This window comes from Sphingomonas lenta (assembly GCF_002288825.1).
Taxonomy (GTDB): Bacteria; Pseudomonadota; Alphaproteobacteria; order Sphingomonadales; family Sphingomonadaceae; genus Sphingomonas; species Sphingomonas lenta.
The window spans coordinates 778556-829586 of record NZ_NSLI01000002.1; the positions used below are offsets into that span (position 1 = coordinate 778556).

Genomic DNA, 51031 nt, shown 5'->3' on the forward strand with positions numbered 1-51031 from the left:
AGCGGGGCCCCCAGTCCCAGCCGAATTGGCACTGCTCCTTGCGGATGCCGACGCAGCCGCCCACCGGGTCGTTGAACTCGCGCGGCGGCCGGAAGGACCGCGCGACCTCGCGGACGCGGCGCATCGCGCTCTCGAAGCGGACCTCGATCTCGTTCTTGCCAGCCCTCAGCAGGTCGCGCACGTCGACGCGGTGGCGGTGAAACATGTTGTCGGAGCTCAAGGCGACGGCGCCGTTGACCCACACCTCCGCCACCGTGTCCAGCCCATCGAGCACCAGCTGCACTTGATCGCGCGCGAGAAGCTCGTCGTCGACCGTAAAGGTGCGGACGTAGGTCCAGTCGCGCTCCTCAATCCACTGGAGCGCCGTTTCGTTGTCGGCCCAGAACGGGTCGGCGATCCTGCCTGCCGCGAGCAGGTCGGTGTGGACGCAGCCCGGCACCCGCCCCGGCGATCGTTCGGCCGATCCCGCCTCGCCGAACGTCCAGCCGTCTCCGTTCAGATCGATGCGCAGCATCGCCGTTCCTCCCTGTGGGTGTGCAGTTGGGTTCAGATGACCCCGCGCCTCGCCTCCAGCGCGGCGCGGATCTGGCGGAGCCGCTCGCGGTCGAGCCGGTAGAAGCGGAACGCCAGGATGCAGCCGCCCCAGATGACCGCCGGGACGACGGAATAGGCCACCACCATCCGCCAGAGCACCGCGTCCGACTGCGCGGGGCGGGTCACCTCGAAGCCCGTCGCTTGGAGCACAAAGCCGCCCAAGCCGGCCGAGACGACCATCGCCGTCTTGAAGAACAGCCCGTAGAAGGCGTTGAGGCTGCCCTCCCGCCGCTTGCCGGTGGCGAGCTCGTCATGGTCGGCGACGTCCGCCTTCATCGCGGGCACGAACATCCAGACGGATGACGCGAGCCCGGCCGAGAAGATCGCGGGTATGATCTGCAGATACGGCATGTCGGGCCGGAGCAGCACCAGGTTGGACAGGTGCCCCAAGGCGGCCGCCGCGATCAGGCCCACCGTGACGCTGCGCTTGTCGAACCGTTCGCTCAACCTGGCCAGCAAGGGCAGGGAGAGAAGGCCCACGCCGAACGTGACCGTGTACTTCAAGCCTTCGAGCGCGGTCGCCGCGGGGATGTCGCCGCGGAGCACGTAGTAGATGTTGACGTACACGCCCACCGACCGGACCGCCGAGAACCCGATCACCAGGAGCGCGGACGCGAGGATCAGCGGCCAGAGCGGCCGGCAGGCGGCCGACTCGCGGAAGCTGCGCCAGAACGGTTCGGGCGCCTGACGCACGACCTCCGCGTCATAATATCGCTCGCGCACGAAGATGGCCGGCAGCAGCGCCAGCCCCATCACCACGGGCGCGAATATCCAGCCGAACGCCCGCACCCCCGCGGCCAGGTCGGGCCTGCCCGCCGCGTCCGCGAACCAACCGCCGCTGACGAACAGCAGGATCCACCCGGCCGGGATCGTGAACACCTTCACCGCCATCGCCATCCAGGCCCCGAGGCGCGTGCGCTCGTCGTAGCTCGGGGTCATCTCCAGCCCGAGCGCGAAATAGGGCATGCTCCACATCGTGTACGCGCCGAAGAAGAGCGTGCCCACGATCAGGATATGGAGGACAGTGGCGCGCGGGGCCCAATCGGGCGCAGGCAGGAAGATCAGCGGGAAGGTCAGGCCCATCGCCAGCGCGCCGACCGCGATCCACGGCCGCCGCCGTCCCCAGCGGCTCCGCGTGTTGTCGGATAGCGTGCCGAAGACCGGGCTCAGCACCGCCTCGAGCAGTCGGAAGTACATCAGCAGGAAGCCCGCCACGACTGGACTGACCGCCAGGCCCAGGTTCAGGTAGGGAAGCCACAGCTTGTCGGCGAGCGCCTGATGTCCGTAGACGTCGGAGCCGCCGCCGAGCGCGAAGGCGAGCTTCTGCCCGTTGGGGATCCGATCCTGCTCGGCGACGACGGGTGCCGATGCGGACACCGGACCAGCCGGCCCCGCGGTCGCCGAGACGGTGGCCGCTCCTTCGCCCATGCCCAACCTCTCCTGCCGTAACCGGCCTTGTTGACGCTATAGGCGTTCCAATCCGCCTTGCCGTCAAGCGATTTCTCCGCCCCCCTAGCTCTAACTCGGACGCAAACAAGCTATGGACAGCCGGCCAGAATGGTGCGTATATAGTGCCAGTCGCGGTCGATAACGCGGCGGGGGGAGGCAGCGGGTGTCGAGCGGACGTCCAACCAGACCGAGACTATGGCTGCTGCTGGCGCGTCAGGACGCTCCCGGCCTCGCCTACGTCGCCCCGACGCTCGCCTGGGCGGCCAAGGACGCGGGAGCCGCCTTCGAGACGTACTGGGAATGCGAGCGCGACGGAGAGCTGTTCGCGGAGGCCGGCTCGACCATTCTGGGCGGCCAGCATCACCAGCAGTTCAACCTGCTGTGCGCCGTCTTCGACGTGGCCGTGCTCCGCCTCGGTCCCACGGGCGTGTTCGACTCGTCGGTAGCGACGTTCGGTCTGCCGATCCTTGCTGAAGCCGCCGATCCCGCCGGCTTGTACGCCCGCTTGGCCGACCAGGGCTTGTTGCCCGCCTCCGCCCCGATCGTGGTGGGGCCCTCCCGCCCCGTGCGGATGGGGAGCGTCCGCTTCGACGTCGGTCCCTACCTTTTTCCGGAGATCATTCACCGGCGTGCGGTCGGCTTCGGGGCCGGCACCGTCGCGGACGGGATCGGGGACGCGACGCGAGCGACCGCCTTCTACCTCGACGACGCGGACCAGCGAACGCTGCGCGGCTCCGGCCTGGCGGTCGAGACGGGCGACTCCGTCGGCGAGGACGACGGCCCGGGAACGGTGACGCTACGCATCGCCGAGCGGTGGCGCGGGCAGGCGCGCGCGGTCGTCTTCGGCGATCCGACGGCCGTCTTCTCCCAGGTCGCCGCGCATTGCCGCCACGACCGCGTGGCGGTGTTCGGGCCGTGCGAGACCCGCGCGCCGCGCGACGTGCGGGTGTCCACCTATACCGAGAGCGTGTCGCCGGTCGCGGGGCTCGCGGCCGACCTCGCCGTGGCGCTCGGCGACCGGACGATCCACGGGCGACAGACAGGCGACGGCGACATCTTCGAATGGTCCAAACGCGGCGTCGGCATCCAGATCGTCGATCCCAACCGCCCGCCCTTCCCCATCCTGGCCGAGCGGCCTCAGGCCTGGGCCCCGCGCCTGCGCGACGACTCGGTCGAGGAGGTCGACGACGCCCAGCTCGCGGCCTGGGCCGACGAGGGACGCGTGCTCACCACCGCGACCTTTCACTCGGGCGAGGTCGCGCACAACGAGGCCATGGTGGCGCTGCTCGACCTCGCCGCCTGGTCAGGCCTGCGCTGCGGGTTCGGCGTCCACGCGCAGCGCTACGAGAGCTGCCCGCAGCTTTTCGAGATGATCCAGGTCCCGCCGTCGCACGGCGGGCTGGCCGGCCGCGTGGAGCCGCTGCTCCACAGCGGCGGCCTGGGCGTGCTCGCCGAGTGCGAGTGCCCGCCCGACCTGTTGGGGCGGAACATCGGGGAAGCGCTGGACCGCATCCGCGCGGTCGCGGGGGCGGATGGGCTGCCGCGCGGCTACCTCGCTTTCATGGACTCGAACCTCGACCGACTCGACTCGGTCAGGGGAGACCTGTTCCGAGCCATCGAGGCCGCCGGGCTCGACCACATCGTCTCCTCTGCGCTGCCCGGCCGGAACCGGTTGCTGTGGCGCGGTCGGGACGGCGCGATCGCGATCAACCAGACGCCCCGCGTGGTGCAGGGCTCGTCGCCCTTCGTCCGCGCGACCACGCCCGAGGACATCGACAACACCACCGGCTCGGGCGGCGCGGGCTGGATCGTCGCCACCTTCGACGCGCCGGTGATCGCGTTTGCGCGCTACGCCTGGACGGAGGGGGGGCGCTTCATGCGCGTGATCGAACGGTTGAAGGCCGGGCGGCGCATCAACGTCGTCCCGTCCGTGGTCGCCCGCTATGCCCGCCTATTGGCGGAGCGCGGGCTGCTGCCAGCGCCGATCGCCCTCGACGCCGAGCCCGCGCGGTACCGGTCGTGAGCGGGCGCTTTCCGTGCCGCCGGCCGCCCGCGGCGGCGCGGCGCTTCGCCAGCGCGGCGCTGGAGGACGCGATCGGCCATGTCGGCGGCGCTATCGCCGATCCCGAGCTCGCCTGGCTATTCGCGAACTGCCTCCCCAACACGCTCGACACCACGGTAACCACCAGCGGCGACGGGCGCGACACCTACGTCGTCACCGGGGACATCGACGCGATGTGGCTGCGCGACTCGACGGCGCAGCTCTGGCCCTACCTCCCCTTCGTCGCCGAGGACCGCCGGCTCGCGCTGCTGGTGGAGGGCGCGGTCCGGCGGCAGGCGGCGTGCATCCGGCTCGACCCCTACGCCAACGCCTTCTACGATGCGCCGCGCTCGGGCGAGTGGGCGGACGACCGCACGGAGATGCGGCCGGGCGTCCATGAGCGCAAATGGGAGCTCGACAGCGTCGCCGCGTTCCTGCGGCTCTCGCACGGCTATTGGCGCGCGAGCGGGTCGGTCGCGGCGTTCGACGACGACTGGGTCGGCGCGGTCGCGCAGGCGCTCGCGCTGCTCCGCGTCGAGGAGGCGGGCGACGCCTCCCCTTACACGTTCCGCCGCGCCTGCGACTGGGGGGATTCGCTCCCGAACCAGGGCCGTGGCGACCCGTGGCGGCGCTGCGGGCTCGTCCGCTCCGCGTTCCGGCCGTCGGACGACCAGTGCAAGCTGCCGCTGCTGACGCCGGCCAACGCGATGCTGGCGGTGACGCTCGAGGACATCACCGCGCCGCTAGACGCGCTCGCCCGGGTCGACCTGGCCGCCGATGCGCGCGCGATCGCGGACGGCGTCAGGGCGGGGCTCGACGCGCATGGCGTGGTCGAGCACCCGACCCACGGCCCGATCTGGGCATACGAGGTCGACGGGTTCGGCGGCCGGCACCTGATGGACGACGCCAACGCACCGTCGCTCCTCTCGCTCGCTTATCTAGGCTTTCACCGCCCAGGCGACGAGCGCTACCGGGCGACCCGCGCCTTTTGCCTGTCGGACGATAACTCGTACTTCGTCCGCGGGAGGACCGCGGACGGGATCGGCAGCCCGCACACCGGGCGCGGCACGATCTGGCCGATGTCGATCGTCATGCGCGCGCTCACCGCGACCGACGACGCGGAGGTGGCGCTCTGCCTGCGGCAGCTCCGGGCCACGCACGCGGGCACGGGCTTCATGCACGAGAGCTTCGACCCCGCCGATCCCGCCCGCTTCACGCGTCCGTGGTTCGCCTGGGCGAACAGCCTGTTCGGCGAACTCATCCTGACGCTCCACCGCGAGCGTCCGCACCTTCTGGCGACACCCCTATGACCCCGATCGACGACCACGCCGCCGGCGAACGCGCGGCCGAGACGCTCCGCTACGACCTCGTAGTGATCGGCGGCGGACTGGCGGGGCTCTGCGCCGCGATCGCCGCCGCCCGCACGGGCGCGCGCACCGCGCTGGTGCAGGAGCGTCCGGTGTTCGGGGGCAACTGCTCCAGCGAGGTGCGCGTGGTCCCCCACGGCGCCTGCCACAGCAACGCCTGGGCGGCGGAGACCGGGCTCGTGCTCGAGATGCTGCTCGACGACCGCGCGACCAATCACGAGTCGTTCCCCGACCACGGCATGATCAACGCGAACTTCGACTTCGCGCTGCTGCAGGCGGCGCATCGCGAGCCGAACCTCGACTTCTTCCTCAACACGGTGGTCAGCCGCGTCGAGAGCCGCGCGACTTGCGACGGCGCCGCGACGGGTCCGACCGCGACGTCGAACGGCCTAGGGCGGATCGGCGGCGAGCACCGATCGATCGACGCCGTCGTCGCGACGCAGATGGGCAGCGAGAAGCGCCTGCGCTTCGAGGCGAGGCAGTTCGTCGACGCCACAGGCGACGGCACGGTCGGCTACCTCGCGGGCGCCGATTTTCGGTACGGCCGCGAGGCGCGAGACGAGTTCGGCGAGAACCTCGCCCCGCTGATCGCCGACGACGTGACGATGGGCGCGACCATCACCATGCGCGCGCGCGACGTCGGCCGGCCGGTCGCCTACGAGCCGCCGCCCTGGATCGAGCGCTACGAGCGCCAGGAGGACATCGGCTTCAAGCGCACCATCTACCACATCGAAAAGCCGATCTATGGCGGCTACTGGTGGCTGGAGGTCTGCAACCCCTTCCATCAGATCGACGACAACCCGGCCGTCCGACACGAACTGCACCGCCACGTGCTCGGCGTATGGAACTTCATCAAGAACCACGCGCCGTTCCGCGACCGAGCCGCGAATTACGCGCTCGACTGGATCGGCATGATCCCCGGCAAGCGCGAGAGCCGGCGACTGATGGGCGACGTGCTCCTTACTGAGCACGACTGCCACGAGGACCGCCGCTGGCCCGACGCCGTGGGCGCCGCGGGCTGGTGGATCGACCTCCACATCAAGGGCGGCATCCTCAACAAGAAGGACCCGGGCGAGCGCGAGAACGCCGACCGCAACTACAAGCACTGGATTCGGGTCTCCCCCTTCACTCTGCCGCTGCGCGCCTTCTACAGCCGCAACGTCCAGAACCTGTGGCTTGCGGGCCGGTGCCTCAGCACGACCCACGTCGCGCTCGGGCCGGTCAGGGTGATGCAGACGCTGGCCCAACTCGGCCAGTCGGTCGGCATCGCGGCGGGCTACGCAGTGCGGAAGGGTCTCCCGCCCCGGACCGCCGCCGATCCCGCAGGTCCCCACATGGCGGGGCTGCGGCAAGCCATGCTGCGCGAGGACGTGCGCATCCCCGGCGTGGCGAACGAGGACGCCGGCGACCTGGCCAGGCTGGCGACCGTCACCGCGTCGAGCGCCGCCGCGCTGCGCTGCGACGAGCCGGACGAGGCGGAGGCGTTCCGCATGGGCGCCGACAGGAACGACGGCGTGAACCGCTCGCCCGCGCTCGCCGCCGTGCTGCCGATTACCGAGCGGAGGCTCAACCGCGTCTCGCTCCACCTCCGCAGTGATCACCCCGCCGACCAGACGTTGCGTCTGACGGTGCAGCCGCTGCACCGGCTATGGGACCGGCCCGACGACCAGCCCGTCGTCGCGGAGGCGAGCTTCGTCCTGCCGGCGGGGAGCGCCGGGTGGATCGACGTGCCGCTCGACGCGACGCTCGAACCGGGCCGTCCGTATCGGATCGCGATCGCCGGGGGCGAGGACGTGCGCTGGTCGGCAAACCGCTCCTGGCCGGTCGGCACGGTGGCGCAGTATCTCCACGTCTCGCCCGGCGGCTGCGAGCCCAAGAACGCGCACCTCGACGGCTACGCGCCGCACGAGGTGCTCATCCCCGCGTATCGTCACTGGCGCCAGCTCCGCGGTGCGCTCGCGATCCGCACCGCGCCCGAGCAGCGCCCATTTGAAGGGGCGAACGCCGTCAACGGTTTCGCCTGGCCGGACTCGATGCCGAACATCTGGATGTCCGATCCGGGCGAGCCGCTGCCGCAGCATCTCGAGCTCGCCTTTGCCCAGCCCATGGTCGTGGGCTGCGTCATGCTGTCCTTCGACACTAACCTGTCGCGGCCCAACCAGTCCGCCCCGCCCTTCTTCCGCGCGCCGGAGGCGGTGCGCGACTGGCGGCTGCTGGCGCGCGTCGGGGGCGAATGGGTCGAGGTCCATCGCGAGGAGGGCAACCACCAGCGCCGCCGCACCGCCGTGTTCGAGCCGGTCGCCGCGGACGCGCTCCGGGTCGAGGCGCTCGCCACCAACGGCGTCGCCGAGGCCCGCATCTTCGAGGTCCGCGCCTATGCCGCCGACCCAGGCCACGCCATCGACATCGGGAGTATCGGGACATGAGCCAAGTGCTGAACGGCCGCCTCCGTGCGGACCAGGTCGCGCAATTCGAACGCGACGGTTACACGCTTTTCCGCGAGCCGGTGCTCGCCCCCGACAGGTTCGCCCGGCTCCGTGCGATCTTCGAGGAGCTGCTCGCGGCGCGGGGCGAGGACGACCTCGACACGCCGCACTTCCACGACGAGCGCCTGTTCGAGTTCCTTTTCGCGCCCGAGGTGCTCGACCTGGTCGAGCCGCTGATGGGCCCCAACATCGGGCTCTGGTCCAGCCATTTCATCTCCAAGCCGCCGCGCACAGGCAAGGCGACGCCCTGGCACGAGGATAGCGCCTATTGGAACGGCCGCGTATCGACCATGGCCGGGATCGTGACCGTGTGGCTGGCGCTCGACGCGACCGACCCCGAGAACGGGTCCATGGGCGTGATCCCCGGATCGCACCGAGACGGCTACAGCCAGTATGAGGCGGTGGACCTGTCGGAGAACATCTTCGACCGGCAGATCAAGCCCGGCAGCGTCGACGAGGCGGAGGCGGTGTTCTTCACCCTCGCGCCCAATGAGTGCAGCCTCCACGAGGCGCGGATCATCCACGGCGCACGCGCGAACACGAGCGACCGCCGCCGCGCCGGCTACACCATGCGCTACTTCCCGACCTCGTCGCGCATCGTGCCCGAGCGCAACCGCCACCATCCGGTCTGGCTGGCGCGCGGCCGCGACCTGGCCGGCAATAGCTACGCCAACGCCTGACCGCGACAGGAGGCGCAGATGACGCATGACGACCTTGATCGGCCCTATCCGCTGACGACGGAACAGGTCGAATCCTACCGGGCGAACGGCTTCGTCCGCCTGAAGGACGTGCTCTCGCCCGACACGCTCGCGCATTATCGCGACGTGATCTCCGCCGAGGTCACGGCCCTTGCGCCGCCGCTGCCGCCGATGGCGGAGCGCTCGACCTATGACAGGGCTTTCCTGCAGGTCGAGAACCTGTGGCGGCACAGCGACACCGTCAAACGCTTCGTGTTCGGCAAGCGGATGGCGCGCATCGCGGCGGAGCTGATGGGCGTGGATGGCGTGCGCCTGTACCATGACCAGGCGCTCTACAAGGAGCCGGGCGGCGGGCACACGCCCTGGCACGCCGACCAGTTCTACTGGCCCTTGTCCAATGACAATACGGTGACGGCCTGGATCCCGCTCCAGCCCGTCACGCCCGACATGGGTCCGATGAGCTTCGCGGCGGGCAGCCACGTGGTCGACGACATCGGCCGCGACGTCGGCATCAGCGACCAGTCGGAGGCGCTGATCGGCGAAACGCTGCGCGAGCGCGGCTTCCGCATCGACACGGCTCCCTACGAGCTCGGCGACGTGTCGTTCCACTCCGGCTGGGTCTTCCACGCCGCCGGCGCGAACGCCACCGACCGGCCGCGGCGCGCCATGACCATGATCTACATGGACGCCGAGATGCGGCTGGCCGAGCCCTTGAACCAGAACCAGCGCAACGACTGGGCGAATTGGTGCGCGGGCGCGAAGGTCGGTGGGGTGATCGACACGCCGACCAACCCCGTGCTGTTCCAGGCGCCCCGAGCGTGATGCTTCCCGGCCTTGACGATCGGCGCCTCCCGCCGAAGCGCCGGGCGTGACCCGGATGTCCGAACCGCTGGTGGCGGGCGTCGAGCTCGGCGGGACCAAATGCGTCTGCATCCTGGCGAGCGGACCGGATCGCGTGGAGGAGGAGGTCCGCCTGCCCACCCGCGGGCCCGAGGAGACGCTGGCGGCGATCTGCGCGGTGCTCGACCGCTGGGACGGCTTTGCGGGCCTGGGGGTCGCCAGCTTCGGCCCGGTCTGCGTCGACCGCGGCTCCCCCGACTGGGGACGGATCGGCGCGGCGAGCCCCAAGCTCGGCTGGGCGGGGGCCGGGATCGGCGAACGGTTGCGCGGGCGGTACGGCGTGCCGGTCGGCTTCGACACCGACGTGGTCGGCCCGGCGCTCGCGGAAGCGCGATGGGGAGCGGCGGCGGGACTGTCGGACCTGGCCTATGTCACCGTCGGCACGGGGGTGGGCGCGGGGCTGATCGCACGCGGGCGCCCCGTCGCCGGGCTTACTCATTCGGAGTTCGGGCACATCCTCCCGGCGCGCGCTCCCGGCGACGACTGGGCGGGCGCTTGCCGGTACCATGGTCCCTGCGTCGAGGGCCTGGCGTCCGGCCCCGCGATCGCCGCGCGCGCCGGGCGCCCCGCGGACGAGCTGCCGCCGGACCACCCTGCCTGGGACATCGTCGCGCACGCGCTCGCGCAGCTCGCGCACGCGCTGGTCATGACGGGCGTACCGCGACGGATCGTCTGGGGCGGCGGCGTGATGGCGCAGCCGCACCTGCTGCCGCGTGTCCGCCCGCTCCTCGCCCGGACGCTTGGCGGCTACCTGCCCCTGCCCGAACTCCTCGACCTCGACCGGTACCTCCAACCCGCCGCGCTCGGCGGCCGCGCCGGCCCGCTCGGCGCGGTCGCGCTCGCCCGCGACGCGCTCATGGAGACCTGAGCGATGGGCGAACGGCGCGGCGTCCTGCTCGGGTCCGACGGTCCCGGCCGGCCTTACGCCATGGTATCCTTCCCCACGGAGGGCCCCGCCGCCGAGCCGGCGTTCCGGACGCGCACGGGCGACCTCGCGCTGCCCCGTCGCCCGGGCGCGCGGCCGCGCAACATCGTGGTGATCCTGACCGACGACCACCGCTTCGACGCGATGGGCTTCATGGCGGCGCAGGACTTCGTGGAGACGCCGACGCTGGACCGGATCGCGCGGGAGGGCGCGCACTTCCGCAACGCCTTCGTCACCACCGCGCTCTGCTCGCCCAGCCGCGCGACAATTTTTACCGGCCTCTATGCGCATCAGCACCGCGTGGTCGACAACTACCACCCGATTGCCCCCGGCCTCGTCTTCTTCCCCGAGTACCTGCAAGCGGCGGGCTACGAGACCGCGTTCATCGGCAAATGGCACATGGGGCTGGAGGGGGATGACCCGCAGCCTGGCTTCGACCACTGGGTCAGCTTCAGGGGCCAGGGCGATTATTGGCCCAATGGCGACGGGCTCAATGTCGACGGCGAACGCGTGCCGCAGGACGGCTACCTCACCGACCAGCTCAACCGCTTCGCGCTCGACTGGCTGGAGAGCCGCACGCGCGAGAAGCCGTTCCTGCTGTTCCTGGCGCACAAGGCGGTCCATGCGGAATTCTACCCCGCTCCCCGCCACGAGGGCCGCTACGCCGATAGGACGTTCCGCTATCCCGAGACGATGGCGCCCGGCGCGCCCGACCGGCCGATGTGGGTCGAGAACCAGCGCAACTCCTGGCACGGCGTCGACTTCGCCTATCACGACGGCGTCGACATCGGCGACTACTACAAGCGCTACATGGAGACGTTCCTGTCGGTGGACGAGGGCGTGGCCGACATCCTGGCGCACCTCGAGGAGCGCGGCGAGCTGGACGACACGCTGGTCCTCTACATGGGCGACAACGGCTTCATGTTCGGCGAGCACGGCCTCATCGACAAGCGCACGGCGTATGAGGAGTCGATGCGCATCCCCATGATCGCCCGCTGTCCCGCGCTGTTCGACGGCGGCGCGGTGGTGGACGAGGTGGTGGCGAACCTGGACGTCGCGCCCTGGCTGCTGGGCGTGGCGGGGCTGGAGCCGCCCGGATGGATGGAGGGCCGCGACCTCGCCCCGCTGCTCCGGGGCGAGCGCGCCGAGTGGCGCGACAGCCTGCTCTACGAATACTACTGGGAGCGCAACTTCCCGCACACCCCCACCGTCCACGCCGTGCGGGAGGACCGGTACAAGTACATCCATTTCCACGGCGTGTGGGACATCGACGAACTCTACGACTTGCAGGAGGACCCCCTGGAGTCGCGCAACCTCATCTTCTCGCCGGGCCATGAAGGCATCGTGGAGCGGATGAACAGGAAGCTGTTCGCGATGCTGGAAGCGACCGGCGGGCTCCAGATCCCGCTCCCGGTCGACGAGGGCGAGCGCTACATGCTCCGCAACGCCGCCACGCCCGACATGGCCGCCTTCCCGTCCGTTCTCCTCAAGCTCCTCGCCCGATAGGCGGGGCCGCCGTGCGGCGGCCCCGCCCGGGACGCGATCAGTAGTTCGGATTGGCGTCGCGCTTGGCTTTCTGGTCGAGGTAGAGGGACTGCGGCTGGAGGTCGGCCCCGATGCCGAGCCCCTCGACATGGTCGCCGGTCGCGTCCACCCCGCCCGTGCCGCGGCCCTGCGTACCGATCACATAGCCCCAGCCGAACTGCTGCGACCGGATATAGGTCAGCGTCCATTCGGGGTTGCCGCGGGTGTTCCAGAACACCGACTGCGAACTCGTGTGGCCTGCGCCGTTGCTGTCCGCCTGCCGATTGATGGAATTGAGGCGCGTGTTCTGCAGATAGTGGTTGTCGACCAGGTTGGCCGGGCTGAGATAGCCGTGGAAGTCGTCCTCCAGCCGCCCGTTGATCGAGCGCGTCATGTAGATCACGTTCCCGCTGGTGGACGCGCCCGTCCACAGGAAGTTGTGTCGCCCGGCCGTCGCGCTGGAATCGCGCACCAGCGTCTCCGCGCCGTCGAGGTAGATGAGGTAACCGTTGCCGTTGAAGCCGCGATACTGCGGCTTGGCAAGGTGTACGTTCTGGACAGTGAGGCTGCGGGTCGACGCGGTGATGTGGATGCCGTTGGACAGGAGGTGGACGTCGCGCGCGTTGACCGACGGCCGGTGGCTGCGGACGTTGCGGATCCAGCTGTGGCGGGCGAGCACCACCTGGACCGCGGTCGCCTGGTCCATCTCCCACGCGCCGGTGCCGGCGGTGTAGACATCGTTGTCGCCGGTGCCGCTGGTGTTATTCTCGCGCATGCCGATCGAGACGTTCTCCAGCCCCAGATTGGCGAAGTAGGCGCGCGGTTCGTACATGCGCGGGTTGTCGCGCAGCTTGACCGGGTAGCGCAGCGGAATATCGACCGTCACCGTCTTGGCCGTGGCGTCGGCGCTCAGGACCCGGCGGTAGAAGAGCATCCCCTGCACCTTCTCGACCGGCCAATATTGCTGCATCCCGTGGTCGGCCTTGAAGGCGTCGCTCCAGTCGAAGGTGATCGCGACATAGTCGCCGGGGCTGTACCCGGTCGTGCTCGCGACCGGTATGGTGCGCGTGGGCCGCAGCAGGTCCTGCGTGATCGCGACCTTGTTGTTCGCGACGTTGCCCGGCTTGTCGAACAGGGTGGCGTAGATGCCGCGCGTCGACTCGCCCATCACGATCACGCGCTTGCCGCGCATGACCGGCTCGTCGTTGAACAGGAAGGTCGCAGGCAGACCCGCGCTGTCCACCGCCCCGCGCACGATCAGGTCCCGGCACGGCATGCGCAGGGCGTAGTCGTTGCTGCCCTGCGGCCTGATCCGGTAGGTGCCCGCCCCCAGGTTGACCGTCCCGCCGCCGCCCGCGCAGACCTGGTCGATCGCCTGCTGGATGCCTGTCGTCGCGTCCGATGTCCCGTTGCCCCAGGTCGACGCCGCGAGCGTGCGCACCGCGTTGGCGCCGACCGTCGTCGGGATCGGCACGCTCCCTTCCAGATAGCCCGCGTAAGAGAAGTCGTGCAGGAACTTGCCGTCCGAAGTGGCGGCGCCGCCGGCGTGGAGCGGCAGCCAGTCGGTCGGGTAGAGCGCGCTGCGCCAGGCCGCGGCCGCGACTTCGAAGCTGCTCGCCGAACCGGCGATCGCCGGCTGCGTCGCTGACGGAACGACGACGACCGCGTCGGACGCCATCGCATCATTTGAGTCATCGAACACGGTCGCCGCCGCATAGGCGACACCCGCCATCGACACCGCCGCGAGAAGCGCGGCCGATCCCTTTTGCATGATCCTCTCCAGCCTCCCGCGTCCCATTTCCCGGGCGCCGGACGGAAGGACGTCACCGGCGCACGAGCGCGATAGCCGATCTGTTGATCTGACTGGCACTATATACGCGCCAACCATTGTCATGTATAGTGTCCGCGGCGTGGCAACTTGCACGTGTCCTCGCACGAAGACCCTATGTTCGAAGGCAGTGTGCGGCACGTATGTAGCGCCAAGTATCCCCGCGAGTCGTACGCGGTCTGGACGACGACGGAGGTCGACGCATGCCCGCGGGAGAGAAGCTCGGACGGTTGCGGAGCTCCTGCTCACCGCTTAGCCTCCCCACCGCCATGCCTGGATCCACCTCTCGATGACCCATGACGTGATCGTGGTGGGCGTCGGCGCCATGGGCTCGGCGGCGCTCTGGCGGCTGGCCGCGCGGGGCAAGCGCGTGCTCGGGCTGGAGCGCTGGGACATCCCCCATGCCCACGGGTCCAGCCACGGCGTCAGCCGCATCATCCGCCTGCCCTATTACGAGAGCGCCGACTATGTCCCGCTCCTCCGGCGCGCCTATGAACTGTGGCGCGAGCTGGAGGCGACGACCGGCCGCGAGATCCTCGTCACGACCGGTTCGGTCGACGCCTCGGCGGAGGACGATCCGCTGTTCCAGGGCGCGCTCGCCTCGGCGCGGGATCACGACCTCGCGCACGAGGTGCTGACGGGTGCGGAGGTGAACGAGCGGTTCGGCGGCTATCGGCTGCCCGCCCACCACCGCGCGCTGTTCCAGCCGGACGGCGGCCTGGTCGCCTCCGAACGCGCGATCGTCGCGCACGTGGAAGCGGCGCAGGCGCTCGGCGCCGAAGTCCGGGCCCGCGAGCGGGTCCTGAGCTGGGAGGCGCGCCGCGGCGGCGTGGTCGTGACGACCACCAAGCGCCGCTACCAAGCCGAGCGCCTGATCCTGGCGGCGGGGGCGTGGATGGGGGAGATCGCGCCCACCCTGCGGCGTCTGGCCGTTCCCGAGCGCCAGGTGCTCGCTTGGCTCCAGCCGCACGAGCCCCGGCTGTTCGGGCCGGACGCGTTCCCGGTGTTCAACCTGCAGGTCGACGAGGGCCGTTTCTACGGGCTGCCCATCTACGACGTGCCCGGCTTCAAGTTCGGCCGATACGGGCACCGCGGTGAAACCGGCGATCCCGACACGCTCGCGTGGGAGCCCGATGCGGAAGACGAGGCGCTGCTCCGCGGCTTCGCCGAGCGCTATTTTCCCGCGGGCGCGGGCGAGACGCTGGCGCTTCGGGCCTGCATGTTCACCAATACGCCGGACGAGCACTTCATCATCGACCGTCATCCCGAACACGACAACGTCGTGCTCGCCTCGCCCTGTTCGGGCCACGGCTATAAGTTCGCGTCCGTGGTGGGCGAGATCCTGGCCGATCTCGCGACCGGGTCGGGTCAGACGCGCCATCCGATCGACTTCCTGCGTCTCGACCGGCTCGCGGCCGCAGCGTGAGGCCGATCACCGCGCCCTATCCGGACGTGCCGAGCTTCATCTACGGCTGCACGCGCGAGATCTGGGAGGAGCGCGGCGTCGGGGCCAAGCTCGCGCGCTATTACGCCGAGGACTGCCTGGTCCGTGCGCCGAGCGGGCTGACGACGTCGATGAAGGGCGTAGCCGCCGACACGCTCCAGACGCTGCACCAATTCCCCGACCGCGAGCTGGTGGGCGAGGACGTGATCTGGGACGACGGCGGCGACAGATCATTCCTGTCGTCGCACCGCCTCATTTCCGTGATGCGCCACTTAGGGAACGGGAGCTTCGGCGCGGCGACCGGAGCACTGGTGAAGTCGCGCATCATCGCCGACTGCTGGGTTCGAGATGGCGTGATCACGGAGGAATGGCTGGTGCGCGACGGGGCCGCGTTCGCGCGATCGTTGGGGCTGGCACCGAGCGACCTAGCGGCGAGGCTGTGCGAGCAGGACCGCGCCGCGGGCCGCCCGATCACGTTTTTCACGCCCGCCGACGACCGCGTCGGCGCGTACCGCCCGCGTGTCGCCGACGATCCCGCGGTCGAGCTGGTCGTCGCCGCTTACTCGGCGATCTGGGGCGAGAAGACGCCCGCCGCGATCCGCGGCCACTACTTCCCCGGCGTCGCGGTGGCGCTGCCCGGCGGCGAGGTTGCGAACGGCGCGGGCGAGCTCGACCGTTTCGTGGTCGGCCTGCTCGCAAGCATCCCCGACGCGACGCTCTCGATCCACAGCGCCACGGTGAACCGCGAGTCCGAGAAGCCCGTGCGAGTCGCGATCCGCTGGTCGCTCGACGGTCATCAAACCGGCTGGGGTCGCTTCGGCTGCCCAACCAGCGCGCCGCTCCATGTTATGGGTCTCAGTCACCTGCACGTCTCAGAGCAGCAGATCGTAGCCGAGTGGTTTTTGATCGACGAAGTGTCCATCTGGAAGCAGATCTTGGCCCATACGCGCTGACGTACGTGACCCACGTCCGGACACCCAGCGTCGCTCGACCGCTCCTCAGAACCTGACACTCGTTCAGGCGGAGGTCTTCGCTTTGGAGTAAGCGATGATTTCACTCCACGTCGCGCTCGGGCTGGCCGCTCGCCCGCGTCGTCGCTCCGGCTCGGGCCGACGCATATGGGGTTGTCAGCCACCGCCGGCGGACGGCATGGGGCTAGGCATGACTTTTATGCTTCTGGCCTGGCTGAAAGAGGAACGAGAGCACCTTCTGCGCCGCCTTGAAGAGGTGGAGCAGGAGCTTGACCGTCTCGACGGCACCCCAGCCACGGAGGCGGGCATGGTCACTGCCAGCACTGCGGCCGCGCAGCTGTCGGCCAGCAACATACGGCATTGAGGAGCGAGCACATGATGTCCTCGGCAAGGGCGACGGCCGTCGAATTCGACGAGCACATGATGTGGGTGACGCTCGAGGACGGGCGCGAGCTGGGCGTGCCGCTGGCCTGGTACCCGCGCCTGCTGAATGGGACGCCTGCCTCACGCGAGCAGGTCACTATCAGTGCCGTCGGCCTGCACTGGGACGAGCTCGACGAGGACCTGTCCGTCCAGGGCCTGCTCAATGGTCGCCCGAGCCGCGCCTATGCCGCTCCGCTCGCTGCTTAGCGCCTGCCCCAAGATCACGTGCATAGATTGCGAAACGACTGGCGTTGGACGCAAGCCCGCCGGGTGCGATGTTCCGAAACGAAAGTCCCTTGCTGATGCATTTGGCGTGGATGCTAACGGACGCTTAGCGCTGCCACACTATGTCGGTTGCCCCTCTCAGCTCCATGGAGACGAGCGTTGGGCCACTCGCCGCTGGATCCCGCCTTTCAGGAACGTCGGCCGTGGAACGATGGACGGCTCCTGGGTGCCAAGCGCGCGCTGAAGCAGCAGCAGGTCTGGGCCATACGCTTCTGGCTGGACCAACACCGGCGATTGCGCGACCGGGCGCTGTTCGACTTCGCGATCGACAGCAAGCTGCGCGGCTGCGACGTGGTCAGGGTGCGGATCGGGGACGTCGTGTCAGGCGGCCGCGTGCGTGATCGCGCCGTCATCGTCCAGCAGAAGACGAAGCGACCGGTTCAGTTCGAGCTGATGGACACCGCTCGGAAAACCATGCGGGCGTGGCTGGAGCGCCGCGGCGGCACGCTCGACAGTTACGTTTTCCCGAGCCGGAATGACTACATGGCGCACATGAGCACGCGGCAGTACGCGCGCCTCGTGCACGAGTGGGTCGCTGGCATCGGCCTTCAGCCTCAGGAGTACGGAACGCACTCGCTCCGGCGCACCAAGGCGTCGATCATCTACAAGGCCACTGGCAATCTCAGGGCCGTTCAGATCCTTCTCGGGCACGCCAAGATCGAGAGCACGGTGCGCTACCTAGGCGTGGACGTGGAAGACGCTTTAGAGCTGGCCGAGCGCACTGAGGTCTGAGGGAGACCCAGAAGCCGCTATTCAGCGAGGCAAGGACGCTCCCCGGAACCGGACATCCATTCATATCAGCTCGGACCAAGCTCGGCGAACGCCGCTGTCGACATGAAAGGGGTAATCGGCAAAACGCAGACCGGGCGCGAATGTCGGCTCAGGGTGGCAAGCAGACCTTCATAACTTGGTGGCTAAGCGGCCATAATGCCGGGCGAGTCACACCTCAAGGCGCTAGTCTCCCTAGCCACGAGTATGGTCGCGACCGCTGCGCTCGCCGGGCTCACGGTTGCTCGCTTTACTGCACGGAACTGGGACACATTGCTGTTTGCGTACGGGCTCATGCTCCTGTGCGGTTGGGGACTGGTCTACAATTTACTGCTTCTTGCAACCGGTCGAAAAGTCCAAACGGTCTATTCGGGTGAGCCTGACACCCCGGTCCGGACCCTGTTATCGCCAAAGATCTCGACGATGTTGTTCGGCCATTTCTGGATTACAGGGGTAATGCTTGTCAGCGCGACCCGGGCTTGATCGTAAGCCTGTATAAGAATGGGAGCGGTCGTTTACCGACGGGCAAGGCGTGGCGCGCAGGATTAAAGCTCGCGCAACCGTTCAATCGCGGCGCGGGGCGCGCCCGAGTGACGCCAGACCTTCTCGACCGAGCCGAACGGCGCGACACCGCAGGTAACGACCACCGCCGCGCCGTAAACACTTCCGAGCCGGCGCACCTGGCAGATGCTCTGTGGAGATTAACCGGGATCAGATCCGACCCTTCGTACCAGCGGACCGAGCTGAAATCGTACTCCACTATCTCATCGGACTACGACACTATGCCGCATAGCTGCCCAGCAATTGCAACTTCTGCAATGCAATCGGTTCCAGTTTGCAATTGCCGACAGAGTTGCTGCGGTGCACAACGACACTGCCTTTCAGGCATCCTCTCCTAAAAACTTTCCATAGGCCGGTCTCTCGACCAGCCTATCTTTTTTAGCCCGCATCGGACATAGCAGACGCGCTGTCGTCGAGCCGGACAACAAGGATTTAACAGGAGCGGAGCCGCCGGTAAGACCAGCACCGGCTTAAGATGACCGCGCGGGGGTCGAGCTTTGCTCTCCCCCCTCCGCCTTCTGATCCGCGATGGCAGCGCGTTCTCCTCCGGCGCGACCTCGGCAATCGCTCGAGACTGCCCTGTCCGAAGACCTCCGTGTTCGGCAGTTAAGCCGCGATAGTCCCGCGCTCGCGACCGGAGTTCGCATGACCGCCAAGCGATGTCGGGAGCATGCCGCCACCCGCCTCCCCTGAATTTCGGTCCATGAACTCGATCAGCGCCGGCGCCGGCAGCGGGCGACTGATGAGATATCCCTGCGCCATGTCGCAGCCCAACTGGCGGAGGAAATCGAGACAATCCTCGTCCTCTACGCCTTCCGCGACGACCTTGAGGCCCAGCTCGTGCGCGAGCTGGACGGTGGAGCGCACCATGACACCGTCGTTGCGATTGCGGTGCGCGTGCTGGACGAAGCTCCGGTCGATTTTAAGTTCGGACAAGGGCAGCTCGCGCAGGTAGGTGAGCGTGGACTGACCGGTTCCGTAGTCGTCCATGGAGATGGTGACGCCCAGCTCGCGATAGGCGCGCAGCATCTCGGTCGCGGCGTCCGGATCCTCCAGCGTAGCCGACTCCGTCACCTCGAAGATGAGCACGGAAGGCGGCACTACGCCGCGCGCCAACAATGCTCCGGCGGCTTGGTTGAACTCGGCCGACGCGACGAGCTTGGCGGAGATGTTCACCGCCGCCGTCAGCTGGTGCCCGAGCGCCCGCAACTGCGCTAAGTCCTCCATCACCCGCTCGAGCACGTAAAGCGTGAGCGGGCCGATGCGGTCGGTCTGCTCGGCCAACGGTATGAACAGGTCGGGGCCGACGAAGCCGCGCTCGGGGTGGCGCCAACGGACCAGCGCCTCCGCGCTCGCCACCCGTCCCTCGGCGATGGCGAGCTTGGGCTGGTAGTACACCTCGATGCCACCCGCCCTAAGCGCCTCGTCGAGCTCGCCCATGAGGGAAACCCGCCGCTCGAGTTCCGCGAGGTCGGCCGCGGCCCGCCGCCAGAACACGCCCGCGGCCTGCGCCTGCTCCGCCGCCAGCGCCGCCTGCGTCGCACAGGCGTCGGCGCAGTCGCCCTCCGCCAAGCCGATCGCGACGCCGACGTCGACGCGCCGCCCGCCCACTTCGACCGGTTGCAGCATCATCGCGCGGACGCCGGCGAACATCTCGCCCGCGTCCTCGTCGCCGGCCGGCTCGAAGCCGAGCAGGCGGTCGGCGATGCGGTAGACGCGCGCGTCCTTCGCGGCCAAGCGCAGTCGCTCGGCGACGCGGAGCACCAGGTCGCGCTCCGCCGCCTCGCCCAACACGGCGAGCAGGCTCTCGAGATCGGCGACGTGCGCCACCGCCAGCTCGACCCGTGCGCGACCGTTCAGCTCGGCGAGCATGGCGCGGCGGTTCGGCAGACCGGTGGTCTCGTCGGCCAGCCGCTGCTCCTGGAACCGGTCCAGAAGGCTGTGCGCGATCCGTCCCATCGCCACGAGCAACAGGAAGCACAGCCCGGGCGCGATCTGAAGGATGTACTGCCACCGCGTCTGCGCGACGATCGCCAGGATGAACAGCGCTGCGGTCGCGAGCGCCGTACCACCGGCGACCGCCCAAGGCGCGCGCACCCGCAGCATCGCGAGTCCGGCGAGGACGGCCGTGAGCAGGCTTGGCAGGACACCGCCCTCCACGGGCACGCCCCGCTTCAGCGTCTCGGTCGCGAGCGCCTGCACGACGACGCCCGGCACCACGCCCCAGTGCGGAACGGCGTAGCGGTCGCCCATCTCGACCGCGGTGGCGCCGACCACCACCTCCCGCCCGCGCACGAGCCGCGGGTCGAACCGCCCGTCGCGCACCGCGACGAAGCTGAGGCGCGGAATGGTGCCCGGATCGATCGCGTGGTCGATGGGGAAGAAAGTGTCGGCGCTGCCCGAACGATGTGCCAGCCAAGCGGAAAGCGAGGGCCGCGGCGTGCCGTCCGTGATCGTGCCGAAGGGGGCATGCCGGATATGGCCGTCGGCGTCGGGCGCGATGCTGACCGACGCGAGCGCGGCGTGCTCGCGCAGAATGGGGATGGGCAGCGCGTCGAGCGACCGCTCCTCGCCCGAGCGGGCGCGTTGCCGGAACGTGGGTAGCGCCACCGTCCCGTTCGCCCGCGCGATCGCGTCCGCGAAGGCGCGGTCGCCGTCCGGTGTCGCGGTCGAGGAGAAGTCGACGTCGAACGCGATCGCCGCCGCGCCGGCTTCGCGCAGCCGGTCGACGGCGCGGGCGTAGTGGTCACGCGGCCAAGGCCAGCGCTTGATCGTGGCGGCGCTCTCGGCGTCCATCTCGACCAGCACCGTCCCGCCGCTCGCGGGCCGCACCTGGGCCGCGATGCGCAGCGGATCGATCGCGCGCTCGACAAAGCCCGAGAGGCCGGACAGCGCGAAGAGCAGGCTTGCGGTGAGCGCCGCGACGAACAGCGCGGTGAGGCGAAGACGAGGACTGCGGAACGGCTTCAAGGGCGCGGGCTCCCGTTGGAGAACACGCGCCCTTGTCGCACCGGCGGTCCTAAGAAGCCGTAATCGCGGCGTCAGCCCTTGCCGCCCTTCCCGCCATCCGGTTTACCTTCCTTGCCGCCGTCCGACTTGTCGTCCTTACCACCGTCTGACTTGTCGTCCTTGCCGCCGTCCTTGCCGGACCCGCCGTCGCCGTCGTTCGGACCCGCCTTGTCGTCCGACTTGTCGTTCTTGCCGCCGTCCGATTTGTCGTCCTTGCCGCCATCGGCCTTCTCGTCGGGCTTACCGCCGTCCTTGCCGGACTCGCCATCGCTGTCATTCGGGCCCGCCTTGTCGTCCGACTTGCCGTTGTCTGGCTTGTCCTTGCCGCCGTTGTCGTCCTTGCCCTTCTCGGCACCCTTAGCGTCGTCGGGCTTGTCCTGCTTATCCTTGCCGCCGGACTCGTCCTTCGCACCGTCGCCCTTGCCGTCCGACTTGGCGTCATCGGGCTTGCCCTGATCGCCGCCGGACTTGCCGTCCTCCTTGCTCTTCTCGTCACTACCCTTGTCGTCCGGCTTGGCACCGTCAGGCTTGTCCGAGCCGCCCTTGTCGTCGTCACCTTTGCCATCGTCGCCGGCCTTCTCGTTGCCGTCGGACTTGTCAGCACCTTTGCCCTTGTCGTCGGGACGCTCCGCGCGGTCCTTCTCGTCGGACTTGCCGTCATCGGGCTTATCCTGGCCGCCCTTGTCGTCTCCGGACGTGCTACCGTCGTCCTTCTCCCTGTTGTCGCCACCCTCGTCACCGGTCTCCTTCTCGCCAGCCTTGCCCTCGCGGTCGGAGCTGCCGCCGTTCTGTTCTTTTGAACCGGTCGGGTCGTCGCGCTTCTGATGGCCGGGCAGGCCGTCGCCGCCCTTTTCGTTGGACCCGCCATTGCGGCCTCCGGCGTCGTTCGGGCCGTTCTTGCCCGCGTCGGGACCGGGCGTGGAGCTCCCGTCCGAGGCCTTGCTGCCAGCGTTCGCGCCATCAGCCGATGCGCCATCGCTGGATTTCTCGTCCTTGGCTTCACCGCCGTTCTTGGTGCCGCCGCTCGCGCCCCTGTCCGAAGCCGAACCACTGGGCGAGTCGGCCTTGCCCGCATTGATACCGGGCGCGTCCTGCCCGCCCTCGCCTGAAGCAGGCTGGCCGCTGCCGGGCTGACCCTCGTCCGACCGCTGGCCCTCATCGGCTGCGCGGCCCTGCCCGCTTGGTCCCGTGCCCGCCGCGACCTCCGAACCGCTGGCCGGCGCTGAGGTTCCGCCGTCGGAAGTAGCTGCCCCGCCAGCCGAGGGCTCCCCGCCAGTAGCCGCGCTTTCGCCAACGCCTGCGTCCGTGTCGCTCGACGTCGGGGCTGAGCCCGGGCCCGCGACCGCGCCGCTCGCCGCGCCCGAGTCGCCACTTGGCGTCGAACCGGAGCCCGCGACGGGCGGTGCGTCCGTGCTCGCCATCGGACCCGCGTCACTCTCAGGGCTTGGCACCACGCTCGCGGCGGGCATCGGCGGGGAGGACGCCTCCTCACGAACCACCGCGATTAGCGCGACGGGCGCGGTGGAGCCCGTCAGCATGCCGCCCGTGATCGATCCCAAGTCGACCGGCTTGGACGAGATCGGCTCGGCGATCACCGACATGGCGGCGCCGACCTCGGGCGCTGCCTCCACTTCGACCGGAGCCACCGGCGCAGGCGCGGCGAGCGCCGCCACGGGCGCGCTCGCGGGAACAGGCGCGCTCGCGCTCGGCGCAGCCGGAGCCACCACCGGCCGCGCGGGCGAGTCTAGCGTGCGCGCCGTGTCGCCCTGCACCGCCAGTCGGTACAGGTCGCCCGCGGCGATCGACGCGACCGCGCCCGGCCCGATCACGTCGCGTGCGCCGCCGTCCAGGGTCGCGACCTCCACCGCACCTTCCGTCACCTGCAGCGAGGCGCCGGTGTCGTCGACGGTGACCGAGAAGGTGGTGCCCTTCACCACGGCGGCGAGATAGGGCGTGTTGACGCCGAAATGCGGCCGGCCGAGCTTCTCGATCCGGAAGATCGCATTGCCCCATTGCTGGATCAGCTTGACCAGACCGCCGCCCTGCTGCGCCGCCTCGGGCACCGTCACGCGGCTGCCGGGCGAGACCGTCACGAAGTCGCGGCCCTGGACGAGAACCGCGCGGCCGCCCGCCCCCGTCTGCACGACGTCGCCGGGCGCGAGCGGGGCGTTGCGCGCCGCCGGCCGCGTTTCCGTGCCGTGCCGGATCGTGACCGGCCCCGAGCTCTCCGACACCCGCCAGGCCAGCGACTGGGCGAGCGCGCCCGTGCTGGCCATCGAGAGCAGAACGCCGACGCAGAGCTTGCCGAGGACGATGCGCATAGGAAGATCCTTTTCGAACCTCCTCGACGTAGCGGCGTCCGAACACCGGCGAATGAGCAGACGTGCTTAATCCGGGCTCAATCTTTCACGGTTCTTTAGGAGGCCGGAACCTATCGCTCAGGCGACACATCATTTCGAGGGCGTGCGTCTTGTTCAGGACCATCACCGGGGCGGCCCTGGCCTTTTGGCCCGCGACCGCCGGCGCGCAGGTCGCGCTCGACCGAGTCGATCCGGCGCGGGTCGAGCAGCGCGCGGCGCCCGACACCCGCCCCGTCAAGGATGCGGACGCGCCTGTCTCCGCCTACGCGCCGCGAACCGCCGCCACCGCCGGCGCACCGGTGACGGTGGGCGCGATCACGATCACCGGCCTGCGCGCGCTGCGCCCCGCCGACTTCGCCGACATCATCGAACGCAATGTCGGCCGCACGCTCGGTTCCGCCGAGCTGGCCGCGCTGGCCGACGCCGTGGCGGAGCGCGCGCGGGAGCGCGGCTATGTCTTCGCCAGCGCCACGGTGGCGCCCCAGGCCTTGGTCGCGGGCGTGCTGCGCTTGAACGTGGACGAGGGCGGGGTCGACGAGGTACGTCTGTCGGGCGCGGAGAACGCGGCGGTGCGTGCCGCGCTGGCGCCGCTCGTCGGCACCGGCCCGGTCAAGATCGACCAGCTCGAACGCCGGCTGCTGATCGCGGGCGACATCGACGGCGTCTGGCTCCGCCGCACCCGCTTCTTGCGCGAAGCCGGACGCAACGTGCTCGACGTGCAGGTAGGCGCCGATCCCGTGACCGGGCTGGTCGGTCTCGCTAATGACGGATCGCGCCCGATCGGCCCCGTTCAGGCGGACGGGCTGCTCAAGGCGAGCCAGCTCCTCGGCCCCGCCGACCTCCTGACGGTGAGCGCGGTCGTGACGCCCTTCGAGCCCGACGAGTTTGCCTATGGCCGCGTGCGTTACGCCTCGCGCGTGGGCGCGGACGGGACCGAGCTGTTCGGCGCCTTCTCCTACGCGGTCACGCATCCCGGCGCCTACGTCGAAGACCGCAACATCGACGGCCGCAGCTCGACCGCGAGCCTGGGCGTGTTCCGCCCGATGTGGCGCCGCCGCGACGCGAGCCTCTGGTTGGAAGGGACGCTGAACCTGCGCACCATCCGGCAGGATCGCGACGAGGTGCTGGCGCGGCGCGACCGGTTGACCGTGGCGCGGGTGCGCGCGACCGGCTTCGTGGCGATGCTGGGCGGGCGGTTGCGCGCGGACGCCACGCTCTCGCGCGGACTGGACCTGTTCGACGCCACGCAGCGCGGCGATCCCCTCGCCTCGCGCCGCGACGCCGACGCGACCTTCACCAGCGCCGCGCTGTGGGCCGGCTGGACGGGCCCGCTCGCGCCCCGCGTCGAATTCGAGGTCGCGGCGGCGAGCCAGACCGCCTCGCAACCTTTGCTCGTGTCCGAAGAGGTGGGTCTGGGCGGCGGCCGCTTCCTGCGCGGCTACGACTATAGCGAGCGTAGTGGCGACCAGGGTGCGATGGCCTCGGCCGAATTGCGCTATGACCTTTCGAGGAAATTGGGTCCGCTCGCGGAGCCCCGTCTCTACTCCTTCGTCGACGGCGGTCGCGTCACCAACCTCGACGGCGGATTCGGCACGGGCACGCTGTTCTCGGTCGGCGGCGGGGCACGCGCGCGCATCGCCGATACGCTCGCGGCCGACCTGGGCGTAGCGGTGCCGCTGTCGGGCGAACGCTACGACAGCGGCAACGCCGCGCCCGTGGTCAACTTTCGCCTGTCGAAACGCTTCTGATCCAGGACAAGCTGATTGTCCGGTGTGGAAAGGCGCCTGTCATGCTGGACCAGAACCAGCCGGCATCTCCGTCGAGTGGACTAGTGTGGTGGCCGACGCTGGTCCAGGATCGAGGGGCCGATCCGGTTCGCGAGGGTACTCCCGAGGCCTATTGTACACGCGAGCACCGCTGCGCTGCTGCTCGAGCCGCTCTAACGGTTATTTAGTCCTCAGCTGGCATGACGAGCCCATGAGCCCGGACTCGTTGCTCCTTCGCTTGGATCAGCTGCAGAGTGATACGTTGGCCGTGCTCTCGCGCGCTAGCGAATTGCTGGACGAGGAGCCTGGCCCTGCGCGCGCCGGTTTGGGCGCAATCCGCCGGGAGCTCGCCCGCAAGCTCCGCGAGTACCAGATCTTCAAGCACAGCCGCATCTTCGACCCGGCGCTCACGTCGGGCTCGCCGTCCGTCGCTGAGGCAGGCCGCCGTCTCAAGGTGGACTGCATCGCCGGAAGCGCCCGCTTCGACCAGTATGTCCGCGAGTGGAGCGGCAAAGACATTGCTGCGGAGTGGGCAGCGTTCCGGTCGGCGACGCTGGAGTTGGGCCGACGCCTGCGTGACCACATGGTGTCAGAAAGGGTACAGATCAGGCTCTTGCTCGCCGGAGCAACCCCAAGGCAGAATGCAGATCTCGGCGAATGATCTTTTGAGGATAGCCGTCGCGGAACACCCCCCGGCATGCAATCCGCGGCGGCTAAGGTCGGGGAGCTTGGGCGACCCCCTGGGCTCCCCGACCTGAACAGTAGGAAGGGCGAACAGCGACCTGCCTTGTTTACGCCGGATTGAAAGCGTACGTAGCGGAACGCTGGTGAACTACGGCTCACTGCCTGCCGGCAGCCAGCGTAGGGGTGCCCCGCTCTGATCTCTCCGTCCGCCTTCCTTGCTGTTCTGCAGACGCTGTTCGCGGCGCTGCTGAGCCTGGGCGCGATCGGCGAGCCAAGTTCAACCGACTGGCGTCGACAGGGGCACGCGGTTCGAGAAGCCGCGGCGATCTCCTTTACGCTGGGCGACCGTACGGTCACCGAAGAGGAAGCCGATCGGTCCGACCCGCACCAGAGCGGGGGTGACGCGCTCCCGCCGGCCACGCTGGCGATGGCCAGCACGCCGGTATTATCGCGCTTCTCTTCTGTTTCACCCGCCGCATTCACCCTCGCCAAGCGCACGCCGCGGGCGCATCCCGCCACCGGCCCTCCCCTCGCCTGAAGCGACCCAGCCGCGCCTGAGCTGCGCGGCCTGATCGCGCGCCCTTGTCGGCGCGCCTGTCTCTTCACGACCGCGAACGAGGGTCGACCATGCTATACTTCTCCCGTCTGAAGACGGGGCTGATCCTGTGCGTGTGCCTCATCGGCATCCTGCTCAGCATCCCCAGCTTCACGCCATCCAGCCTCCTGCCGGCCTGGTACCCGCAACCTCATGTGAACCTAGGCCTGGACCTTCAGGGCGGGTCCTACCTGCTCCTCGAGCTCGACCGCGCCGCGCTCGTGAACGAGCGCCTGGAGAGCGTCCGCGAGCAGGCGGCCGCGGCGCTCGGCAAAGCCGGCGTCCCCGCGACCACCGAAGTGAGCCATGGCCGCGTCCTGATCGACGTCGCCGACCAGGCTGCCGGAGCCAAGGCGCTGGCCGACACGGTTGCTGAATTCGGCGCCGATGCCGCCGGCCGCCCGGCGCTCCACCTCGCCCACCGGCCGGGCGGGCTCGCCGTTTCCTACACCGACGCCGGTCAGGCGGCGCTGTTGTCCAAGGCTGTCGACCAGTCGATCGCCATCGTGCGCCGCCGCATCGACGAGACCGGCACGAACGAGCCCGTCGTCGCCAAACGCGGCGCCGACCGCATCCTCGTCGAGCTGCCGGGCGTCACCGATCCCGGCCGCGTACGCACGCTGTTGGGCTCCACCGCCAAGATGACGTTCCACCTGGTCGCGAACGGGGCAGACACGACCCGTCCCGGCGTGCGCCGCCTGCCCATGATGGACGGCACAGGCCCAGATGTGCCGGTGCTGAAGCACGTGGAGGTGGACGGGGCCAACCTGGTCGACGCCACGCCCGGCACCGACCAGCGCATGGGCGGCTGGGTCGTCAACTTCGTCCTCGACAGCGCGGGCGCACGCGCCTTTGCTCACACGAGCACTCGCCACGTGGGCGAGCCGTTCGCGATCGTGCTCGACGGCAAGGTGCTGAGTGCGCCGGTGATCCGCGAGCCGATCACGAGAGGCCTCGGCCAGATCAGCGGCGGCTTTAGCGCAGAAGGCGCCAAGGACTTGGCCGTGCTGCTCCGCGCGGGCGCGCTGCCGGCACCGCTCACCGTCGTCGAGGAGCGCTCGGTAGGAGCGAGCCTCGGCGCGGACGCGATCCACGCGGGTCTCGTCTCCGTCGCGGTCGGCCTATCGCTCGTGATCGGCTTCGTGGTCGCGATGTACGGTCGGTTCGGCATCTACGCGGCGGCCGCGCTCATCGCCAACCTCGCGCTCACCATCGCCGGGCTGGCGCTGATGAACGCCACGCTGACCTTGCCCGGCATTGCGGGCCTGCTGCTGGCGCTCGGCATGGCGGTGGACGCCAACATCCTGGTCAACGAGCGCACACGCGAGGAGCTGGCCAAGGGCAAGAGCGTACGCGCCTCGATCGAGGGCGGGTTCCGGCGCGCCTACACGACCGTGCTCGACGCGAACCTGACGACACTGCTCAAGATGCTGGTGCTGCTCGGGTTGGGAGCCGGCGCTATCAAGGGCTTCGCCATCACGATCAGCTTGGGCATCGTCATCTCGATGTTCACGGCGCTCGTGTTCGTGCGGTACCTGACCGCGCGCTGGCTGGAGCAAGCCAAACCGAAGCAGCTGAAGATGGGCACCCGCCTGCACTTCCTGCCGGGCAAGACGAGCTTTCGTTTCATGCGTGCGCGGCACGCAGGCCTGATCGCGTCGGCGGTGATCAGCCTGGCGTCCGTCGCGCTCGCCGTCTCGCCGGGGCTGAAGATGGGCATCGATTTCTCGGGCGGTGTCGCGGTCGAGGCGCGTGTGCCGGGTCAGGCCGATCTGGCCGAGCTGCGCGGCGAAGCGGGAGACCTCGGCCTCGGTCCCGTCCAGGTGCAGTCGTTCGGCGGACCCAGCGACGTGCTCTTACGCCTGGAGAACCAGGAGGGCGGGCCGAAGGCGCAGGCGGCCGCGGTCGCCAAGGTCGAGCACATGCTCCAGGAAGTCGCGCCGGGCGCCGAGGTGCGCAAGGTCGACGTGGTGGGCGCCGCGATCGGCGACGAGCTGTTCGGCAGCGCCATGTGGGGGCTGGCCATCGCGGCCGTGGCCATGTTTGCCTACATCGCGTTCCGGTTCGAGTGGCCGTTCGCGCTGGGGGCGGTCTCGACCATGTTCCTGGACCTAACAAAGACGATCGGCTTTTTCGCGCTGACCGGCTTTGAGTTCAACATGACCTCGATCGCGGCGATCCTGACGATCATGGGCTTCTCGATCAACGACAAGGTCGTGGTCTACGACCGGGTGCGCGAGAACATGCGCGCGGTGCGGCACAAGCCACTACGCGAGATCGTCGACCTCTCGATCAACGAGACGCTGTCTCGCACGATCGGGACGTCGCTCGCGCTCTTCCTGGCGACCGCCCCCCTGGCCCTGTTTGGCGGGCCCGCATTGCAGCAGTTCGCGGTCACGCTCCTGTTCGGACTCGTCTTGGCGACGAGCTCGTCCATCTTCATCGCCGCCCCGCTGCTGCTCACCTTCTCCGAACTGCGGGACAGGTGGGCGAAGCGGGCGTCCCAAAGCGCTTCGCCGGCTACGGCCTAGGGCTGGACCGAACCGAGCCGGGAGCCCCGCTCCCGGCTCAGACCGCGACTGGCAATTGGCGAGCTTGGCCTCGGCTCAGGGCTCCCGTCGAACCCGGCCCGCTCAGAGCTTCGAGACGTGCTCCAGCAGCAGCCAGACATACTCCTCACCGACCGTGTCGAGGAGGATGATGAGCACGAAGGTGACGAGAACGATGGAAGACAGGATCAGCCGCTCCGCGTCAATGCGGAGCCGCTTGGAGCCCGCCTTGCTGGGGCACTCGTGGAGGAAGGGGTTCGATCGTCCCCCGTAGCGACGGTGGCTCATGCCCGACGCGGTACCCGCAAAAACTGAGCTTTCTCCTACCGGACTGAACGCCTACTATGTTCGACACCGTCCTCGATGTCCTGCTCGTCGTCTTTCTCGTGGCTATCGGCCCGTACTATGTCGCCTCGAGCCGGCGCGCGCCGAACCCATTCGCCAATCGAGGAAGACTCGATCGCAACCTGCTCCTCATGATCTTGAGCTTGGGGCTGGCTGTCGCGGTCGCTCTGAGGTTACTGCACTGATCCGGAGTGGGATGCTCTAAGAGCGAGCATAAGTAGTGCTCGAGGCCGGTCTAGGCCCGCGGGCGTGACCCAGCATTCGACATTCAGGCCGTTTGGTGCGCTGCCCGACATCCGCCATCTGTTCATGTTAGTCTAACGGTAGCCTTGAGGCGTCCTGACCTATTGTTCCATCAGGGTCGGGCATCGATCACTGGACCACGGCCGGCACGCCTGACTATGGTCAGAACATGGCGCCTGATCTTAAACTCCGCCTTGCCACTGAGGGCGACATCTCAGCGATTGATGAGCTAATCGCCCGCTCCGTGCACGGCCTACAGGCGAAGGACTACACCCAAGAACAGCGGGATGCGGCACTCGGCCAAGTGTTCCTGACTGATCGCGGACTCATCGCCGATCGCACCTACTTCGTTGTGGAAACTAAGGCTGGCGACCTCGTCGGCGCTGGGGGCTGGTCCGATCGGCGAGCCCTCCATGGTGGCCACACCCATAGCGATAGCGGCGAACGGGTTGACCCTGCCAAGGACGCCGCCCGTATCCGGGCCTACTTCGTGGATCCGGCCTTCGCCCGTCAGGGTGTAGCGTCAGCAATTCTCGCAGCATGCGAGGCAGCTGCGCGTAGGCGAGGCTTCTCGCGTATGGCTTTGGGAGCGACGCTGACCGGCGTGCCTTTCTACGCGCGACGCGGTTACGTCGAGCACGGACGGGAACAGGCGTTGTTGCCGAACGCCGAAACGCTAACCGTCGTGTTGATGGAGCGCAACATCTAGTAGCTGCCCTACGGCGGCGCGGACCATCACCGGCCATTCAGTCCAGCTTCGGTGCTCTCCACATCCCGTCATCCTTGCCGAGTTCGCCGTTCGCCAAAAGCAGACATGCGTTCAGAACGAGGTCAGCGTAGCTATCGGGAACCGCGTCGTACGTAGAGCGTGAAGGTGCTGCCATCCTTCCCCGTGCTGACGGCGATCGTGCGATATTCATCCATTCGGTTTTCAGCCGACGCGCCGGATACTGCTAAACTCCGCAACCGACGAATGACGTCGGGGGAGTTCCGCCCCAAAAGGCCCGAAATTTCGCAGAGCGTCGCCGCGCAACTGATGTCGAGAGGGCTCTCGTCATCTACGGCGAGGAGATCCTCAAGAACGGCCCTGAGCGCCACTTCCGCCTTGCCGGCCCAGTGAACGTCGCGCGGTTCAGCCCTGAAGAGCGCATAGAGCCGCTGAACTTCATGACCGTCCGCGCTATTTGCGTCACTGATGGGCTGATGAGCTGCCAGATGGTTCGGCGTAGCGGACGGCATGAGGCCGATAGCGACGTCGGCTCCCCGGACTATTACTATTCCGGAGGAGGCGTCCGGCGAGTACGGGCGCTTCTGAGCGAACATCGTCGCGACGACGCCCATGCTCAGCAGTCCGATAATCCAGTAGAGATATGTTCGCATAACCCACCCGGTTGCGGAGCGCCGTCGAGATTGTCGCAGCGTCATTAAACTGTCCCACGCCAGTTACTGGCGCGGGGCAGAGCAACCGCGCTCGCTTCTACGGCTGCGCCTCCGCGAAGGTGTCGGCGTACCGCAGTTCGTCGATGAACAGCTTGTGGTTGGTATCGGTGTCCGTCTGGTAGATGCCGACCTCGACCGAGGTGCCGTCCGTCGTGCCGGGCACAGCGGTGCTCGAGTAAGAGCTTGGCGTGTACCCGACCTTGCCAGTCCAATTCGCCGCCTGAGCGTCGTTGACCCAGGCTTGGACGCGACCGGTGTTGCCGAATGGGTCGAATTTCACCGACACCACGATCTTGTACCACTCTCCGCGGGTGAACGTGAGCGGCGCGCCGGATGCATCGGTGAGGTAGGCGAGCTGCGGGTTGCTCGTGCTGAACCCGCCCTTGTTCGTGAACCCGCCGCTGCCCCGCATCTGGTCGTTACCCATCAGCAGGTACATACGGATGACACCGTTCGACTCGTCCGTCCTGAGCTGGAGCGCGGGCCAGCCAGATCCCTGCCAGTTCTGGTAGATGCCGGTGCCGGGCGGGTCGTTGGGGTTCGACCCGTTAGCGAGCTGCCAGCCGGTGTCGAATTTGACGGCGAACCCGGTGAACTTTGTCGTTCCGGCGAGCACCTGCGGCGAGTCGCCGTTGGTCCCGCCGATCAGCTGGTAGAAGATCTTCTGGAGACCCGCCCCGTCCGCGGGCGAGCCGGTGTTGATGGAAACGGCGACCGCCTTACCCGTCGAGCGGTAACGCTCCTTGCCCGAGATCCACGGCGTGATCATGCCGGCGGTGCTCTTGGTCGGTTTGGTGTTGGCGGGTAGCGTGTTGACGATGTTGTTGAGCGCCCAGGTTGTCGGGTCGATGGCCGTCCCAGACTGCCACGAGTAGCGCCTTATCACCCGTGCGTCGGCGGCGGCGGCGAGGAGCAGCGAAGCAGACGCCAGGACGGCGGGACACAGGTGCTTTGCAGACCAGTTCATGGCATTCCTCCGTGGTCGCGCGACATGATCATCCGGAGTTCCAGGCTCACGCAGACCCGGCCGGAGTTGGTCCACCGGGGAGCTCAGGCGCGACTCCAGCCTTTCAGCTCGACCATCTTCGCGGCCGCCCCTCGCCAGCGGGGCTCGTTGATCAAGCGGGAGCCGTAGACGAGCGCCTGCACGCCCTCCTCGTAGTTGAACTCCTTGACCTTGCCGCCGCGGTAAGTCTCGACGCCGATCCGCGTGGACCCGGTCGGATCGATGGAGCCGTCGGGGCGCTGCTTGGCGAGCACGGGCGGTACGGCCCGCCGGATCATGCCCGAGACCGCCGCGCGCATCGTCGGGTCGACGCAAGAGGCCAGATAGCGCTCGGCAAACAGCGCGCCCGCCGCCTGATAGCTCGCGTCGAAGCCGCCGCGCTCCGGGTTGACGCCGTCCGGCCGCTGGAGCGCGATCCCCTCCCTCGCCCATTGTGCCGCGCGCCGGATCAGCGCCGCGTCGCCCGTCACGGCGCCGATCTGGCCGAGCATGCTCGCCATGACGTAGCGGCGATGCGTGAACGGTGCGCTGTGGCTCGCCGCATCTGCCTCCATGGCCGGCGCCGTCATCCATCGGCCGGCCTTTAGGAGCGTCGCCCGGCGGGCCGGCGTCGCGCCGCCCGGGTCGATGAGGCAGGCCCGTGCCGCCGCCTCCAGAAACAGCGACGCAGAGTGCTGGACGTCGTCGCCGGGGAACCCGCCATCAGGCTGTTGCTGGGCGAGACCGTAGTCGATGATGAGCCAGCCGTTCCGGATCCAGTCGCGCTTGCTCCTCACCACACCGCGGGTGATCCATTCGGCCCCCTGGCGCTGGTATTCGATGAAGCGAAAGCTCTCCCGGTTAAGCCCAGCCGCACCGTTCGGGCCGAACTCGCCCAGCGGCCGGCCGAACAGGCCGCGCAGCAGCGGGTCGCGGACGAGGTCGCGCATGGTCGATCGCGCCGCCGGCGCCGCCAGCGCGTCGACCCGGCCAAAGTAGAGCAGCGGCGCCGCGAGCGAGAGCTGCAGAAAGGAGCGCCGATCGGGCTGGACGGTCATCGGGATCCTCCGGGAACGAGAAGTGACGGGGTGGTCGGGCGCGACGAGCCGCCGCGCCCCCAGAGTCGCGCGTAAGGCTGGCCGGTCAGCGCCTCGACGATGCGGCCGGCGTCGGCATCCTCGGGCGCGGTCGCGCCGGCGCGGGCGCGCTCGATCTCCCGCATGAGCACGGCGTGCGTGTCGCGGTTGAGCGCGAAGCGGTAGGACGCGACCGCGCCTACGACGAGCAGCGCGAGCGGGGCGAGCGTCAGCAGGCCGACGATGGTCGCGACGGCTCCCGATCCTTGTGCGGTCGCGCCCGCCACGAACCCGCCCGCATCGAGCGCCGCGCCCGTGACCATCACCGCGCCAGCCTGGACCGTCTTCCGGACCAGCGTCATCACGCCCGCGAAGATGCCTTCGCGTCGGCGGCCAGTCATGATCTCGTCGACGTCGGCGATGTAGTTGTAGGTGTTCCAGGGGATATAGATGAGCCCGCCGCGTCCGAGCCCGCACAGGCCCACCGCGACGTAGGCGAGCGCCGCCGCCGTAGGCCCGCCCGCGAACCAGCATGCGCCGAGGGCGAGGATGCCGACCGCGTATAGCACCGCCGCGAGCCGCCAGGCCGGTCCGGGGTGCAGGCGCACCGTCAGCGGCGTGAAGGCCGCGACGCCCACGAACTGCGCGCCCGCCATCAGCGCCAGCATGGCGGACGCGATCGCGACGCTGCCGGACAGCGCGAACACCACGAAGTAGGTGAAGACGGCCGTGAACAGGTCGATTGCGGTGTAGCCGCCGAGGTAGAGCGCCAGGTGCAGCCGGAAGGCACGCACCTTCAGCGTCGAGACGAGGTTGGGCAGCAGGCTGCGCAACGGGTTCGAAGTCCGGGAGGCCTCCGTGGCGGCGCTCGGGGGCCGCTCCCAGCTCAGCGCCCATGTCGCTCCGACCGACAGCACGAACAGGGCCGAAAAGATCATTCCCATGTAGAGGAAGGTGTCGGCGGACTCGCGCCCGAGCCCGTCCACGATCCATTTGGGCAGGATGCCCGCCATGATCGCCGCCACCTGGCCCACCAGGATGCGCGCGCCCGCGAACCGCGCCCGCGTCCGGTAGTCGTCGGTCATCTCGGCCGCGAGCGTCTCGTAGGGGATCAGGATCGAGGCGTAGACCAGCTCGAAGAAGACGTAGGTCAGGAGATAGTAGAAGTAATCCTGCCCCGGCACCCACATCAGCGTGAAGCTAGGCAGCAGCGGCAGGCCGAGCAGCAGGAACACGCGCCGCCGCCCGAAGCGCCGCCCGAGCCGGGTCGAGCGCAGCCCGTCGGATAGATGCCCGATTAACGGGCTCGCCACCGCGTCGAGCACGCGCGCGATCGCGAAGATGGAGGCGGCCTGCGTCGCGGTGAGACCGCAGAAGGTCGTGTAGAAGAACAGGATCCAGCCACCCACCACCGCCATCGCACCCGAGCCGAGCATGTCGGTCAGCCCGTAGGCGACGAGGTGACGGGGGCGGACGGGCCGGCTCACGCGCCCGCCTCCTCCGCAATTAGCCGGTATTCGCCGAGCGCGAGGATAGCCATCGCCTGGCCGTAGGGCATGGGGGTGATCGGCACCGCCGCGTACTCGTCCAGCGTGTCGAACATGGGCGTGCCGAACGACACGTCGGCGAGCGCGCCGTCGTCCCCTACCCGGTCCAGCACCGCCGCCGCGGCGCGGCGCCCCGCGTCAAGGAACCGCGACGGCAGGCAGCCGGTGCGCACGCCCTTCAGGAGGCCGTAGGCGAAGCCGGCTGTCGCCGACGCCTCGCCATAGGTTCCCGAATCGTCGAGCAGGGTCGGCCACAGCCCGTCGGGACGTTGGCGGGCCACGAGCGCCTCGGCCTGTAGCGTCAGCAGGGAGACGAGGTGGTCGCGCACGCCGTTGCCGGGCACGAGCCCGAGCATGTCGACCAGCTCCGGGATCGCCATCGTGATCCAGCTGTTGCCCCGCGCCCAGAGCGCGCCGGAGAAGTGGTGGCCACCTTCGAACGTCCAGCCGTGGAACCACAGCCCGGTGCGCCGGTCGAGGAGATAGTCCGCATGCACCAGGAACTGCCGCTTCGCCTCCTCGACATAGCGGGGGCGGCCGAGCACCTGGCCGATGCGGGCCAGCGGCAGCACGGTCATGAACAGCGTGTCGTCCCAGAGCTGGCCCGTGTTGGGCTTGTCGATGACGAGGTGTTGGAAGCCGCCGCCGGGCGTGCGGGGCAGGTCGCGCATGATCCACTCGCCCCAGTCGGCGAGCGTCGCCAGATGGGCACCGTCCCTGTCCCGCGCGGCGAGGCAGGCCAATGTCAGCATGGGAGATACGGTGTTGATGTTGCGGTGGACCGGCGGCTCGGCCGCGCGCGCGGCGAACCAGTCGCGGATCAGCGCCTCCGTCGCGGCGTCGCCCGCGCGCTCCACGTGCTTCATCAGCCCGTAAAGGCCGACGCCCTGCGGCCAGTCCCACACGCGCCAGCTCTTGGTGTCAGCGATGACGCCGCCCTCGAGCTCGACGAGGAAGCGCCCGTCGCGGTCGTCGATACCGACGAGGTGCCGGACCAGCCGGTCGAGCGCGGCGTCGATCCGATCCGCCTCGGACGCGGTGCGATGCTCAAGCACGGGCGCGCTCGCCATGGTTCAGAACCTCCCCCGCAGCCCAAGTCGTATGTAACGGTCGTTGATCTCGTAGCCGTTCACCGCGTCGCGGATGACGTTGTAGTTGATCTTGGCCGCGTCCTTGAAGAACAGGTTCGTAACCGACAGGCTGACCGTGACCGGCTTGATGATCTGGTACGAGATCGACGCGTCCACCTGCTCGTAGGGCGCGATGTAGTTCGCGCGCAGCACGTCCCCGCTGGACGTGAAGCTGTTCGCCGCGCGGCTGCGCCAGTTGTACGCGACCCGCGCCTGGAAGCCGCTCCGTTCGTAGAACAGGACGCCGTTGAAGCTCTTCTTCGACAGGCCGATCACCGGCTGCCCGTCGGACGAGTCGGAGTCGACCAGCGTCGCGTTCACCTGCGTTCCGAAACCGGAGAGAAGGCCGGGCAGGAAGTCGAACGTCTGCTGGAGGTTGAACTCCAGCCCGCGGATCTTGGCGGTGCCGAGGTTGATCGGCAGCGTGCGCTGGATGGGCCCGAGCTGCTCGAACCCGGGGATGACCTCGACCCGGACCGTGCGCGCGACCTGGTCCTGGATGTCCTTCTGGAACGCCGCCAGGGAGATCAGGCCGCCGTTGCTGGGATAGTATTCCAGGCTGACGTCGTACTGGTCGGCGCGCGTCGGGTTCAGCGCGGCGTTTCCGCCCGTCGCGGTCAGCAGCACCTGGTCGACGAACAGGTTGGGCGCGAGATCCTGGAGCCGCGCCCGCGCGATCACCTTGGAGGCGGCGAACCGCAGGGTCAGGTCGTCGCGCAGCAGAAACGCCAGGTTCGCCGCCGGCAGCCAATCGTCGTAGTTGTTCTTGTTCCGCTGCGGGATCGCGGTGGTCGACGTGCCGGTGAAGCTGTCCACCTTGAAGTCGGTCGCGACGTAGCGGACGCCGATGTTGCCTTTGAACGGCAGCGATCCGAGGTCGCCCTCGAAGTTCGCCCGGGCATAGGCCGCCATGGTCCGCTCGTTGATGTCGTAGTTGCGCGAGAGCCGGTCGCGTAACGGGTAGTTGAACGCCAGCAGCGTCGACTCCTCGAAGTCCTTGCCCTCAGCATAGGGGAAGGTGCGCAGGAACTCGGTCGGGAAGTTGCCCTGCGTGCCGGGGAAGCCGCCGGTCTCCGCCACGCCGAAATAGATGTCGGGCAGCGTCGCGATGTTCACGTTGCCGCCGCCGAGCCGCGACTGGAAGTCGGTGAGCTTGGAGTTGAGGTCCGCGACGCGCAGGCCCGTCTGGATCGAGCGGAGCACGCCTCCTTGCGTCTCGAACGTGCCGTCCAGGCGGAACGCGGTCTCGTTGGTGCGGACGAACTGCTGCCCCGCGGCGAAGTTGGTGCGCGTCGGGTAGGACGAGCGCGCGTTCGGGTCGAAGTCGGCGGGGAGCGTGATGTTTGGCACGTCGCCGGTGCGGTAGTCGTAGGAGATCACCAGCGGCCGCGAGCCCACCTCGAGCAGGTCCTGGCGGAAGTCGTAGTTGCCGATCGAGCGGCCCAGGTCCGCCTTGATCTTGACCGGCCCGTTGTCGAACTCGACGCCGCCGCCTGCCACGATCGAGGTGGTCGGCTCGCTGCGTTCGATGCCGCCGACGCGCAGGCGCTGATTTCTAAGGGTGCCGGCCACGATGTAGTTGTCGACACTCGTGCCCGAGACGTAGACGGGCGCGTTCCCGCCGGTCTCCGTTGTCTGGAACGAGAAGTAGGCGGTGTCGCGCTCGGTCGTCAGCTTCGCGTAGAGCGCGTCGGCGTAAAGGGTCAGCGTGTCGGTCGCGGCGAACTTGACGGTGCCGCTGGCGCCGTAGCGCTCGCGTCCCACGTTGAAGAACTCGGACCGCACCACCTGCGGCACGAAGTCGTTGATGCCGTTCCCGTCGAAGTCGCGCCGCACGCCCACCGCGCCGCCCGTCTGCCACACACCGCGCGTGAACTGGCTCGACCCGATGTCGCGCTCGGACGCGGACAGGTTGACCGTCAGGCCGAGCCGGTCGTCGAGCAGCCGCACCGTCGCGAACACGGCCGCGTTGTAGCCGCGGCGCTCGGTGGCGAGGTTCGAGTCTGTGAGCTCGAAGTTGTAGCCGAAGGTGGGCTTCTTGTAGTCGAACGGATCGGGCGTCGTCATGCTGACGAAGCCCCCCAGCCCGCCCTCGATCTGGTCGGCGGTCGGCGACTTGAACACGGCCAGCCGGCTGAACAGCGTGCTCGACAGCTGCTCGAGACCGGTGCTGCGCCCGGATGCGTCGCTGCCGGTCGCCCCTACCGAGATGCCGAGGTTCGAGCGGCCGTTCAGCTCGACGCGCACCTGGCTCAGGCCGCGGATCGCGATCTGCGCGCCCTCGCCGAAGTTGCGCTCGATCTGGACGCCGGGAACGCGCTGTAGCGACTCGGCTACGTTGGCGTCGGGCAGCTTGCCGATGTCCTCGGCCGAGACGATGTCGACGACCTGGTCGGCGTCGCGCTTGAGCTGGCTCGACTCGGCGATGGAGGCCCGGATGCCGGTCACGACGATGTCGGAGCCCGCCGTCGTCTGGGCCGGGGCGGTCGCGGGGTCGGTGGAGCCGGACGGCGCGGGCGCACCGCTCTGCGCGAGCGCCGGCGTCGCGATCAGCGCACCCAGTGCGCAAGCCGTCAGCAGCGCCGGTCGTGCAACGCCGCCGACGATCCGCCCCGAGTCGATGCCCATCAGATCCTCTCCTACTTGCCGGCCGATGAACTCGGCTCCTTGCGCATTTGGTAAGGTCATCATATGACCTGTTCAGCGGATGACAAGCCTGAAAATTTCCGCTAACCGATCGGGGAGAGAGGACGCCATGGAGCAGAGAATGCAGATCAGGATGCCGGCCCGGCGCTCGCTCGCTTCCGAACTGGTGGAACAGCTGCGGGGCCAGATCGAGGCCGGCGTGCTCGCGCCGGGCGACAAGATCCCGACCGAGCGCGAGCTGGTGGAGGACTCGGGCGTGAGCCGCACCGTGGTTCGTGAAGCCATCGCGCGCCTCGCGGCCGAGGGCATGGTGGAGCCGCGCCAGGGTTCCGGCGTGTTCGTGACCGAGCCCCCTCCCCCCGCCTTCCAGGTCACGCACGGCGAGCTGGGCGACCTGATCGAGGTATGCCGGCTCCTGGAGCTGCGACTCGCCGTCGAGACGGAGATGGCCGGCCTCGCCGCGGAGCGCCGAAGCGAGACGGATGTTGCCGAGATGCAGGGCTTGGTGAGCCGGATCGCGGCGGACATCGCCGATCGCGGCGACGGTACGGAAGCCGACGAGGCGCTCCATCTCACGATCGCGCGTGCGTCGGGCAACCAGTATTTCGTCCGCTTCCTCGAGTTCCTCGGCACGCGCCTCGTTCCCCGCCGCGGCCTGGTGACGGACGAGTCCCCGGAGGAGCGCCGCGACTACCTTACCGCCGTGCACGACGAGCACCGCGCGCTGGTCGACGCGATCGCGCGCAAGGACGCGGATGCGGCCCGCCAGGCGGCACGCCGTCACCTGGAGCACGGCCGCGGTAAGCTCGAGCGGTTCATCGAGCGCCAGCGCGGCGCCGACAAGCCGGCCCGCCGCCCTCGTGGCTAGCGACATCGGCTCATGGCCCCTCGTCGCCGGCGTCGAGCTCGGTGGGACGAAGAGCATCGCGGTGCTCGTCAGGGGACCGGTGATCGAGGAGCGCTTCGAGATCCCGACCATCGGTCCCGACGAGACGCTGCCGGTACTCGCCGACTGGCTGCTGGCGCAGCAGGCGCGCGGCGCCCGGCCCGTGGCGTTGGGTATTGGTAGCTTCGGTCCACTCGGCCTTGACCGTGGCGCAGCCAATTACGCCACGCTCGGCGCCACTCCCAAGTTCGGCTGGGCCGGCACCGACGTGCTCGCTCCATTCGCCCGCTTGGGCGTCGTAGCAACCGCGCTCGACACGGACGTGAACGCGGCGGCCCTCGCCGAAGCTACCTGGGGCGCGGCACGCAACGCCAGGGTGAGCGCCTACCTCACCATCGGCACGGGCGTGGGCGTCGGCATCGTGAGCCGATCCGATGACGGGCTGCACCGGATCGCGTCGGAGCTCGGGCATGCGCGCGTGCGGCGCAACGACGACGCGTTCCCCGGCGTCTGTCCGTTTCACGGCGATTGCGTTGAAGGACTGGCGTCCGGCCCCGCGATCTCGATGCGAACTGGGCGGGCCGCCGGCTCGTTCGATCCGGCAGATCCCGTGTGGGACGACGTTGCCCGCGAGATCGGGGAGCTGCTGTCGATCATCACGCTCGCGGTCTCGCCGGATGTCATCGTCGTTGGCGGCGGCGTGGGCCTGTCGTCGAGCTTCCCGCGCCGGGCCGTCGTAGAGGCCGCCGAACGGCGGCTCGGAGGCTACCTGCCGGGCGGGCGCAGCGTAAGCGATCTGGTGACATGGGCGTCGTTCGGGGCGGACACGGGGCCGATTGGCGCGGCCGCACTCGCCTATACCGCCCTGCCCTCATCTCCCGAGCCGCGCGGCATCATGCAGGCGCAAGTCGCCGCGGCCTGACTCTCACCCGGAGCCGATATGTTCGACCGCACCTACTACGCCACGCATCCCGATATGATGGAGTGCGTCTCCAACGAGAGCTTGCGCGACCGCTACCTCATCCCCGGCCTGTTCCGGCCGGGCGAGTGCGTGCTCAACTACACGCACGCCGACCGCTTCGTGATCGGCGGCGTCGCCGTCGCGGGCGGGCCGGTGAAGCTGCCCGCGCAGACCGAGCCGGCGTCGGCGGCCGGCCACCCTTTCCTCGAGCGCCGCGAGATGGCGGTGGTGAACGTCGGCCAAGCGGAAGGCGCGGTCACCGTCGACGGCGAGCGCTTCACGCTAGCAAACAAGGACTGCCTCTACGTCACCATGGGCGCGGCCGACGTGACGTTCGAGGGCGAGGGCGCGCGCTTCTACCTCGCGTCCTGTCCGGCACATAAGGCGTTCAGCACGCGCAAGCTCGGCATCGCCGACGCCAACGCGCTCGACCGGGGCAGCCTCGAAGAGTCAAACGAGCGCACCATCTACCAGCTTGTCATCCCCGGCGTGTGCGAGTCCGCGCAGCTCGTCATGGGCCTGACGGTGCTCAAGCCCGGCAGCGTGTGGAACACCATGCCGCCGCACGTCCATGAGCGCCGCTCGGAGATCTACTTCTACTTCGACCTCGCGGGCGAGAAGGACCGCGTCATGCACTTCATGGGCGAGGGCGAGGCGATGCGGCACATCGTCATGGCGAACGAGGAGGCGGTTATCAGCCCGCCCTGGTCGATCCACATGGGCGCGGGCACCAAGGCCTATGCGTTTATCTGGGCCATGGCGGGCGAGAACCAGGACTATACCGACATGAACGTCCTCGACATCTGCCAGCTCGCATGAACCCGTTCGACCTCTCGGGCAAAGTCGCGGTCGTCACGGGCGCCAACACCGGCATCGGCCAAGCGCTCGCGCTGGCGCTGGCGGGGGCGGGAGCTGACGTGGCCGCCGTGGGCCGCTCGCCCGCGGACGAGACGGTGGCGCAGGTGCGAGCACTGGGCCGCCGGGCCGCGTTCGTGGCGGCCGACCTGTCCACGATCGAGCCCGTCGGCCGCGTGGTGGACGAGACGCTGGAGAAGCTCGGCCGGCTCGACGTGCTGGTCAACAACGCCGGCATCATCCGGCGCGCGGACGCGGTCGACTTTACGGAGGAGGACTGGGACGCGGTGGTCGACACCAATCTCAAGTCCGTCTTCTTCCTGACGCAGGCGGCGGGCCGCCACATGCTGGCCCGGGGTTCGGGCAAGGTGATCAACATCGCCTCCATGCTCACCTTCCAGGGCGGCATCCGCGTGCCGAGCTACACCGCGTCCAAGTCGGGCGTGGGCGGGCTGACCAAGCTGCTCGCGAACGAATGGGCGGCGCGCGGCGTGCAGGTGAACGCCATCGCGCCGGGCTATATCGCCACCAACAACACCGCAGCACTTCAGGCCGACGAGGTGCGCAACAAGGCCATCCTCGACCGCATCCCCGCCGGGCGCTGGGGCGATCCGTCCGATCTGGGCGGTGCGGCCGTGTTCCTGGCGTCGCCCGCGTCCGACTACGTCAACGGCCATATCCTGGCGGTCGACGGCGGCTGGCTGGCGCGCTGATGCCTGTCCCGAGCCCAGTCGAGGGAGGACGATTCGTAGCGTTCGGTGAGGTTATGCTCCGGCTGTCCCCGCCAGGGCGCGAGCTCCTGCTCCAGCGGCCGCAGCTCGACGTCTGGGTCGCGGGCGCGGAGGCGAACGTAGCGGTTCAGCTCGCCCGCCTTGGTCACGACGTGGGCGTCGCGACCCGGCTTCCTGACAATGATCTCGGCCGCGCTGCACTCACCTTTCTGCGAGGCAACGGTGTGGACGTGCGCGGCGTGGCGGCGGGCGGCGAACGCATGGGTCTCTACTTCGTGACCTCGGGCGCGGGTATGCGCGCGACGGAGGTCATCTACGACCGAGCGGGCTCCGCGTTCGCTGAGGCCGATCCTGACGACTGGGACTGGGACGCGATCCTGAGCGGGGCCGACCGGCTGCACCTGTCAGGCATCACTCCAGCGCTAGGTCCTGGCCCCGCCCGCGCCGCCTTCACCGCGGCGAAGGCGGCGATCGCACGCGGCGTGCCGCTGTCGTTCGACGGCAACTGGCGCGGCAAGCTGTGGGCGCGGTGGGACGGGAACCCCCGCGCGATCCTGTCGGAGCTGGTCGGCCACGCCGACGTCCTGTTCGGGAACCACCGCGACGTGGCGCTGCTCCTCGGCAGCGACGATTTCGGCGGCGAGGGCGAGGAACGCCGACGCGCCGCGGCCGAGGCCGCCTTCGACGCATTCCCGCGGCTCCGGCTGATCGCCTCGACCGCCCGTCATGTCGAGCACGCCGACCGCCACCGGCTGTCCGCGCGCGTCGACGAGCGCGACGGCGCGGCTCAGACCGCAGAGATGACGCTGGCCGGCATCATCGACCGGATTGGCGGCGGCGACGCCTTCGCCGCGGGCGTGCTCCACGCGCTTCGCTGCGGTGGAGACCGGGACGCGATGGCGCGGACGGGGCTCGCGCTCGCGGCGCTGAAGCATTCACTTCCAGGCGATGCCGGCCTGTTCCGCCAAGCGGACCTAGACGCGTTCATGTCGGGCGGAAGCACAGATGTGAGGCGTTGACCCACATTCCGCCACTCAGCTGATTGTAGCGCCGCTTCCGGATCTGCCGTCCGTTAAGCTCCGATGGTGGAGTGCTCGCAGATCGGCCGCTTGCTCTCGCTTGTACGTTGCTGGCGTTGTCCGACCCAGGATGTTGTCGGATCGCCTAGTTATGTTGGCTGTGTTACACAGCGCGCCATGGGCGGGATCACGGCAGAAGTGGACGGGTTTGCCGGGCTGAATGAGCCGGAAGTCGGCATGCTGCCGGGGAGAGATGACTGGTGCGAGGCGGGCCGCCTATCGGCACTCACAGAATACCAGATCTTGGACACTGCGGCCGAGCCGAGTTTCAACGACGCCGTGCTAGTCGCGGCCCAGCTCTGCGATGCTCCGATCGCACTCGTGTCGCTCGTGGACGAGCAGCGGCAGTGGTTCAAAGCGGCGGTTGGTTTGACGATGTCGGAGACGCCCCGCGACATCTCGTTCTGCGGGCACGCGATCCGAGAACCTGACCTGTTCATCGTCGAAGACGCAGCGTCGGACCTGCGTTTCGTCGACAACCCGCTCGTGACCGGCGAGCCGTTCATTCGCTTCTACGCAGGTGCACCGCTGGTCACCTCTGAGGGGTTTGCAATCGGTACGATCTGCGTTCTCGATCATCGCCCTCGCACGTTGTCCGAAGGACAGCGCGTAGCCCTGACGGCGCTGGCACGTCAGGTCGTGGCACAGCTGGACCTTCGCCGCTTGCTTGCTCGGCATGAGGAAGGTGAGGAGCACCGACGCCTACTCACGGGCGAGCTAGAGCATCGGATCAAGAATACATTATCTGTAGTCCAGGCCATCGTGTCGCAGACGCTACGCACCGCGACCACACCGGCCGGCGCACGCGATGCGATTTCCGCGCGGCTGGTCACACTCGGCCGCGCGCACGATCTGCTGACGCAGGCAAGCTGGACCGCTGCTCCCATAGATGCACTCGTGAAGGGCGCGGTGGGCGACTATGGTGAGGATAGCGGCCGCATTCGTGTGTCCGGTCCCGGAGTTCGGCTGAATGCCCGCGCGGCACTGGCGATCTCCATGGCGCTGCACGAGCTCGCGACAAACGCTGCTAAGTACGGTGCGCTGTCGAACGAGGCTGGCCATATCGAGATCAGCTGGCGAGTGGACCAGAGCCGCACACCCGCTATCCTCGAGTTTGTCTGGCAGGAGGCTGGCGGTCCGCCTGTGAGTGCCCCTACTCGCAAGGGCTTCGGCACGCGACTGATCGAGACCAGCCTAACCCGTGACCTTGGCCGCGGCCGGATCGAGTATCTGCCCGCCGGTGTGCGGTGGAGTGTCAGCGCCAACCTAGCCAATGTGCAGGAGCCATCCACAATCGGCTCGGAGGTCTAACGGAACAAGCGGAAACTCCTGCCTGTTCGGACCGGGTGAATGACACCGCCCAAACACCGCCCACGGTTCTCGTCGTCGACGACGAGCCTATCATACGTCTCGATGCTGTCGCGATCGTTGAAGACGCAGGCTTTCTGGCATTGGAAGCAGCCGATGCCGAAGAAGCACTGGAGATGATGTCCGCACACCCGGACATCTCAGTGCTCTTCACCGACATCAACATGCCTGGTCCGCTTGACGGGCTTCAGCTTGCGCGCCGTGTCCATGAGAACTGGCCCGCGGTGCACCTCGTGATCACATCTGGCAGGGTTGACCCGGACCCTGATCAGATTCCCGATCACGGCCACTTTGTCGCTAAACCGTACCAACCAGCGGCGGTAGTCGCATTGCTTCGGTCTCTCTGTAGTAGGAGCGGGTCACTTCGTCGGCTACCCTGAAATCTAGTGTAAGCCGCTCAAGGGAAATGCCTCAAGATGAGGCGAAGACCACCGCTGAGGCGCGCCATTTGGCCCGGAGACCCGCACCGGGCGCCGGATTAACACAGCGCTTGGGTAGGATTTGTTCCCGTGTACGATTTACGCAGCACTCCCCGGCGATGATAGACGGCGAGCCACTCGGCCAGCTCTGCTGTCCAGTCATCGCTAAAGATCAGGTAACGAGTCGACAATGCGCCTGAGACCCACAATTGGGCATTCAACCTTTCTCGGGCACCTTCCATTAGCAAACGTCTGTTCATACTAAGCGTTGCAAACGTCTGACGTGATGATTGCAGAACTTAGGGCGACGCGCCACCAGTAGTCCGGTCCGCTGCAGCGTCACTGATCACTCGAAACCGCGACCGTCACCAACAGCCGATGCAACTCGCGCGTCCCTCGATCCTGCACCTCGCATCTCAAGCTTTTGCATCCAAGAGTCACTTATTGATCCGACACGATCGCCAGGGCTGCCCGCACGGTTGACGTAATGGCTCGCTCCATGTCCGGGAACTCTACACTGTAAGTTGATGCGACTAACTCTCCATCATCGATAAGTACCGCATACCTCTGCATAACCGGCCGGGTAGGACGCATGAACATCTCCAACAATCACAAGGATCACAAAACCTGCGCTATTCATATTTCTGTGATGGATTGCGCACAGCTCAGGGAGGAGGCTTTGTTAGTTTCGATCGCAACAGCTTCTGTGCACTGCAGCAACGATCGGCTGCACGGAACGTTCTGTCCTAAGTCGGCCCCATCCCTGGCAGCCGTAGGGAGCTAGGCAGGATGAGGTCGCTTTCGCAGAACATATCCCGGCTCGCTGCGGCGCGAGCCGGAGATCCGGGCTCACCCGGCGTCATTGATCGACTAGCGGACCTGCCCTCCTTCGGTTCCAACCCGGGCGCACTCCGCGCTCGCGTTCACGTTCCGGCCGACCTCCGGCCCGGCGCGCCGTTGGTCGTTGTCCTCCACGGCTGCACCCAGACCGCCGCCGGCTACGACCACGGCTCCGGCTGGTCCACGCTTGCCGACCGGCACGGCTTCGCGCTGCTCTTCCCCGAGCAGGTCAGGGCCAATAATCCGAACCTCTGCTTCAACTGGTTCGTGCCCGGTGACATCGGCCGTAAGGGCGGCGAGGCGGAGTCGATCGCGAGCATGGTCAAGGCCATGCTGGACGAGCATGATCTGGACCGCGGCCGCGTGTTCATCACCGGCCTGTCCGCCGGCGGGGCGATGACGGCCGTCATGCTCGCCGCCTACCCTGAGCTGTTCGCGGGCGGAGCCATCATCGGCGGTCTCCCGTATGGCTGCGCGTCCGACATACCCGAAGCGCTTCGGCAGATGCGCGAGCGGAGGAGCAGTGATGGCCCTTCGTTGGCGGCCGCCGTCAGACGTGCGGCGAGTGGACACGAAGGACCTTGGCCCACCCTGTCGCTGTGGCATGGCACCGCCGATACCATAGTCGATGTGACCAATATGGATCGCCTCGGCCGGCAGTGGCGGCACCTGCACGGGATCGAGGAGGCGGCCCCCGTGGTGACGCGGGGGCCGGGCTCGGAGCACCGCATCTGGCTGACTCCGGACGGGGATCATCTGGTCGAGGAGTGGCGGATCATCGGCATGGGGCATGGCGTGCCGCTCGACCCGACTGGTTCCGACCGCCTGGGCGTGGCCGGTCCCTATATGCTCGACATCGGCATCTCGAGCACCGCTCACATCGCGCGATCATGGGGGTTGGTGACGCGGGACGTGGCGGCCGATCTGTTGGTCCAGAAAACCAAATCCGACCTTCAATCTCCAGTTGCGCCGGAGCACCCCCGCGGCGGCCCTGTGAGCGACAGGGGTCCTCTGCCCGCAGCGGCTCCCGGGACCATCCAGCAGACGATCGAGCGGGCGCTGCGCTCGGCTGGGCTTATGCGCTAGCCGGGAGTAACAGTCGAACGCAGCCGCGCTCGCACGCTTGTGCTCTCAAGACCCCCTCTCGCTCGTTCCCGATGCGAAAGGAGGGTACATCGAAAACGCTTCTCCACATTCATCGCGGCGAAGCTGGACCTCTCAGACGAACGGATCTCCTATGGATCGCGAGACCATCGCGTATGTACTCTTGGCATGCATGGTGGTGGCCGCCCTGCTGATTGCGCTCTATGCACGCCACCACTCTCGTGCCCGCTCCTACCTCCGGCAACGTAGGCGGGAGGAACTGGCGCACGACAAGGCGATGGCCGAGAAGGCGGGCTTCTAACGCAAGCAAGGCCAGGCGGCATGACTAACGATAGTGGAGTAGCAGGAGGCGTAAACCCGCATCGGACCTCAATCGCCAGGATTGCGAAGCTATGGCCATGGGCAGCGCCCGTGGGCGCCTGGTTCGTCATGGCGCTCAGCGCGATCGGCCGTGTCCCCGTCCCGCTGCTCACCCTCGTGCTGGTAATGGCGGTCCTGGCGGCCGTGCATCACGCGGAGGTGGTCGCCCACAAGGTCGGCGAGCCGTTCGGCACCTTCCTGCTGGCGCTCGCGGTCACGGTGATCGAGCTGGGCCTGATCGTGACCATCATGTCCGCCGCCGGCGAGGATGCGGCGACGCTGGCGCGGGATACAGTGTTCGCCGCCGTGATGCTCATCGTGAACGGCGTGGTCGGCATCTGCCTGCTCATCGGCGGCGTCCGGCATGGCGAGCAGGTCTTCCAGCAGAGCGGCGTGAGCGCGTCGCTCGCGACGCTGAGCGCGCTGACGGTGCTCACGCTTGTGCTTCCGAACTTCACGTTGAGCGAGCCGGGCCCGGTGTATGCGCCGTCCCAGCTCGGCTTCGTGGCGACGGTGTCGTTCCTTCTCTACGCGACCTTCGTCCTGGTGCAGACGGTGCGACACCGCGACTATTTCCTTCCAGATCAGCCGACCGCGGCCGACGAGGACGCCCATGCCGCCCCGCCGCCGCGCCGGCGTGCGATCCTGTCGGGAATGGCGCTCCTCCTGTGCCTCGTGGCGGTGGTCCTGCTGGCGAAGACGCTCGCGCCGGCGATCGAGGCCGGGGTGTCGGCCATCGGCGCGCCGCGGGCGCTGGTCGGCGTCATCATCGCCGCACTCGTTCTGCTGCCCGAGAGCGTGGCCGCGACCAGGGCGGCGTTCGCCAACAGGTTGCAAACCAGCCTGAACCTGGGGCTGGGTTCGGCGCTGGCCACCATCGGCCTGACCATCCCGGCCGTGGCAGGGCTGTCGCTGTTCATGGGCCTGCCCATCGCGCTCGGGCTGGACGCCAAGAGCACCGTGCTCCTTTTCCTGACGCTGATCGTCGCGACGCTGTCGCTCGGCACCGGCCGCACCACGATCCTGCAGGGCGCGGTCCACCTGATGATCCTGGCCGTCTACCTGTTCACCACGGTCGTGCCCTGATCCGGGCGAGTTCGTTAGGTGCCGGCCCATAATCATGCTATGGTCGCCCATCATCTGGTCCCGCCCGCAAGCGCCATGTGACGGGGAGACGCCCTCGTGCTCCCGCTTGCATCGGACAAGGTGAGCACCATGACCTCCTCGACCCCGGCCGAGCCGTCCCACGTCGCGCACGACGACATGGAAGCGGCCCTGAAGCAGCACGGCATCGTGCGCGTCCCCGCCGACATCTTCCACTATGGCGGCTACCGCTACACCAACATCAAGGACGCGATCGCGGAGGCGAAGCGGAATCCGGGTCGGCACTCGTAGCCTGCCGCGCCCTCTAGCGTTCCGCGAAGGGAGCGGACGAGTTCACCGCGCGTCGAGCGGCGTCGGATCAGGCGATCTTCCGGTCAAGCTGCTCGCCGCGCACGGAACGCTGCTCCGCGGCGCCGTCCATGTGCAGACCCGTATCGGCGCGATCTGGGATGAACCGGTGCGCGTCGATTGCGCGCAGCGGTCATGGCTGCGCGACCGGGTCACCGCCAACGCACTCCGCGAGCTCGACCGCTTCCTCAATCTGTTGATCGACGTAGCGGCCGAGCATGCCGGCTTGCGAACATGGGGCGGCCGGCGGCGTACGCCGAACAAGCTGAGCGCCCTCCAGTCGGCCCTTGGCTCGCCCCGCCTGCACCATGAGGCGCTGAGGTCGATCGGCCGCGTGCGCGACTGCCTGTTCCACTGCGGCGGCCTGGTCCGGCGACCGGATCACCGACAGTCGGACGTGCTGACCCTGATGTGGCGAGCCGGGAGCACGCGCCGGCGGGCGACGCTCGCCATAGGCGACCGGATCGACTTGACCGCGGCCGACGTGCTCGCGATTTGCGAGCTGTACCGGCGGATCGCGGCCGAACTCGTCACGCACTCGGCCTCGGTTGAAGCCGCCTAGCGGTTCCTAGATCGCCGGGCGGTGCATCGCGGCCATAGCCAGCTCGACCCGGTCCAGTCCCTCGTCACTAACCAGCGCGAGGTCGATCGGGCGTCCCCCCATCGCCTCGTCATGCGTGTTCAGGAATGCCATCACCGCGTCGCGGTCGCCGAGCGCGGCCCAGGCGCTCCGCGCCAAGCGCCCCTGGCGCGCCATGACCGCAGCCGACGGCCGCTCGGCCTGATAGCTCCGGCGGAACACCCTCCGCTTCGGCTTCGCAAGCAATGTCGCCTCCGCTCCAGCGGGAGCCTCGATCCGCTCGGCCGTCATGCGGCGAGCACCATGGCGTCACTAGCGCCCAGCTTCGCGCGAAACTTGGCGATCCGCGCGGCATAGCCGTCCGCCAGACCGCGGTGCGCGAACTCCGCTTCGCCGCACGTGGCCATGCCGGCCCGCATGAGCGAGATCTGGTGTCGGTGAAGAAGATAGTTGAGATCCATGATCGCCTCCCTTCATGTAAGCGGGAGCACACAGGGTCTCTCAGTCGCCGACGCCTACGGGTTCGTTGCCGGTGATATCGCTAATATGGGTGCGTACGGGCAAAACGCCAGTCGAGTTTTGTGCGGGAGATAGGTGAAGGATCTGACCAGATATCCGGTGCTAGGTGTAAAACGATCGCCATCCTCGTCAGCCTGTTAAAATTCGAGGATCAGCCAGCGGAGACAAGAAGCCAGGAGCGCGCCGGAACAGGGCGGCATGATCGACGGCTACGCGCGGGACGGTCGCGGCTGGCCAGCGGCGATGGCACTTATCGTGAAGCGTTCGCCGGTGTGGATGCCGGGTCGTGAAGCACCTGAGTCGGTGCGCCCAGCACGGCCGCGCGTGCGAGAATGCTGGCGTCAAGGAACGGGGTCGGCATAGCCATGAACCGCCGGGGCGTCATGCCAAGGAAGTAGTCCGCGTCCCGCAGGAAATGCGACGCGTCATAGTAGCTAGGATCGATGTCACGAATGTACTGACCGGCCGGTTGCCGCATCAACCTGGTCATAGACCGGAGAAAGCGTGCGCGGCGGAGGAGTGGCTTCGCGGGCATGCCAAAGTACTGCGACGTAATTCGGGACAGGCTGCGCGGCGACAATTCGAGGCGTCCAGCGACGGTGCGAACCTGACTCACCTCCGGATCGATCAGGAGTACGCTCAAATCCCGAATTACGGCTTCGTCGGGATTGGGGGTGGTTAGCAGAGGTGCCAACACGGCATCAAGGATCGGCTTGACCGCATGTTCGTCCGGCGCAGCCGCAAGCACGCCAGATAACAGACGCGGCACGGCTGGGCCGGTAAGCCGCTCAAGCGGCACGATCATGTCGTGGTAGGCGGATGCCGGCTGTTTAAAGAGACGTGCCCACCCGAGCGCGCTCAAACCGATGCCGACCATGATGCCGCCATTGGTCACCGCGCGCATCGCAGTGCTGGTCGGGCCAAAAAGCGCAACCGGCGGCACTGGCGAGAACTCACGCCGAATCCGAACTGCGATCGGTCCCGCGTTGAGCGTGATCCGGAGGTTGGCCGTTCCCGGCAGAAACCAATCGACCTTGTTGATGGAACTTGGGCCATATGCGGCGTAAAGATGATAGCCGGTAATAAACTCGGCGATCCGCGCGCTGGGTCGTGAGGTGGCCCCCTAAATGACCTGACAGGGTCTCGCTCTTAGCTAAGAGTGAGGCATATGACTGAGCATACGACCAGGCGTTACAACGGCGGCGAGGTCCTCTCCGGGGTCCAGCGCCGGAGGCGCT

Annotated in this window: 44 protein-coding genes (1 of these 44 only partly in view); 29 read left to right on the forward strand and 15 right to left on the reverse strand. The window is 68.3% G+C overall.

The features are described from left to right. Both CKY28_RS07015 and CKY28_RS07020 read right to left on the reverse strand, forming a co-directional pair. Positions 1 to 514 carry the 5' portion of a beta-mannosidase gene (locus tag CKY28_RS07015; RefSeq protein ID WP_095997568.1) on the reverse strand. Its footprint begins 1955 nt before the window's first position, so only the first 514 of its 2469 coding nucleotides appear in the window; the start codon lies at positions 512 to 514; its stop codon lies off the left edge, out of view. Positions 515 to 546: 32 nt separating this feature from the next. Next, positions 547 to 2022 carry an MFS transporter gene (locus tag CKY28_RS07020; protein ID WP_095997569.1) on the reverse strand — a complete coding sequence of 492 codons (1476 nt, stop codon included), beginning with the start codon at positions 2020 to 2022 and terminating at the stop codon, positions 547 to 549. Positions 2023 to 2206: 184 nt separating this feature from the next. Between CKY28_RS07020 and CKY28_RS18935 the strand changes: the two genes are divergently transcribed. The 7 genes from CKY28_RS18935 to CKY28_RS07050 are packed head-to-tail and all read left to right on the forward strand — an operon-like array spanning position 2207 to position 11966. Further along, positions 2207 to 4066, forward strand: coding sequence for a hypothetical protein (locus tag CKY28_RS18935; RefSeq protein ID WP_217989559.1), 1860 nt, complete (start codon positions 2207 to 2209; stop codon positions 4064 to 4066). Beyond that, entirely contained in the window at positions 4063 to 5394 is a 1332-nt protein-coding gene (locus CKY28_RS18940) for a glycoside hydrolase family 125 protein (protein ID WP_217989560.1), read from the forward strand. The genes CKY28_RS18935 and CKY28_RS18940 overlap by 4 nt, the downstream gene beginning before the upstream one ends. Beyond that, positions 5391 to 7877, forward strand: a complete 2487-nt coding sequence (locus CKY28_RS07030; protein WP_095997570.1) for an FAD-dependent oxidoreductase — start codon at positions 5391 to 5393, stop codon at positions 7875 to 7877. The genes CKY28_RS18940 and CKY28_RS07030 overlap by 4 nt, the downstream gene beginning before the upstream one ends. Further along, entirely contained in the window at positions 7874 to 8617 is a 744-nt protein-coding gene (locus CKY28_RS07035) for a phytanoyl-CoA dioxygenase family protein (RefSeq protein ID WP_095997571.1), read from the forward strand. The genes CKY28_RS07030 and CKY28_RS07035 overlap by 4 nt, the downstream gene beginning before the upstream one ends. An 18-nt stretch (positions 8618 to 8635) precedes the next feature. Then, positions 8636 to 9457: a phytanoyl-CoA dioxygenase family protein gene (locus CKY28_RS07040; RefSeq protein ID WP_095997572.1), complete on the forward strand. Its 822-nt coding sequence runs from the start codon at positions 8636 to 8638 to the stop codon at positions 9455 to 9457. Positions 9458 to 9512: 55 nt separating this feature from the next. Further along, positions 9513 to 10403 (forward strand): ROK family protein, encoded by an 891-nt coding sequence (locus CKY28_RS07045; RefSeq protein WP_095997573.1) that lies wholly within the window; start codon positions 9513 to 9515, stop codon positions 10401 to 10403. A gap of 3 nt (positions 10404 to 10406) precedes the next feature. Then, positions 10407 to 11966, forward strand: coding sequence for a sulfatase family protein (locus tag CKY28_RS07050; protein WP_095997574.1), 1560 nt, complete (start codon positions 10407 to 10409; stop codon positions 11964 to 11966). A 37-nt stretch (positions 11967 to 12003) separates the two neighbouring features. Here the strand turns inward: CKY28_RS07050 and CKY28_RS07055 are convergent, their stop codons facing one another. Further along, positions 12004 to 13755 carry a hypothetical protein gene (locus CKY28_RS07055; RefSeq protein ID WP_095997575.1) on the reverse strand — a complete coding sequence of 584 codons (1752 nt, stop codon included), beginning with the start codon at positions 13753 to 13755 and terminating at the stop codon, positions 12004 to 12006. A 346-nt stretch (positions 13756 to 14101) separates the two neighbouring features. On the opposite strand from CKY28_RS07055, the gene solA reads away from it, so the two are divergent. The 5 genes from solA (at position 14102) to CKY28_RS07080 (ending at position 17667) form a co-directional block, all read left to right on the forward strand. Beyond that, positions 14102 to 15238 carry an N-methyl-L-tryptophan oxidase gene (gene solA, locus CKY28_RS07060; protein ID WP_095997576.1) on the forward strand — a complete coding sequence of 379 codons (1137 nt, stop codon included), beginning with the start codon at positions 14102 to 14104 and terminating at the stop codon, positions 15236 to 15238. Continuing rightward, complete coding sequence (locus CKY28_RS07065) at positions 15235 to 16209, forward strand: ester cyclase (protein WP_095997577.1); 975 nt, start codon at positions 15235 to 15237, stop codon at positions 16207 to 16209. The genes solA and CKY28_RS07065 overlap by 4 nt, the downstream gene beginning before the upstream one ends. A 217-nt stretch (positions 16210 to 16426) precedes the next feature. Continuing rightward, the gene (locus CKY28_RS18595; RefSeq protein ID WP_176472985.1) at positions 16427 to 16591 is read left to right on the forward strand and encodes a hypothetical protein; all 165 of its coding nucleotides are present in this window, start codon (positions 16427 to 16429) and stop codon (positions 16589 to 16591) included. An 11-nt stretch (positions 16592 to 16602) separates the two neighbouring features. Then, positions 16603 to 16857: a DUF2442 domain-containing protein gene (locus CKY28_RS07075; protein WP_095997689.1), complete on the forward strand. Its 255-nt coding sequence runs from the start codon at positions 16603 to 16605 to the stop codon at positions 16855 to 16857. Between the two features lie 177 nt (positions 16858 to 17034). After that, positions 17035 to 17667: a tyrosine-type recombinase/integrase gene (locus CKY28_RS07080; protein WP_095997579.1), complete on the forward strand. Its 633-nt coding sequence runs from the start codon at positions 17035 to 17037 to the stop codon at positions 17665 to 17667. A 1203-nt stretch (positions 17668 to 18870) separates the two neighbouring features. Here the strand turns inward: CKY28_RS07080 and CKY28_RS07085 are convergent. Continuing rightward, entirely contained in the window at positions 18871 to 21234 is a 2364-nt protein-coding gene (locus CKY28_RS07085; protein WP_095997580.1) for a putative bifunctional diguanylate cyclase/phosphodiesterase, read from the reverse strand. Positions 21235 to 21305: 71 nt separating this feature from the next. Beyond that, positions 21306 to 23594 (reverse strand): FecR domain-containing protein, encoded by a 2289-nt coding sequence (locus CKY28_RS07090; RefSeq protein WP_095997581.1) that lies wholly within the window; start codon positions 23592 to 23594, stop codon positions 21306 to 21308. A gap of 149 nt (positions 23595 to 23743) precedes the next feature. On the opposite strand from CKY28_RS07090, the gene CKY28_RS07095 reads away from it, so the two are divergent. The 3 genes from CKY28_RS07095 (at position 23744) to secD (ending at position 29209) form a co-directional block, all read left to right on the forward strand. Continuing rightward, positions 23744 to 25381, forward strand: coding sequence for a ShlB/FhaC/HecB family hemolysin secretion/activation protein (locus tag CKY28_RS07095; RefSeq protein WP_176472986.1), 1638 nt, complete (start codon positions 23744 to 23746; stop codon positions 25379 to 25381). A gap of 256 nt (positions 25382 to 25637) precedes the next feature. Next, positions 25638 to 26060, forward strand: a complete 423-nt coding sequence (locus tag CKY28_RS07100; RefSeq protein WP_141243873.1) for a hypothetical protein — start codon at positions 25638 to 25640, stop codon at positions 26058 to 26060. 650 nt (positions 26061 to 26710) lie between these two features. Beyond that, the gene (secD, locus tag CKY28_RS07105) at positions 26711 to 29209 is read left to right on the forward strand and encodes a protein translocase subunit SecD (RefSeq protein WP_095997584.1); all 2499 of its coding nucleotides are present in this window, start codon (positions 26711 to 26713) and stop codon (positions 29207 to 29209) included. Positions 29210 to 29311: 102 nt separating this feature from the next. On the opposite strand, the gene CKY28_RS07110 is transcribed toward secD, so the two are convergent. Further along, positions 29312 to 29515 (reverse strand): hypothetical protein, encoded by a 204-nt coding sequence (locus CKY28_RS07110; RefSeq protein WP_095997585.1) that lies wholly within the window; start codon positions 29513 to 29515, stop codon positions 29312 to 29314. Between the two features lie 56 nt (positions 29516 to 29571). On the opposite strand from CKY28_RS07110, the gene CKY28_RS07115 reads away from it, so the two are divergent. Then, complete coding sequence (locus CKY28_RS07115) at positions 29572 to 29757, forward strand: hypothetical protein (protein ID WP_095997586.1); 186 nt, start codon at positions 29572 to 29574, stop codon at positions 29755 to 29757. 227 nt (positions 29758 to 29984) lie between these two features. Further along, positions 29985 to 30524 carry a GNAT family N-acetyltransferase gene (locus CKY28_RS07120; RefSeq protein ID WP_095997587.1) on the forward strand — a complete coding sequence of 180 codons (540 nt, stop codon included), beginning with the start codon at positions 29985 to 29987 and terminating at the stop codon, positions 30522 to 30524. Positions 30525 to 30655: 131 nt separating this feature from the next. On the opposite strand, the gene CKY28_RS18200 is transcribed toward CKY28_RS07120, so the two are convergent. The 6 genes from CKY28_RS18200 to CKY28_RS07140 form a co-directional block, all read right to left on the reverse strand. Next, a complete protein-coding gene (locus tag CKY28_RS18200; protein WP_141243874.1) occupies positions 30656 to 31156 on the reverse strand; it encodes a hypothetical protein in 501 nt (166 codons plus the stop codon). A gap of 136 nt (positions 31157 to 31292) precedes the next feature. After that, the gene (locus CKY28_RS18600; protein WP_176472987.1) at positions 31293 to 32222 is read right to left on the reverse strand and encodes a heparin lyase I family protein; all 930 of its coding nucleotides are present in this window, start codon (positions 32220 to 32222) and stop codon (positions 31293 to 31295) included. Positions 32223 to 32305: 83 nt separating this feature from the next. After that, positions 32306 to 33298, reverse strand: a complete 993-nt coding sequence (locus CKY28_RS18605) for a hypothetical protein (protein WP_176472988.1) — start codon at positions 33296 to 33298, stop codon at positions 32306 to 32308. Then, a complete protein-coding gene (locus CKY28_RS07130) occupies positions 33295 to 34803 on the reverse strand; it encodes an MFS transporter (RefSeq protein ID WP_245841669.1) in 1509 nt (502 codons plus the stop codon). Before CKY28_RS07130 ends, CKY28_RS18605 begins: the two co-directional genes overlap by 4 nt. Further along, positions 34800 to 35933 (reverse strand): beta-galactosidase BglB, encoded by a 1134-nt coding sequence (bglB, locus tag CKY28_RS07135; RefSeq protein WP_095997588.1) that lies wholly within the window; start codon positions 35931 to 35933, stop codon positions 34800 to 34802. The genes CKY28_RS07130 and bglB overlap by 4 nt, the downstream gene beginning before the upstream one ends. A 3-nt stretch (positions 35934 to 35936) precedes the next feature. Next, positions 35937 to 38621: a TonB-dependent receptor gene (locus tag CKY28_RS07140; RefSeq protein ID WP_176472989.1), complete on the reverse strand. Its 2685-nt coding sequence runs from the start codon at positions 38619 to 38621 to the stop codon at positions 35937 to 35939. 139 nt (positions 38622 to 38760) lie between these two features. On the opposite strand from CKY28_RS07140, the gene CKY28_RS07145 reads away from it, so the two are divergent. From CKY28_RS07145 to CKY28_RS07195, 12 genes are all read left to right on the forward strand, one after another. After that, positions 38761 to 39507: a FadR/GntR family transcriptional regulator gene (locus CKY28_RS07145; RefSeq protein WP_176472990.1), complete on the forward strand. Its 747-nt coding sequence runs from the start codon at positions 38761 to 38763 to the stop codon at positions 39505 to 39507. After that, positions 39500 to 40447, forward strand: a complete 948-nt coding sequence (locus tag CKY28_RS07150; protein WP_176472991.1) for an ROK family protein — start codon at positions 39500 to 39502, stop codon at positions 40445 to 40447. The genes CKY28_RS07145 and CKY28_RS07150 overlap by 8 nt, the downstream gene beginning before the upstream one ends. A gap of 18 nt (positions 40448 to 40465) precedes the next feature. Continuing rightward, a complete protein-coding gene (gene kduI, locus CKY28_RS07155; RefSeq protein WP_095997591.1) occupies positions 40466 to 41305 on the forward strand; it encodes a 5-dehydro-4-deoxy-D-glucuronate isomerase in 840 nt (279 codons plus the stop codon). Continuing rightward, the gene (gene kduD, locus CKY28_RS07160) at positions 41302 to 42054 is read left to right on the forward strand and encodes a 2-dehydro-3-deoxy-D-gluconate 5-dehydrogenase KduD (protein WP_095997592.1); all 753 of its coding nucleotides are present in this window, start codon (positions 41302 to 41304) and stop codon (positions 42052 to 42054) included. The genes kduI and kduD overlap by 4 nt, the downstream gene beginning before the upstream one ends. After that, a complete protein-coding gene (locus tag CKY28_RS07165; protein ID WP_095997593.1) occupies positions 42054 to 43091 on the forward strand; it encodes a sugar kinase in 1038 nt (345 codons plus the stop codon). Before kduD ends, CKY28_RS07165 begins: the two co-directional genes overlap by 1 nt. Positions 43092 to 43268: 177 nt before the next feature. Then, a complete protein-coding gene (locus CKY28_RS18610) occupies positions 43269 to 44462 on the forward strand; it encodes a sensor histidine kinase (protein WP_176472992.1) in 1194 nt (397 codons plus the stop codon). Between the two features lie 35 nt (positions 44463 to 44497). Then, positions 44498 to 44899: a response regulator gene (locus tag CKY28_RS07175; RefSeq protein WP_095997594.1), complete on the forward strand. Its 402-nt coding sequence runs from the start codon at positions 44498 to 44500 to the stop codon at positions 44897 to 44899. An 828-nt stretch (positions 44900 to 45727) separates the two neighbouring features. After that, positions 45728 to 46864, forward strand: a complete 1137-nt coding sequence (locus CKY28_RS07180; protein ID WP_095997595.1) for an extracellular catalytic domain type 1 short-chain-length polyhydroxyalkanoate depolymerase — start codon at positions 45728 to 45730, stop codon at positions 46862 to 46864. Positions 46865 to 47015: 151 nt separating this feature from the next. Next, the gene (locus tag CKY28_RS18615) at positions 47016 to 47183 is read left to right on the forward strand and encodes a hypothetical protein (protein ID WP_176472993.1); all 168 of its coding nucleotides are present in this window, start codon (positions 47016 to 47018) and stop codon (positions 47181 to 47183) included. A gap of 110 nt (positions 47184 to 47293) precedes the next feature. Then, entirely contained in the window at positions 47294 to 48328 is a 1035-nt protein-coding gene (locus tag CKY28_RS07185; protein ID WP_245841674.1) for a calcium:cation antiporter, read from the forward strand. Positions 48329 to 48457: 129 nt separating this feature from the next. After that, on the forward strand, positions 48458 to 48637 hold the full coding sequence (locus tag CKY28_RS07190; protein WP_095997597.1) for a hypothetical protein: 180 nt from the start codon (positions 48458 to 48460) through the stop codon (positions 48635 to 48637). A gap of 130 nt (positions 48638 to 48767) precedes the next feature. Then, positions 48768 to 49256, forward strand: coding sequence for a hypothetical protein (locus CKY28_RS07195; RefSeq protein ID WP_095997598.1), 489 nt, complete (start codon positions 48768 to 48770; stop codon positions 49254 to 49256). Between the two features lie 6 nt (positions 49257 to 49262). Here CKY28_RS07195 and CKY28_RS07200 read toward each other — a convergent pair whose 3' ends face one another. The 3 genes from CKY28_RS07200 to CKY28_RS07205 all read right to left on the reverse strand — a co-directional run bounded on the left by CKY28_RS07200 (position 49263) and on the right by CKY28_RS07205 (position 50697). Then, on the reverse strand, positions 49263 to 49565 hold the full coding sequence (locus tag CKY28_RS07200) for an antitoxin Xre/MbcA/ParS toxin-binding domain-containing protein (RefSeq protein ID WP_095997599.1): 303 nt from the start codon (positions 49563 to 49565) through the stop codon (positions 49263 to 49265). Further along, positions 49562 to 49735 (reverse strand): hypothetical protein, encoded by a 174-nt coding sequence (locus CKY28_RS18620; RefSeq protein ID WP_176472994.1) that lies wholly within the window; start codon positions 49733 to 49735, stop codon positions 49562 to 49564. Before CKY28_RS18620 ends, CKY28_RS07200 begins: the two co-directional genes overlap by 4 nt. A gap of 308 nt (positions 49736 to 50043) precedes the next feature. Beyond that, a complete protein-coding gene (locus tag CKY28_RS07205) occupies positions 50044 to 50697 on the reverse strand; it encodes an AraC family transcriptional regulator (RefSeq protein WP_095997600.1) in 654 nt (217 codons plus the stop codon). Positions 50698 to 51031: the final 334 nt, after the last annotated feature.

Excerpts from the sequence above, each read along its gene's own strand:
- CKY28_RS07045 (WP_095997573.1), top strand. The coding sequence starts at position 9,513 with ATGTCCGAACCGCTGGTGGCGGGCGTCGAGCTCGGCGGGACCAAATGC.
- CKY28_RS07040 (WP_095997572.1), top strand. The coding sequence starts at position 8,636 with ATGACGCATGACGACCTTGATCGGCCCTATCCGCTGACGACGGAACAG.
- solA (WP_095997576.1), top strand. The coding sequence starts at position 14,102 with ATGACCCATGACGTGATCGTGGTGGGCGTCGGCGCCATGGGCTCGGCG.
- CKY28_RS18610 (WP_176472992.1), top strand. The coding sequence starts at position 43,269 with ATGGGCGGGATCACGGCAGAAGTGGACGGGTTTGCCGGGCTGAATGAG.
- CKY28_RS07030 (WP_095997570.1), top strand. The coding sequence starts at position 5,391 with ATGACCCCGATCGACGACCACGCCGCCGGCGAACGCGCGGCCGAGACG.
- CKY28_RS07145 (WP_176472990.1), top strand. The coding sequence starts at position 38,761 with ATGCAGATCAGGATGCCGGCCCGGCGCTCGCTCGCTTCCGAACTGGTG.
- CKY28_RS07075 (WP_095997689.1), top strand. The coding sequence starts at position 16,603 with ATGATGTCCTCGGCAAGGGCGACGGCCGTCGAATTCGACGAGCACATG.
- CKY28_RS18595 (WP_176472985.1), top strand. The coding sequence starts at position 16,427 with ATGCTTCTGGCCTGGCTGAAAGAGGAACGAGAGCACCTTCTGCGCCGC.
- CKY28_RS18615 (WP_176472993.1), top strand. The coding sequence starts at position 47,016 with ATGGATCGCGAGACCATCGCGTATGTACTCTTGGCATGCATGGTGGTG.
- CKY28_RS07165 (WP_095997593.1), top strand. The coding sequence starts at position 42,054 with ATGCCTGTCCCGAGCCCAGTCGAGGGAGGACGATTCGTAGCGTTCGGT.
- CKY28_RS07200 (WP_095997599.1), bottom strand. The coding sequence starts at position 49,565 with ATGACGGCCGAGCGGATCGAGGCTCCCGCTGGAGCGGAGGCGACATTG.
- CKY28_RS07205 (WP_095997600.1), bottom strand. The coding sequence starts at position 50,697 with ATGCGCGCGGTGACCAATGGCGGCATCATGGTCGGCATCGGTTTGAGC.
- CKY28_RS18600 (WP_176472987.1), bottom strand. The coding sequence starts at position 32,222 with ATGAACTGGTCTGCAAAGCACCTGTGTCCCGCCGTCCTGGCGTCTGCT.
- CKY28_RS07140 (WP_176472989.1), bottom strand. The coding sequence starts at position 38,621 with ATGGGCATCGACTCGGGGCGGATCGTCGGCGGCGTTGCACGACCGGCG.
- CKY28_RS07050 (WP_095997574.1), top strand. The coding sequence starts at position 10,407 with ATGGGCGAACGGCGCGGCGTCCTGCTCGGGTCCGACGGTCCCGGCCGG.
- CKY28_RS07035 (WP_095997571.1), top strand. The coding sequence starts at position 7,874 with ATGAGCCAAGTGCTGAACGGCCGCCTCCGTGCGGACCAGGTCGCGCAA.
- CKY28_RS07115 (WP_095997586.1), top strand. The coding sequence starts at position 29,572 with ATGTTCGACACCGTCCTCGATGTCCTGCTCGTCGTCTTTCTCGTGGCT.
- CKY28_RS07190 (WP_095997597.1), top strand. The coding sequence starts at position 48,458 with ATGACCTCCTCGACCCCGGCCGAGCCGTCCCACGTCGCGCACGACGAC.
- kduD (WP_095997592.1), top strand. The coding sequence starts at position 41,302 with ATGAACCCGTTCGACCTCTCGGGCAAAGTCGCGGTCGTCACGGGCGCC.
- CKY28_RS18605 (WP_176472988.1), bottom strand. The coding sequence starts at position 33,298 with ATGACCGTCCAGCCCGATCGGCGCTCCTTTCTGCAGCTCTCGCTCGCG.
- CKY28_RS07090 (WP_095997581.1), bottom strand. The coding sequence starts at position 23,594 with ATGCGCATCGTCCTCGGCAAGCTCTGCGTCGGCGTTCTGCTCTCGATG.
- CKY28_RS18620 (WP_176472994.1), bottom strand. The coding sequence starts at position 49,735 with ATGGATCTCAACTATCTTCTTCACCGACACCAGATCTCGCTCATGCGG.
- CKY28_RS07110 (WP_095997585.1), bottom strand. The coding sequence starts at position 29,515 with ATGAGCCACCGTCGCTACGGGGGACGATCGAACCCCTTCCTCCACGAG.
- CKY28_RS07020 (WP_095997569.1), bottom strand. The coding sequence starts at position 2,022 with ATGGGCGAAGGAGCGGCCACCGTCTCGGCGACCGCGGGGCCGGCTGGT.
- bglB (WP_095997588.1), bottom strand. The coding sequence starts at position 35,933 with ATGGCGAGCGCGCCCGTGCTTGAGCATCGCACCGCGTCCGAGGCGGAT.
- CKY28_RS07180 (WP_095997595.1), top strand. The coding sequence starts at position 45,728 with ATGAGGTCGCTTTCGCAGAACATATCCCGGCTCGCTGCGGCGCGAGCC.
- CKY28_RS07055 (WP_095997575.1), bottom strand. The coding sequence starts at position 13,755 with ATGCAAAAGGGATCGGCCGCGCTTCTCGCGGCGGTGTCGATGGCGGGT.
- CKY28_RS18200 (WP_141243874.1), bottom strand. The coding sequence starts at position 31,156 with ATGGGCGTCGTCGCGACGATGTTCGCTCAGAAGCGCCCGTACTCGCCG.
- secD (WP_095997584.1), top strand. The coding sequence starts at position 26,711 with ATGCTATACTTCTCCCGTCTGAAGACGGGGCTGATCCTGTGCGTGTGC.
- kduI (WP_095997591.1), top strand. The coding sequence starts at position 40,466 with ATGTTCGACCGCACCTACTACGCCACGCATCCCGATATGATGGAGTGC.
- CKY28_RS07120 (WP_095997587.1), top strand. The coding sequence starts at position 29,985 with ATGGCGCCTGATCTTAAACTCCGCCTTGCCACTGAGGGCGACATCTCA.